Annotated in this window: 39 protein-coding genes (1 of these 39 cut by a window edge); 11 read left to right on the top strand and 28 right to left on the bottom strand. The window is 40.7% G+C overall.

Annotation, left to right across the window (positions count from 1 at the left end):
• Window positions 1-347: 347 nt before the first annotated feature.
• Both MMO42_RS16015 and MMO42_RS16010 read right to left on the bottom strand, forming a co-directional pair.
• Window positions 348-620: a DUF1315 family protein gene (locus tag MMO42_RS16015; RefSeq protein WP_005153583.1), complete on the bottom strand. Its 273-nt coding sequence runs from the start codon at window positions 618-620 to the stop codon at window positions 348-350.
• Window positions 617-1,525 (bottom strand): NAD(+) kinase, encoded by a 909-nt coding sequence (locus tag MMO42_RS16010; RefSeq protein ID WP_032863147.1) that lies wholly within the window; start codon window positions 1,523-1,525, stop codon window positions 617-619. The genes MMO42_RS16015 and MMO42_RS16010 overlap by 4 nt, the downstream gene beginning before the upstream one ends.
• Window positions 1,526-1,759: 234 nt before the next feature.
• On the opposite strand from MMO42_RS16010, the gene mrcB reads away from it, so the two are divergent.
• Window positions 1,760-4,168, top strand: coding sequence for a penicillin-binding protein 1B (gene mrcB / locus MMO42_RS16005; protein WP_241321283.1), 2,409 nt, complete (start codon window positions 1,760-1,762; stop codon window positions 4,166-4,168).
• A 21-nt stretch (window positions 4,169-4,189) separates the two neighbouring features.
• On the top strand, window positions 4,190-4,738 hold the full coding sequence (locus MMO42_RS16000; RefSeq protein WP_241321282.1) for a tetratricopeptide repeat protein: 549 nt from the start codon (window positions 4,190-4,192) through the stop codon (window positions 4,736-4,738).
• Between the two features lie 2 nt (window positions 4,739-4,740).
• Here the strand turns inward: MMO42_RS16000 and MMO42_RS15995 are convergent, their stop codons facing one another.
• A complete protein-coding gene (locus MMO42_RS15995) occupies window positions 4,741-5,652 on the bottom strand; it encodes a thiamine phosphate synthase (protein ID WP_241321281.1) in 912 nt (303 codons plus the stop codon).
• A 177-nt stretch (window positions 5,653-5,829) separates the two neighbouring features.
• On the opposite strand from MMO42_RS15995, the gene MMO42_RS15990 reads away from it, so the two are divergent.
• Window positions 5,830-6,000: a hemin uptake protein HemP gene (locus tag MMO42_RS15990; RefSeq protein ID WP_004653932.1), complete on the top strand. Its 171-nt coding sequence runs from the start codon at window positions 5,830-5,832 to the stop codon at window positions 5,998-6,000.
• Window positions 6,001-6,094: 94 nt separating this feature from the next.
• Here MMO42_RS15990 and MMO42_RS15985 read toward each other — a convergent pair whose 3' ends face one another.
• The 5 genes from MMO42_RS15985 to tsaA all read right to left on the bottom strand — a co-directional run bounded on the left by MMO42_RS15985 (window position 6,095) and on the right by tsaA (window position 11,206).
• Window positions 6,095-7,426 carry an ATP-binding protein gene (locus tag MMO42_RS15985; RefSeq protein ID WP_241321280.1) on the bottom strand — a complete coding sequence of 444 codons (1,332 nt, stop codon included), beginning with the start codon at window positions 7,424-7,426 and terminating at the stop codon, window positions 6,095-6,097.
• Between the two features lie 4 nt (window positions 7,427-7,430).
• Window positions 7,431-8,090, bottom strand: coding sequence for a response regulator transcription factor (locus tag MMO42_RS15980; RefSeq protein WP_241321279.1), 660 nt, complete (start codon window positions 8,088-8,090; stop codon window positions 7,431-7,433).
• 105 nt (window positions 8,091-8,195) lie between these two features.
• Window positions 8,196-8,561, bottom strand: a complete 366-nt coding sequence (locus MMO42_RS15975; protein WP_241321278.1) for a NirD/YgiW/YdeI family stress tolerance protein — start codon at window positions 8,559-8,561, stop codon at window positions 8,196-8,198.
• A gap of 87 nt (window positions 8,562-8,648) precedes the next feature.
• Window positions 8,649-10,427, bottom strand: coding sequence for a GspE/PulE family protein (locus MMO42_RS15970; protein WP_241321277.1), 1,779 nt, complete (start codon window positions 10,425-10,427; stop codon window positions 8,649-8,651).
• A gap of 47 nt (window positions 10,428-10,474) precedes the next feature.
• The gene (tsaA, locus tag MMO42_RS15965; protein ID WP_241321276.1) at window positions 10,475-11,206 is read right to left on the bottom strand and encodes a tRNA (N6-threonylcarbamoyladenosine(37)-N6)-methyltransferase TrmO; all 732 of its coding nucleotides are present in this window, start codon (window positions 11,204-11,206) and stop codon (window positions 10,475-10,477) included.
• 100 nt (window positions 11,207-11,306) lie between these two features.
• Between tsaA and MMO42_RS15960 the strand changes: the two genes are divergently transcribed.
• A complete protein-coding gene (locus MMO42_RS15960) occupies window positions 11,307-12,086 on the top strand; it encodes a ferredoxin--NADP reductase (protein ID WP_005212762.1) in 780 nt (259 codons plus the stop codon).
• Window positions 12,087-12,222: 136 nt separating this feature from the next.
• Here the strand turns inward: MMO42_RS15960 and MMO42_RS15955 are convergent, their stop codons facing one another.
• Window positions 12,223-12,783 carry a TetR/AcrR family transcriptional regulator gene (locus tag MMO42_RS15955; protein ID WP_005294788.1) on the bottom strand — a complete coding sequence of 187 codons (561 nt, stop codon included), beginning with the start codon at window positions 12,781-12,783 and terminating at the stop codon, window positions 12,223-12,225.
• A gap of 448 nt (window positions 12,784-13,231) precedes the next feature.
• On the opposite strand from MMO42_RS15955, the gene MMO42_RS15950 reads away from it, so the two are divergent.
• Window positions 13,232-14,086 carry a hypothetical protein gene (locus MMO42_RS15950; protein ID WP_241321275.1) on the top strand — a complete coding sequence of 285 codons (855 nt, stop codon included), beginning with the start codon at window positions 13,232-13,234 and terminating at the stop codon, window positions 14,084-14,086.
• Window positions 14,087-14,252: 166 nt separating this feature from the next.
• Window positions 14,253-14,708 (top strand): DUF441 domain-containing protein, encoded by a 456-nt coding sequence (locus MMO42_RS15945; RefSeq protein ID WP_005153613.1) that lies wholly within the window; start codon window positions 14,253-14,255, stop codon window positions 14,706-14,708.
• A gap of 99 nt (window positions 14,709-14,807) precedes the next feature.
• On the opposite strand, the gene MMO42_RS15940 is transcribed toward MMO42_RS15945, so the two are convergent.
• Window positions 14,808-15,728 carry a LysR family transcriptional regulator gene (locus tag MMO42_RS15940; protein ID WP_241321274.1) on the bottom strand — a complete coding sequence of 307 codons (921 nt, stop codon included), beginning with the start codon at window positions 15,726-15,728 and terminating at the stop codon, window positions 14,808-14,810.
• A 406-nt stretch (window positions 15,729-16,134) separates the two neighbouring features.
• On the opposite strand from MMO42_RS15940, the gene MMO42_RS15935 reads away from it, so the two are divergent.
• A complete protein-coding gene (locus tag MMO42_RS15935) occupies window positions 16,135-16,830 on the top strand; it encodes an epoxyqueuosine reductase QueH (RefSeq protein ID WP_241321273.1) in 696 nt (231 codons plus the stop codon).
• A gap of 52 nt (window positions 16,831-16,882) precedes the next feature.
• Here the strand turns inward: MMO42_RS15935 and MMO42_RS15930 are convergent, their stop codons facing one another.
• A complete protein-coding gene (locus MMO42_RS15930; protein ID WP_241321272.1) occupies window positions 16,883-17,674 on the bottom strand; it encodes a DUF4198 domain-containing protein in 792 nt (263 codons plus the stop codon).
• 198 nt (window positions 17,675-17,872) lie between these two features.
• Here MMO42_RS15930 and MMO42_RS15925 point away from each other — a divergent pair, with 198 nt between their 5' ends.
• A complete protein-coding gene (locus MMO42_RS15925) occupies window positions 17,873-19,093 on the top strand; it encodes an MFS transporter (RefSeq protein WP_241321271.1) in 1,221 nt (406 codons plus the stop codon).
• Window positions 19,094-19,114: 21 nt separating this feature from the next.
• Here the strand turns inward: MMO42_RS15925 and MMO42_RS15920 are convergent, their stop codons facing one another.
• The 6 genes from MMO42_RS15920 to MMO42_RS15895 all read right to left on the bottom strand — a co-directional run bounded on the left by MMO42_RS15920 (window position 19,115) and on the right by MMO42_RS15895 (window position 24,713).
• Window positions 19,115-19,723: a DUF2238 domain-containing protein gene (locus MMO42_RS15920; protein WP_241321289.1), complete on the bottom strand. Its 609-nt coding sequence runs from the start codon at window positions 19,721-19,723 to the stop codon at window positions 19,115-19,117.
• A 95-nt stretch (window positions 19,724-19,818) separates the two neighbouring features.
• Complete coding sequence (locus MMO42_RS15915) at window positions 19,819-20,772, bottom strand: ABC transporter substrate-binding protein (RefSeq protein ID WP_241321270.1); 954 nt, start codon at window positions 20,770-20,772, stop codon at window positions 19,819-19,821.
• Window positions 20,773-20,781: 9 nt separating this feature from the next.
• Entirely contained in the window at window positions 20,782-21,546 is a 765-nt protein-coding gene (locus tag MMO42_RS15910; RefSeq protein WP_241321269.1) for an ATP-binding cassette domain-containing protein, read from the bottom strand.
• Window positions 21,537-22,493: an iron chelate uptake ABC transporter family permease subunit gene (locus tag MMO42_RS15905; protein ID WP_241321268.1), complete on the bottom strand. Its 957-nt coding sequence runs from the start codon at window positions 22,491-22,493 to the stop codon at window positions 21,537-21,539. Before MMO42_RS15905 ends, MMO42_RS15910 begins: the two co-directional genes overlap by 10 nt.
• Window positions 22,483-23,439 carry an iron chelate uptake ABC transporter family permease subunit gene (locus MMO42_RS15900; RefSeq protein ID WP_241321267.1) on the bottom strand — a complete coding sequence of 319 codons (957 nt, stop codon included), beginning with the start codon at window positions 23,437-23,439 and terminating at the stop codon, window positions 22,483-22,485. Before MMO42_RS15900 ends, MMO42_RS15905 begins: the two co-directional genes overlap by 11 nt.
• 290 nt (window positions 23,440-23,729) lie before the next feature.
• Entirely contained in the window at window positions 23,730-24,713 is a 984-nt protein-coding gene (locus MMO42_RS15895; protein WP_241321288.1) for an ion transporter, read from the bottom strand.
• Window positions 24,714-24,978: 265 nt separating this feature from the next.
• Between MMO42_RS15895 and MMO42_RS15890 the strand changes: the two genes are divergently transcribed.
• On the top strand, window positions 24,979-26,436 hold the full coding sequence (locus MMO42_RS15890) for a DASS family sodium-coupled anion symporter (RefSeq protein WP_241321266.1): 1,458 nt from the start codon (window positions 24,979-24,981) through the stop codon (window positions 26,434-26,436).
• A gap of 95 nt (window positions 26,437-26,531) precedes the next feature.
• Here MMO42_RS15890 and MMO42_RS15885 read toward each other — a convergent pair whose 3' ends face one another.
• The 7 genes from MMO42_RS15885 to MMO42_RS15855 form a co-directional block, all read right to left on the bottom strand.
• Window positions 26,532-27,254, bottom strand: a complete 723-nt coding sequence (locus tag MMO42_RS15885) for a hypothetical protein (RefSeq protein ID WP_241321265.1) — start codon at window positions 27,252-27,254, stop codon at window positions 26,532-26,534.
• Between the two features lie 91 nt (window positions 27,255-27,345).
• Window positions 27,346-28,770 (bottom strand): formylglycine-generating enzyme family protein, encoded by a 1,425-nt coding sequence (locus tag MMO42_RS15880; RefSeq protein WP_241321287.1) that lies wholly within the window; start codon window positions 28,768-28,770, stop codon window positions 27,346-27,348.
• Window positions 28,771-29,091: 321 nt separating this feature from the next.
• A complete protein-coding gene (locus MMO42_RS15875) occupies window positions 29,092-31,731 on the bottom strand; it encodes a bifunctional aconitate hydratase 2/2-methylisocitrate dehydratase (protein WP_241321264.1) in 2,640 nt (879 codons plus the stop codon).
• Window positions 31,732-31,990: 259 nt separating this feature from the next.
• Window positions 31,991-32,350 (bottom strand): hypothetical protein, encoded by a 360-nt coding sequence (locus MMO42_RS15870; RefSeq protein ID WP_241321286.1) that lies wholly within the window; start codon window positions 32,348-32,350, stop codon window positions 31,991-31,993.
• Window positions 32,351-32,452: 102 nt separating this feature from the next.
• Entirely contained in the window at window positions 32,453-32,926 is a 474-nt protein-coding gene (locus MMO42_RS15865; RefSeq protein ID WP_241321263.1) for a DUF4124 domain-containing protein, read from the bottom strand.
• 139 nt (window positions 32,927-33,065) lie between these two features.
• The gene (locus tag MMO42_RS15860) at window positions 33,066-37,574 is read right to left on the bottom strand and encodes a translocation/assembly module TamB domain-containing protein (RefSeq protein ID WP_241321262.1); all 4,509 of its coding nucleotides are present in this window, start codon (window positions 37,572-37,574) and stop codon (window positions 33,066-33,068) included.
• A gap of 52 nt (window positions 37,575-37,626) precedes the next feature.
• On the bottom strand, window positions 37,627-40,338 hold the full coding sequence (locus tag MMO42_RS15855; protein WP_241321261.1) for a BamA/TamA family outer membrane protein: 2,712 nt from the start codon (window positions 40,336-40,338) through the stop codon (window positions 37,627-37,629).
• A gap of 162 nt (window positions 40,339-40,500) precedes the next feature.
• On the opposite strand from MMO42_RS15855, the gene MMO42_RS15850 reads away from it, so the two are divergent.
• Window positions 40,501-41,820: an MFS transporter gene (locus tag MMO42_RS15850; RefSeq protein ID WP_241321260.1), complete on the top strand. Its 1,320-nt coding sequence runs from the start codon at window positions 40,501-40,503 to the stop codon at window positions 41,818-41,820.
• 3 nt (window positions 41,821-41,823) lie between these two features.
• Entirely contained in the window at window positions 41,824-42,459 is a 636-nt protein-coding gene (gene coq7, locus MMO42_RS15845; RefSeq protein WP_241321259.1) for a 2-polyprenyl-3-methyl-6-methoxy-1,4-benzoquinone monooxygenase, read from the top strand.
• 60 nt (window positions 42,460-42,519) lie between these two features.
• Here coq7 and MMO42_RS15840 read toward each other — a convergent pair whose 3' ends face one another.
• The 4 genes from MMO42_RS15840 to folB all read right to left on the bottom strand — a co-directional run.
• Window positions 42,520-42,978, bottom strand: coding sequence for a hypothetical protein (locus MMO42_RS15840; RefSeq protein WP_241321258.1), 459 nt, complete (start codon window positions 42,976-42,978; stop codon window positions 42,520-42,522).
• Between the two features lie 132 nt (window positions 42,979-43,110).
• On the bottom strand, window positions 43,111-43,662 hold the full coding sequence (locus MMO42_RS15835; RefSeq protein ID WP_241321257.1) for a DUF2799 domain-containing protein: 552 nt from the start codon (window positions 43,660-43,662) through the stop codon (window positions 43,111-43,113).
• Between the two features lie 42 nt (window positions 43,663-43,704).
• The gene (locus MMO42_RS15830; RefSeq protein ID WP_241321256.1) at window positions 43,705-44,136 is read right to left on the bottom strand and encodes a 2-amino-4-hydroxy-6-hydroxymethyldihydropteridine diphosphokinase; all 432 of its coding nucleotides are present in this window, start codon (window positions 44,134-44,136) and stop codon (window positions 43,705-43,707) included.
• Window positions 44,093-44,172 carry the 3' end of a dihydroneopterin aldolase gene (gene folB / locus MMO42_RS15825; protein WP_005294856.1) on the bottom strand. The gene runs 301 nt beyond the window's last position, so the window shows 80 of its 381 coding nt (coding positions 302-381); its start codon lies off the right edge, out of view; its stop codon occupies window positions 44,093-44,095. Before folB ends, MMO42_RS15830 begins: the two co-directional genes overlap by 44 nt.

Genomic DNA, 44,172 nt, shown 5'->3' with positions numbered 1-44,172 from the left:
TGATGCTGCCCATCAATGCGCTGCAAGAAAACTTGAGTATTTAAATTTTGATTCGAAAATTGAATATGAATGGCACGTTTTTGTGCTGTAAGGCCTAAACTTTCCAAAGCCTGAAAAATATTACTCAACATTTTTTTTAGAACATTTCATTAAATTTTCTTTATTCTACTCAAAAAAACATTGCCATGACTAGACTGTTCTGTCCATTTGTGACGTTTTTTGTCTCATTTTTATTACAGCTTCACTTAATTCATTTAGATTATGACCATTTCAGGCCATTACCTTCAATCAGCAGCTCAATAAAAATGCCCTCAAAATTGAGAGCATTTTAAATATTTCAATTCATTTTAAACAAACCGAATCGGCTTAAATTCAGGTTCGTGTTTGTGATGATCATCATCACATTCCTCACCTTCTTCTTTGGTAGCACGATCAATATAACCACTACGCTGTTCTTTCGGCAAATTTTCCATTTCCCACGCATAAACAGCTTGCATGCAAATTTCACGTTGCTCTTTGGTTAAAACAATACCATTTGGCCATTTGCCAATTTCAACGGCAGTCCGAAGACGCTCAACAATTTCAGGATTTAAAATAGCGAGCATTTGTTCAATATTCATGAGTCATCCTGTTGAAAAGATTCAAAATCTTGATTCCAACCCAGTTTAGTACGGCAAGCCATATAAAAATCATAGCCAGGTGGATGTAATAAGCTTAGTTTAAACGGATGTTTGCGAATATGCACAGTATCACCGACATTTAATGCAACACTATGTTGTCCATCAGCACTGACCATAGGTAAAACACGATTTTCACGGATGGTAATCTTAATCTCACTTTGCCCACCCACCACGATTGGTCGTGATGATAACGTGTGAGGATGCATCGGAACCAGTGCAATAGCATCCATACTCGGATGCAGGATTGGCCCACCACCCGACAAAGAATAAGCAGTCGAGCCAGTTGGTGTAGAAACAATTAAACCATCACTATGCTGACGATAAACGTATTGCCCATCAATATTCAACTCAAAATCGATCATATGAACCGATTTACCTGAGTGTAAAACCACATCATTCAATGCAATCGCATCGTAAATCGTTTCACCATTGGTTCGAACTTCCATTTCCAATAAGAAACGGCGATCCAGCTGGAATTGACCTTGTAATACCTGATCAAGTTTAAAAATAGCTTCGGCAGGTTTGATATCCGTCAGAAAACCCAGTCGACCACGGTTAATGCCGATTACAGGCGTATTATGTCGTACCAAAGCACGAGCAGCATGAAGCAATGAACCATCACCGCCAACCACTATCACTAAATCGACAACTTCACCCAATAAATTTCGGCTTACCGTCTGCCCATGACCATATGGAACCAGTTTAGCTGTTTCCTGATCAAAAACGGGGTTTAGGCCTAAAGTGATCAAATGATCATGAATTAAACATAACGTTTCTACTACAGAATACTTGTCTGGTCGTCCAATTAGACCAATATTTCGAAAGGATTTATGTGAAATTTGCACGAATAATTCAGCTCCGTCGCGATTACTGACTATCATATCATTAACAACCAATGTTGCGTTGATGATTGATTAAAAAGTATAAAAATGTCTATCCGTTGTTTTTTTATACGATTAATGTCAACACATCCTTAAAGTTTTTATTGCATGTTGCTATTTATTCACAGTTTTATGATTGCAAAATGACAATAAGCTATCGCATCATTACCGACATTGTTTTGGTTTTAACGCAAATCTATGAAGTTTGAACGTGGTATTGGTTTTCTAGCACTCATTTTCTCAATGTTAGTGATAGGTGTCTTTGTTGCTTTTAGTATCTATCTGATCCGCTTGGATAATATTATTCGTGACAAATTTGAAGGTCAGCGTTGGGACATCCCTGCCAAGGTGTTTGCTCGCCCATTAGAAATCTATTCTAGTGCACCTATTACTCAAGAGAATTTTACCCAAGAGTTAAAATTACTCGGCTATAAAAACACGGCAAATTACGACAAGTCTGGTAGCTATGTAGTACAAGGCAACCAGATGTATGTACATACCCGTGGTTTTGACTATGGCGATAGCAATGAACCTGAGCAAGTGCTGGAACTTGCTTTTGCTGATGGTCAGGTGAGTGAAATCCGTTCCACCAAGCCTTCGAGCACAGGCGTCGCACGTTTAGAACCTTTATTGATTGGTGGTATTTATCCACAACATAATGAAGATCGCGTTCTGATCAAATTAAATAAAGTACCAAAAACGCTGATTGAAGCATTGATTTCGACAGAAGATCGTAACTTCTATCATCACCATGGTATTTCGATCCGTGGTACCGCACGTGCCTTGGTCAGTAATGCCACGGGTGGCCGTCGTCAAGGTGGTTCGACTTTAACGCAACAGTTAGTGAAAAACTTCTATCTTTCACCTGAAAAAACCTTGAAACGTAAGGTCAATGAAGCGCTGATGGCAGTGTTGATTGAACTGCATTACAGCAAAGATGAAATTCTTGAAGCTTATCTAAATGAAGTGAACTTAGGCCAAAATGGTAGCTACTCAATCAATGGCTATGGTCTAGCATCACAATTTTATTTTGGCTTGCCTTTACGTGAGCTGAATATCTCACAGCAGGCCTTCCTCGTTGGTTTAGTGCAAGGTCCATCACTGTATAACCCTTGGCGTAATCCAGAATCTGCGAAAAAGCGTCGTGATGTTGTGTTAAATAACATGAAAGTCATGGGCTATTTAACCGAAGCTGAATATCAAGATGAAATTGCACGTCCCTTAAATGTGGTCAGTAAACCAACCTTGGGCCCTGCAAAATTCCCAGATTTCTTGGATATCGTACGTCGTCAACTGCGTACCGAATATCAAGAAAGCGACATTACCAATCAAGGCTTAAGAATTTTCACCACACTTGATCCAATTGCACAAACACAAGTGCAAAATGCGTTTAAGAGTACTGTTGATCGTTTAGCCAAAGCCAACCCTGCCCGTCTGAAAAACTTACAAGGTGCAGTATTGGTTGCTCATCCTGAAAATGGTGAGCTGGTCGCAGCGGTTGGCTCAACTCAAGACTTTACTGGCTTTAACCGTGCCTTAGATGCAAAACGTCAAGTCGGTTCTCTGTTAAAACCAATCATCTACTTAAATGCAATCGAGTCTGGGCGTTATACTTGGGCAAGCCCAATTGAAGACAGTGCCGTCAATATTCCAATTGATGGTGACAAGAGCTGGACACCGAAGAACTATAGTGGCGGCGAACATGGTGTCGTGCCAATGCAACAAGCATTAGCCAACTCGTATAACCTCTCTACTGTTCGCTTGGCAAATGAGTTTGGTTTATCTGCCTTCAGCAATAAACTCAAACAGTTTGGCGTGAGTTCAGATATTCCGGCCTATCCATCGATTTACCTTGGTGCTGTAAATATGTCACCAATGGAAGTATTGAGCATTTACGGCAACTTTGCGACGGGTGGCTTTAAATACCCACCACGTTCGATTCGTACCGTGGTCGATGCCAAAGGACACTTACTTGAGCGTTATGGCTTGAATGTTCAACAAACCATTGACCCTGCTGCGGCATACATTATCAATTATGGTTTACAACAAGTGATGCGTTCTGGTACAGGTCGCTCTGCTTATAGCAGTTTACCTGAATCACTGAATTTAGCTGGTAAATCTGGAACAACGAATGACACGAGAGACTCATGGTTTGCAGGTTATTCAGGTAATCATGTTGCAGTGGTGTGGTTAGGTCTGGATGATAATAAAGTGACAGGCTTAACGGGTTCGTCAGGTGCATTGCCTGTGTGGACCAATGTGATGAAACAACTCCGCCAAGAACCAGTCAATTTACGTCAAACAGATAATGTTCAATGGCAATGGATTGATAGTGCCAGCGGTGACTTGTCTGCTCAAGGCTGTGATGGTGCGATGTATATTCCACTCCTCCGTCAAACAGTACCTCGTCGTGCAACGCTGTGTGGTCAATCTCACTACGAAGTTGAGCCAACCTACATTCCTCAATCCGATGAAACACCTGCTGATGATCATAATGATGGGATCAGCAACTATATTCGTGAAAGTGAAAATCAAATGGATACAGATTTATCCAATCACACCCCAACGCGCGTTATCTCTAGCGGCAGTTACAGCGGTGAGAATTAACTTTAATAAGGATGATTGGACATGATGAAAAAAATCACGGTTATGCTTGGCGTGTTGCTGCTTGCAGGTTGTACAGCAGCGCCCGAAAAAGTGGTCACTAAACCAACCACTAACATTCCACCAAAAAAGAAGGTAACCCAGCCTTCTTCTGGTGTGAAAATCACGCCTTATGACCAAAAAGAAATTAAGCGTCAGAGCGTTCCAGTGGTTGTGCCGCAACAAAAGGTTCAGCAAAAATTTAATGATGGCAGCCAGTTACCTGCTTTTAAAACCTTAATGCAAAAAACTCAAGTGGCATATAAACAACAGCAACTTGCAGAAGCAGAACGTTATGCACTGCAAGCACAACGTATTGCACCACAAGCCACAGAAACTTATTTGTATTTGGCAATGATTGCAGATCAGCGTAAAGAATATGCCAATGCTGAAGCTCTGGCACGTCGTGGCTTAAGTTATGCGCAAAGCAATGCCATGAAGAAGCAACTCTGGATGATTATTCTCAAAGCCAGCGAAGCACGCGGTCATACGATTAAGGCCCAAGAAGCACGAAGAACTATTCAGGCCCTTTAAGCTTAGTCGATTGAACTAAATTGACGAATCCCAGCAAGCCCATAAGCATGATGTTTTTGGGCTTGTTCTACATCTGCAGGTGCAACCCCACCTAAAGCAAATACCGGAATATCACTGTTCTGTGCCAATTCCTGAAAACGATCCCACCCCAGCACTTTGCTATCTGGGTGTGTTTCTGTCGCAAATACGGGGCTGAGAAATGCCGCATCACAGCCAATCTGCTGGGCATGTTGCAAAGAAACTGCATCATGACAGGCGGCGATAAAACGCTTGCCGACAATCAAGCCACCTTTACTTAGATTCATCAGCTGTGATTGCTTTAAATGGATCGTCTGTATCTTGTTTTGCAACTCTACAGTTAGTTTCTGCCAGAGATCGATATTGACAATCAATTTTTGCAATTGCTCATCATTGAAATTACCAAGTTGCTGCTCAACCTTCTCAAGATCATCAGTGTGTATACGCCAATACAAGAGCGCCTGTTGCTGAGGCAAAGTATCGATCTGATCACTGATCTTAATCAAATGCGGCCAGTTTAAACGTTGCAGAATTGCGGCATTCGCTTTCGGAAAATTTAAACCGATTAACTGATCACGGCTATACCAAGCCCACGGTTGATGAATAAGACCGAGCAACTCATCGGGAACATAAGCATGGAATAAATGTAAATTAACAATAATGTCTTCATATTCATGCTGAATCACATCAAAAGCGTGCCAATCTTTCAAGCCGATCCCAACTTCCTCATAAATTTCCCGACGACAAGCCTGTTCAGGTGTTTCACCTTGTTCAACTTTGCCACCTGGAAATTCATGTTTGTTGCCTTGGTGTTGGTTTGCCTGTCTCCAACCGACTAAAACTTTTGCTTTATGTAATAAAATTGCGATCGCAACGTCAACTGTAGCTTTTGCCATAACAGTTTAAATTCCCTCATTTTTCTATAGCCATTTTAAGGAAAATGTCACCGTATTCCCATGTCAAAAAACAAAATTAATGAATGATTTTGTAAATTCTTAAAATTTCCGTTGACAGGTCTATTCGATAATGATTATCATTTAAAACATTAAAAAACACACCACGGAGCATAACAAATGAACGCACCATTCAGCCTTTTCACTCGTAGTACAGATGCAGCTCAATCATTGCCAATGTTGCATTCAAATAACCTTTTTGCCTTAGGTCGCGAAATCCGCATCATGCATGCTGGTGAGGAGTATCGTTTACGTTTAACCCGCAATAACCGCCTTATTTTAACGAAGTAATATAATAATAATCGGACAACAATAAAAAACGTGGGAATAGCAGTATGTCAGCGCATACTGCTTTTTTAGTTTGCTTGTTTATTTAAAAATAGGCTCACATCTTGAAACTTATCCTAACCTGCAGCCCCCCATATTCAGACTGTGCAAACCTCATTTCACCATGATGCAATTCAATGATTTTTTTACAAATCGAGAGCCCTAAGCCAGAACCTTGTGTTTTAGTTCCCAAAGCACGATAGAAACGTTCACCCAGCCGTTCTAAAATTTCTGCACTGAGACCATTCCCATCATTTTCAATACTCAGCTCTAGCCCATGAGATCGCTGATTTAATGCAATATAGACCGTTCCATTTTCTGGTGTGTATCGAATTGCATTGTCTAAAATATTGCGTATGCAGGTAAAGATCAGCTGTTGATTGGCTAAAATCGTACTGTCAGGCAGACTTGACGTATGCTGGATTTGAATTGCCTTCTCATGTGCAAATAAATCCAATGCGTGGGTTGCTTCATCGACCACCAATTGCAATGCAAAATGAGTTTTGGGAAGATTGTCTGAATGCTCAGGATCCAATCGTGCCAATAGCAACAGATTTTCTAAAGTCTGAATTCCACGACTTACATCTTGCTGCATTTGAGAAAAATCGGCCACACGTTCTGGATATTTACGCTGCAACAACTGTAAACGCATCTGGATTGCGGACAATGGCGAGCGCAACTCATGCGATGCATCTGCAGTAAAGCGCTGCTCTGCCTGCAACGCATGATCTAGTCGATTTAATAATCGATTTAATTGACCCAGCATCGGTTGTAATTCCTTTAGCTCAACCTGACCCGTTTGAATCGGTGATAGATCATCAGCATTCTTTGCAGAAATCTCAGTAGATAATTGATGAATGACTTTAAATTGGCGTTTAATCAAAAAATGTAACATGATCCATTGCATCAACCACACCAAGATTAAAATCAGTGCATAGCCCGCAAAACTATTCAACAAGTCTTTAAAGCGTTCGCCTAAAGGCTGTAAAATCAACACCTGCATAGGTGCATGCTCACCTTCACCTGCATAGCTCCGCCATAGCTGACCTTTCTGCCAAATCAGGCCAAAGTCACCCTGTGTTGCATTCATCAAAGTGTAATACTGCGGATCAAGATGGAAATCTTCTGACTGAGTTAAAATCTGCTGTTGATTGCTCAATCGATATTGAATATCAAACTGTTCACTTAATTCATCAATCTGCTGCCCTGATGTTGTAGTCAAATCCGTAATCAGCAGCATGTCTGAAATCTCATCCATGATTTCATCTTGCACTTGCATGGTTTGATACACTGAAATCACAGCGAATAAAAGTAATGCCACACAACCAGCGACAACTGAACTGATCAAAGAGGTTTTCACCAACTTGGTTTGCAACGACACCACTTTCATTCTGTTATTCCTGATGCATGCGGTAGCCTAAACCACGAATGGTTTTAATATATTGCCCGCCAATTTTCTTTCGAATTTGATAAATAAATACTTCAATCGCATTACTTTCGATTTCATCGCCCCATGCATACAAAGACTCTTCGAGTTGCTCCCGTGTCAGAATATGATCTGGCTTTTGCATCAATTTATGTAAAATTTGAAACTCTTTAGCTGTCAGATTAATGGTTTGTCCTGCCTTGCTTAAGGTTTTTGCCTGTGGGTCCAGTTGTAAATCCAAGAAACTGAGATACTGACCCGCTTGAGCCTGATGCTGACGTAACTGTGAACGAACCCGTGCCGATAATTCCTCTAAATTAAATGGCTTGACCAAATAATCATTAGCACCAAGATCTAAACCTTCAACTCGGTCATGAATATGATCTTTAGCGGTAATAAAAATCACGGGAGTTTTGGAGTTCTGACGACGAATGGCCTTCAAAATCTCATCTCCAGAAGCTTGCGGCAGTCCACGATCAAGCAAGATACAATCGTATTGATGCTGTTCGACTGCTAGAATTGCATGATCACCGCGCTCCACCCAATCTACGCTATAACCATCCATCTCGAGCCAGTCTTTGATACTTTCTGCCTGAGATGCATCATCTTCAGCCAATAAAATTCGCATAGAACCCTACATCCATCAAACTACTAAGATTTATCATGCCTTTAAACGGTACAACAAGCAAAAAAACCACATGATTGATCATGTGGTTTTTTTAAGTCATACAGCTTAGAATTTAACTTGGTTTACATCAACTTCAACACGCTTGGCTGGTTTATAGTCGATGTCAATTTCACCAATAATCGTCACAGGTGTTTTTGCTGAAACTGGTTTGCCCATCCATAAATCATCATCAATATCGACCGTGATGCTACCTGTTTGATCACTAAACTGATATTTCTCATCACCAGTTGCTTTCACGACATAGCCTTTTAATTGTACTGGCGTATCATCTTTCAAGGTTAATGCTTGTTTCACCGTCGTGGTTTGTGTCGGAGCCAAAGCTTGCTGATTGACAGCACCTGTATTCGCGACGGCAAGTGTTGTTACGCCAACCAAACCAGCAATCACTGCAACTTTAGAAAATACGTTCATATTTATACCCTCATCGTGGTTCATCATTTCGATATAGTCATTAAAACAAATGAAGATGAGGTGAATCTGAAGATTAAAATTTTCTGTTTAACTCAAAGGAACCACACGTAATACTTCCTCTAATGTGGTCACACCTTCGATCACTTTACGTGCGCCTGCAATACGCAATGGCTCAATCCCTTCTTTCTTGGCCTGTGCTCTTAAATCATTCAGTGTGCCATGTGCGCTGATTAACGACTTTGACTCTAAACTGACTGGCATAAACTCATAAATACCGACACGACCTTTGTAGCCAGTATGACGGCAGGCTTCACAACCAACTGCTTTGTACATAGTGGTTGGCATATCCATCATATAGTCAAAGGTCAAATGCTCCCACTCATGTTCATTCATCTGTGTTTCTTGTTTGCAATGCGGGCAAAGTCTACGCACCAAGCGTTGCGCCAAAACACCGAGAATGGTTGCTGCTGTAAGGAATGGCTGTATACCCAAATCATGTAAGCGCGTTAAGCTCGATGGTGCATCATTGGTATGAAGTGTTGAAAGTACCAAATGCCCCGTTAATGCCGCTTGAATCGCCATATTCGCAGTATCGTGGTCACGAATCTCCCCCACCATAATAATATCGGGGTCTTGACGCATCAACGCGCGTACACCATCGGCAAAACCTAATTCAATATTTGGATTGACCTGCATTTGGTTAAAGCTTGGCTCTAACATCTCAATCGGGTCTTCAATGGTACACACATTGACTTGTTCTGTTGCCAATTGTTTTAACGATGAATACAGCGTGGTGGTTTTACCTGAACCCGTTGGGCCTGTGACCAAAATAATGCCGTGACTATGCTGCGTCAGCTGCTGCCAGCTCTGCAACAAATGCCCTTCAAAACCAAGTTGCTGGAAACTACGTACCAACACTTCTGGATCAAAGATACGCATCACCAGTTTTTCACCAAAGGCCGTCGGTAAAGTCGAAAGACGGAGTTCAGTTTCCTGACCTTTCGGTGTCCGCGTTTTTAAGCGGCCATCTTGCGGTTTGCGCTTTTCTGCCACATTCATACGACCAAGAATTTTAATCCGCGAAATCACGGCAGTGAGTGTATTTGCTGGCATGTTATAGATGGTATGTAAGACACCATCGATACGGAAACGCACCTTCCCTTTATCTTTACGCGGCTCCAAATGAATATCACTGGCACCTTGCTCGAAAGCAAATTGCAGTACCCAATCCACCAGTTTGACAATATGCTGATCATTGGCATCCGGATTTTGCGCATCACCCAACTGCAATAAAGCTTCAACACCCTTATTTTCACGGTCATAAACACTCGCATTCTGCGACGAGCTGACTGCACGGCTGACTTGGTAATATTCAACAAGATAACGTTGCAATTGTTCTGGATTTAACAGAACTTTTTCGATCTTCTTCGGCGCTAAGCTACGCTCTAGGTTATTCAGCCATTCTGTCGTAAATGGCTGATCGGTCCCAATCAAAATTCGATCCGCTTGTACATCGACCGCTAAAATGTGGTTGCGCACGGCAAATTCTTGTGACATGACACTGGTGAGCGCAGCTACATCCGCTTTGAGTGGGTCAATCACAAACAACGGCATTTCTGCTTTTTCAGCCAGCCACTGACACAAACGGTTAAGCGTCAATGTTGAGCTAGCATTGAGTTGATCTTTTAAATTAAAATTGGCAATCCATTGCAAAGGATGCCATTTCAATTGTTCTTTTTGACGATGAGTGGTTTGAACAAGTAATTTATCTCGTTCAGTAATACGACCATCTTTCAGTAGCTGCTCTAAGCACCACGTCACATCAATGGTAAAAGAAAAATTTGCAAATTTTGCCTGCGCTTGCATGACCGTCAGTTCCCCAAATTTTAAACTCAATTATATTTTTTAAAGTTTTAGCTTTGTTCTACAGCCACCACAGTGACGTTCCTATCATCCACTGTAAAACGAATATTCAATTCAGCAAAACACATTCCATAGACCCGTTCAGCATCCTGTTGATATGCAGGTCTTGGATCTAAAGATAACACTTGTTCCAGTTCATCGAATATCTTTTTGTCCAAAATCATTTGCTTTAATAGCTGTTGCTGCTGTGACTGTGCAGTTTCTGTCCAACGTACTATTTTGCGAATGGGTTGTTCATGTGCATAACCACTCTGTGAATCCGCAATCGCATCTGAATATTGAATATACGGTTTGATGTCTAAAATCGGTGTGCCATGCAATAAATCACTGCCTGTCACATACAAGCGAATAGATTTTCCATGTTTCTCCACCCGTAGAAAGCGAACCACTGATAACCCTATTGGAGATGGTCTATACATGCTTCGCGTTGCAAAAACACCAATTTTTTGATTCCCACCCAAGCGTGGCGGACGCACTTGTGGACGAAATTTAGACATTTGATTCAAAGAGTTATCTTGATTTTTATTTTCATGGAACTGCCAAAGCAACCACAAATGGCTAAAATCTTCGATCCCCTCAAATGCCAAAATATCGTTATAGGGTTCCGTCATCTCTATAAATGACTCGACTTGAACGAGGTTTGGCTGCCGTGGAATGCCAAATTTCTCACGATAAGGTGAATGCATATGGCCAATGATCGACATGACTACAGAGTTGCTCATCACTTTTTCTTATAAACACAATTAAATATATTCAGTTTATCGAGAATGATTTTAGATTAGAATAGCCATCTGTTTCTTTTAACTGTGATCGAGACCTTTAATGGCTGCTTTTAACGTTGAACGCATTACTCATGTTCACCACTGGAATGACACGCTTTTCAGTTTTAAAACGACACGCGACACCAGCTTACGTTTTAAAAATGGTCAGTTTGTGATGATCGGCCTTGAAGTGAATGGTAAGCCTTTAATGCGTGCTTATTCGATCGCGAGTGCGAATTATGAAGAAGAACTCGAATTCTTCTCTATTAAAGTACAAGACGGTCCATTAACTTCTATTTTACAAAAAGTACAAGTGGGCGACGAAATCCTGATTTCTAAAAAGCCTACAGGCACTTTAGTACACGACGACTTATTACCAGGTAAAAACTTATACCTTTTATCTTCTGGTACTGGCCTTGCTCCTTTCCTTTCACTGCTTCGTGACCCAGAAACTTACGAAAAATTTGAGAAAGTGATCATGGTTCACGGTACACGTTATGTATCTGAACTTGCTTACCAAGATTTAATCTTAAATGAGCTTCCAAGCCACGAGTTCTTTGAAGAATTGGGCATCAAAGACAAACTGGTTTACTACCCAACAGTGACACGTGAGCCGTTCCACACCCAAGGTCGTGTAACAACGGCTATTGAAACTGGCGAACTCTTTGAAAAGATTGGTTTACCTCGTTTCAACCGTGAAACTGACCGTGCCATGCTGTGTGGTAGCCCTGCGTTCTTAAAAGACGTTGCTGCATTGCTTGATGAACATGGTTTAGTCGAATCACCACGTATGGGCGTTATGGGTGATTATGTCATCGAACGCGCATTCGTTGAAAAATAATGCTGAATAAATAAGCAATAAAAAACCGAGGTATTATCCTCGGTTTTTTATTTTAATAATTTTAAGTTAGATTTAAGATTTTATTTATATTAATTTTAATAAAGCCACTATTTAATAAAACTAAATATATTATCTATTAAGCCGCTTCCAAATGAATTAATCGCTCAATATAATACCAACACTCTTCTATTTGAGCATGATCCTTATTTACTTTTGCATAAGCAGTCATACCATCTAATATATTGATATACATTGCTGTAAGTACGTGAGGTTGATATACCTTGGCTTTTTCAAATAGCGCTTCAACCAGTCCCATTAACCATTCGCGATATTCTACGATCGGTTTAATAATAGAGGGATATTGTTGTAATATTTCTAAAGAAGCTTTTTGAAACATACAACCATGAAAATCATCTGAGTTAAACCAGCCCAAGTGCCAAAAATAGACCGCCTTAATTTTCCCCAAATAATCATCTTCTTGCTTCGAATTAACTTCGTGTTCAATTGCCTCTTGAATACTCTTATTCCTTCGAGATAGACACTCTTCAATCAGGTTCTCTTTGGAAGGAAAGTATTTATAGAAAGTCATCTTCGCAACACCTGACTCACTAATAATTCGGTCCACACCCACAGAGCTGTAGTTATGGCGGTTAAAAAGGTCTAGAGCCGTTGCAATAATATCTTCTTTTTTTGACATTTTATTATCCTTTTAGAATTCTATCAAAAAACTTAATGCATTATTTAGACATAGTTTACATGCTGGAAAGTTCTGGCCACTATGTATGTTTATGTTATTTTAAGAGCATTATCGAAAAGTCGTATTTTCTTTATTGTCCCTCTTATAGGGTATGTAAAAATCTGTCTATACACAAGATCATTTGTAAAAAAATCTTTCTATTTTTAAAATAAAAAAATATAACGTGAATCAATTCTCCTTTTATTTAGAGTTAAGTTAATTGATAAACTTTCTAATTATTTTTTAGCCGTCTTAATAAATTGATTTCACAAAAAAATCATTTTATATTTAAATCATCCAATAAAAAGATGTTTGGTTGAACCAATAGTTATATTCATAAGCAACCAAAAAAAATCTAACTAAATAATTGGAAAAGCAATAATATTATTAATCCATCGAGTATAAAACTATGCCAAAAAAATTTGAAAACTTTAACAATCCAAGACAGAACGCTATTGAAGGAATGAAGAATAGTATTTCTGTTGAGCTATGGAACAAGAACCTGAACTTTCTGAATCAATTACGTACAGAGATTTCACATCATCCTGTTTCACGCCATCCAGCCATTCAACTTTTAAATGACGGCGTAATTGACAAAGAAACTTTAAAACACATTCACTTAGAATATCGTCATGCCATTGTACAGGTATTTACCGATGCATTGTTAATGGCGCAATTTCAAACCAAACAGTTAGAACCACGCTTACTTTCTGGTTCAAAAATGTTTCCGCGCTTTTTACTTAATCTTAATATTTTGGATGAGTTCGGATTCCGCCCTGGTCTTGATGAAGAAGGATACTATTCTGGCAATCCTGAATATGCGCACTACCCGCTGTTTGAAGATGTGCTAAATGACTTTGAACTGAGCCAATCGGAACGAAATGACTATCAACCGTCACTAATCTCGCAACGTGTTCGTAATTATCTGGAAAACTCATTTCACAGCTATCAAGCCGTTTCTGCTCTGCTAGCCGTGGCAGAAGAAGAAGTCATTTTATTTAGCCCTGCATTACGTCAAGCAACCAAGGCTGTCGGTTTTGATGTGGATAGCGGTTATTACTATGTGCATGGCGTGTCACATGATGCATCTGCTGAAGCGGCTGATGATGATCATGAAGATGATTTATGGTTCGTATTAGCGCAAGCATGTGTCGAATCTGAATATGCGTCTATTCGCCAAATTTGTCTTGAATATTGTGATTTGTGGGAACAATTCTGGGATGAACAAATTGCATATTACGGAACATTCAAAAAACTGGCTTAATTTCTCTAATACAAGGAGCCATCTTCAACGTTTCTGTTGAAAGATGGCTTTTTTATGGGTTGAGAAAAAGAATCTCTATACTCTAACCGTTCAGATGCTAATTTAATCAAAGTCAGCTGGCAATTTACGATATAATTCAACTTTCTTTCCCGCAAATATCCAGCGCATGTTTTCACAATTTGATGTCAACTTATTGGTTCTTCTTGTTTTATTAGGCTGTGGTGTCTTTAGTCAAAATACAGCGGTGACTGTGGCGGCAGCTTGTCTGATCTTGGTTAAGCTCACACCTTTAAATCAATTTTTCCCTTATATTCAAAATCATGGTTTGAATATCGGCATTATTATTTTAACCATTGGCGTACTTGCACCGATTGCGAGTGGCAAAATCAGTGGTGAAAGCATCCTAAAATCATTCATCAGTATCAAGTCCCTCGCTGCAATTGCTGTGGGCTTATTGGTCGCATGGCTAGGTGGACGCGGTGTGAAGCTGATGAGTAACCAACCTGATGTAGTTGCTGGATTATTGATTGGTACAGTGGCAGGTGTTGCGCTGTTGCGTGGCGTACCCGTGGGACCACTCATTGCCGCAGGAATCTTATCTCTGTTGATTGGCAAGTCTTAACGATAAAATAGATACCCCCACCCAAATCCCCATGATTACACTATTTTAGAACTAAAAGGTAGACGTTCATTTCCCTACCTTTTAAGCTTTAACAATTTGTCATTGCTCATAATAAACAGTTCGCATCTTGGAGAACTTTTCAAGTTGCTTAATAAATCCCTCAAAATAATTCTTTTCCTTATCCTCTGTTCGATAGCCTGCGTATAGGGTACGTCTTAAGCCTTGTGGCGAAACACAGGCTAAACGGCGACTCACCACCCAACCTTTTTGTTCATATTCATTGACCACCCAATCAGGTAAAGCCGCAATACCACGCCCACTGGCTACCAATTGAATTAACATCTGGGTCAGATCAGTGGTCCGAATATGCTTAGGTTGAATATTTTCAGGAATAAACAAATGCGCCATGATATCCAAGCGATGTTTATCAACAGGATAAGTGATCAGCGTTTCTTCCGCTAAATCTTGTACCGAAACGTGTTCCGCACGGGCCAAAGGATGCGTATTTGATAATACTAACCGCGATTCGTATTCAAAGATTGGGAAGTATTCAATCCCCTTTAATGCGATGGGATCAGCCGTAATCAATAAATCAAACTCGGCATTTTGCAAAAGTTCATGCGGATTGGATTCAAAGCCTGCTGCGAAATCCAGATCTACATCGGGATATTGTAGGCGATATTGATTTAACAACGGCATCAACCAGTCAAAACAACTATGACATTCAGATGAGAAAATAATGCGTCCCGTTTGCCCATGCACGATACGTGTAATATCAGTTTGCGCGATCTGAACTTGGGGTAACACATCATCTGCCAGTTTAAGCAAGCGTTCGCCGACATTGGAAAAGCTGACTGGACGGCTACGACGATTTACAACTTCGACCCCATACCAATGATCAAGTTCTTTTAATTGATGTGAAATTGCAGATGGCGTAAGACATAAATCTGTTGCGGCAGATACCAATGAACCGTGCTCTCTTAAAGCAATTAAAGTTTTTAAATGACGAAGTTCTAACATAGCAATGGCCTTGCGCTTAAATCCTTTAAATCCCCCTTTTTAAGAGAGATTTACCATCCCATAATCAGATTTTGATCCTGAGTTGCCCATCCTTGTTTAAAGGTTAGAAAGGATTTCTGTTGAATTTAATTCATCTTAGCATTAAATTAATTAGATTGTCTCACTATTAATTTTCTTTCATTATTTTCATATCACATGAAATTTACTTATCTTAGCCAATGAGAACATTCTGTTCTGGATCAAAAACAGCACTTGAGCCAAGAAAGGGATAGAAAAAGTAAAACTTTTCTGAATTTGGCAGTCATCATTATTAAAAAAATTTCAGCATGAGCTGAGAACATTTCATTGAATTCGACCACCATCGGCTTTTAAAACTTTTACAATGTAAGATTACCTGTTGCAGACCATGCCTACGATGACCCAACAAAGTCAAAAGACGCTTGAACGCCAAAAACTCAGCTTGCCCGAAGGACATGACAAACTATTGCTGCATTCATGCTGCGCACCCTGTTCTGGTGAAGTCATGGAAACTTTAATTGAATCTGGTATCGATTATTCAATCTTTTTCTATAATCCCAATATTCATCCAGTCAAAGAATATCTGATTCGTAAAGAAGAAAATATCCGTTTTGCCGAGAAGCATAATATTCCTTTTATCGACTGTGACTACGATACTGATAATTGGTTTGCACGTGCCAAGGGGATGGAGAATGAACCTGAGAAAGGCATTCGTTGCACCATGTGCTTCGATATGCGTTTTGAAAGAACAGCACTTTATGCCTATGAACACGGTTTTAGCTTGATCAGCAGTTCGCTCGGCATTTCCCGCTGGAAAAATATGCAGCAAATCAATGACTGCGGTCTACGTGCGGCGGCACATTATTCAGATATTCAATATTGGGACTATAACTGGCGTAAACACGGTGGCGCCGTCCGTATGCTGGAAATCAGCAAACGTGAAGAGTTTTATCAACAAGAGTATTGTGGTTGTGTTTATTCACTTAGAGATAGCAATCGCTGGCGTATGAGTAATGGTCGCGATCGAATTAAGCTGGGTGTTAAGTTCTATAGTAATGCGATGGACGATGAGTCCAATCAATAAAAATAAAATCAAAACAAAAAGGCTAATTCTGATGAATTAGCCTTTTATCATCTTAATTTACAGAAACACTGATAATGCTATAGAACTGATTGCTTGGCTTTTGCTTCACATCAACTGTTTCACTCACTTCAATCAAGTATTCCGCTGCTTTTGGAAATACTAAATCAGCACTGCCATCAGCCGCTGTTTTTAAGCTAACCCCTTGCTTATCCGTCGCACCTTTAGCACGAATCACCACATTGGCATTGGCAAGTGCCTGATTCGCTTTCGACACTTTAATTTTTACAGCTTGATTGGCTTTTAACTCATTTGGATGCGTTAAAAACTCAACTTGAATCGGTGCAGTGCTTGCTTGAATTGGCGTATTTTTTTCTTTACTTAAATATGTCAAAAATGTCCATTCACGCGTAATTTCGACTGGGGTAATTTTTTTCGTTTTTAGATCTGCTGGAATTGCAAAATCACGCTCAGCTTTTGCAGGTGCTTTGTCTGCAGGCATATCAAAAAACATTTTCCATTCTTTTTGATCTTGCACATATTTCAAAGGGTAGCTTGTGCTGGTCTTGACGGTATAAGTACCTGCTTCTGGTAATTTTAAATCAAATACTGTTGCCGAACCGAGCTTAGAATCTGGCTCAATCGTGGTTTTGGTGTTGTTTGGCGCTGTAATTTCAAATTTTGCATTTTTTAATGCATATTCGCTATTTAATGCTTCTTCTGCATAACCAGATATAACAGTCACTTGCGTTTGCTCAGTCGTATAAGCAATCGGCGCAACATAAGGTTCATGAGCAAAGCTATAACCTGAAACCACTACCAATGAACTGATTAATAATTTTTTCACTCTCATCCCACCCTTTTTAAAAATTCAGTTAAGAAAATATCTGTTTGCATTATACATAAATGAAAATAATTATCATTCAAAATTATGCTGTTTTCTTAGACTACAATTATTTTTGATTGAGATAAAAATTGTGTTCTGTTTCACTTTTCTGAAAGCGACTCGAATATAATACGGCGGTACTTTTAGACTTGAGATATTATGTCCTCACCAAGCTCTCCTTTGCATTCATCTCCCTCACACAACTATTCCTTATTTCTGGTTATTTTCTCATTGGCTGTCGGTAGTTTCTGCATCGGAACAACTGAATTTGTGGCTATGGGACTGATTCAGGAAATCGCTACTGACTTAAATGTCAGTGTGCCCCATGCAGGCTATTTCATTAGTGCTTATGCGCTTGGAGTCATGGTCGGTGCACCGATTATTGCCATCCTCGGAGCAAAGGTGCCGCGCAAGACTTTATTACTTGGTCTGATGCTTTTTTATGGTTTGGCCAATGCCGCCACAGCTTTTGCCACAACGCCAGAAGCGATGCTCATTTCTCGCTTTATTGCAGGTTTTCCGCATGGAGCTTACTTTGGGGTTGCGGCTTTGGTTGCAGCTGAACTGGCAGGTAAACAACGTCGCGCTACCGCGATTGCACAAGTCATGATGGGTTTAACCATTGCCAATGTGATTGGTGTGCCAATTGCCACGTGGCTTGGTCAGCAGTTCGGCTGGAAAGCAGGGTTTGAATTTTCTGCTGTGATTGCGTTTATTACGTTGATTGGGGTCAGTTTGTTTGTGCCCAATATCCCTCTGCAAAAGAGTGCAAGTATTCAAGCTGAATTGGCGGGTCTAAAAAATATCAATATGTGGCTGACACTTGCAGTAGGTGCAATTGGTTTTGGTGGCATGTTCTCGGTGTATAGCTATGTGTCTCCAATTCTGACGGAATATACCCACGCCAATATCAGTGTCGTGCCGATTGCTTTAGCAATTTGGGGTACAGGGATGGTCATCGGTGGTCTGGTTGCGGGTTGGCTCGCTGATAAAAACCTGTTTAAAACCATTATCGGGATTCTGATCAGCTCTGCGCTTGCCTTTGTCGCGGCCAGTTTTATGATGTCCAATCTTTATACAGCGATTGCAGCTTTATTCCTGATTGGTTTCACTGTGATTGGTTTAGGCGGTGCCTTACAGACACATCTCATGGACATTGCAGGCGATGCACAAACTCTGGCAGCGTCTCTCAATCATTCGGCATTTAACTTGGCCAATGCACTTGGCGCGTTCTTGGGCGGATGGGTACTGAGTCATAATATGGGTTGGTTAGCACCGATCTGGGTTGGTTTTGTTTTAAGCTTAGGTGGATTGGCTATTTTATTAATTGCACTGGCTTATGCCAAATATTCACAGAAAAATGAAACTGCTACATCTTAACGGCAGTTTCACCTACGGGTTTTAATCCATTAATTTTGCAATCTGTCGATCATGCCATTTTGATAACAATAATAAGGCCATGATCGACCCAATCAGGGCAAAAAACATATCCGATTGTGTATCCCACTCATCCCCTTGAGTTCCGAGGAATTCTTCAGCCCCTTGCCCCAATAACAATGCTGCGGCCCATTCAATCAATTCATAAGTCGCACTGATTGCCAACACAATACAAATCACAATAAAGCTCAGCATTTTGCCTTTGACTAAAATATAGTTTCGAATCAGGATCTCACGAGCAACCATTGCAGGTACAAAACCCTGCATAAAATGCCCAATCTTGTCGTAAGGATTACGATCCAAACCAAACCATTCTGCTATTTCAAAGCCCAAAGGTACACGCGCATAGCTATACGCTCCACCAACAATGAGCACAATGGCATGACAGAAAATAAGAACATACAACAAATCGGTAAGTGGAAACGTTTTATAGGTGACAAACAATAATGGGATCACAATCAGCACGGGCGTAACTTCAAGCCACCACGTGGTCCGATCAAAAGGTTGAATCCCTGAAACGACCAATAAAATGGCCAAAATCGTCGTCCCCAAGCACAACAAAGAAATACGCATCATTTTATAGAATCACTGATTTATTTATTCATACCATAATCTAAAAAACCGAAGTGCGTCCTTCGGTTTTTGTTTATAAATCGATAAATTGAATGTTATTTCACTGCATCTGCAACTTCTTTCAGCATCGTCTTCATGCCATCCAAACCATTATTCATTAAATACCAATTACTCGAGTCTAAGTAGACAATATTGCCGTTTTTCGCCGCTTTGGACTCATTAATAATCTTATTATTTAAGACCTGCTTTGCGCCTTGCTGATTTTCAGTAATTGCTGCACCACGATCAATGACAAACAGATAATCTGGATTTTTCTGGGCAATAAATTCATGCGATACCGCCATACCATGCAATCCCACCTTGATTGAAGGGTCTACTGGGGTAAACCCATATAGGTCATGAATATTACCAAAGCGCGAACCCGGGCCATACGCTGCAATCTTACTGTTATTCACCAAAATCACCAAAGCCGTTTTGCCTTCGGTCTTGGCTTTTAATGCAGCGATATCTTTTTCCAAAGCCTGTAATTGCTGTTCTGCTTCAGGCTTTTTCCCAACCATTTCAGCAATGTTCAAAGTTTGCTGCTTAAAAGAATTGAACTGATCATTGTAATCCACATCAACAAAGTAAGTCGGTGCGATCTGCTTGATTTGACCCACCAGATTTTCCATGCGACCACTCATCAAAATCAGTTCGGGCTGACTGGCTGCAATTTTTTCCAGATTCGGTTCTTTCACAGTCCCCACATCCAGATATTTACCTTCACTGAAATTTTGTAAAACTTTCGGTAACGGCGTTCCTTTTGGTAAGGCAACCACTTTATCATCCGCACCCAAGGCATGAATCGTATTTAAGGCACTGGTATCCAGTACAGCAATACGAGACAAATTCGCAGGAATAGTAATTTGCCCTGCTTTGCTATTAAAACTCAGCATGTCATGTGTAGCAGCAGTGTTACTGTCCTGACTTGTCGAAGGTGTGTTGGAATTGCCACATGCAGCCAATACCACACTCAGCATCATGACTGGCAATGTTCTTTTGAAACGCATAACGAACTCCTAACTAATAAAATACAAACCTAATTTATGTTGTTGAACCTGTTGGATCGGAATATGGAAATCAAAAATATCTTGCAGAATGCATTCATCCATCATCTGTTGTGGATGCCCCTGATACACCAACTCCCCCTCTTTCATGGCAATGATATGATCGGCATAGACGGAGGCAAAGTTAATGTCGTGAATCACCACGATGATCGATTTGCCATGATTCTCGGCCAAATCTTTTAAGACCCGCATAATCTGGGAAGAATTCTTCATATCCAGATTATTCAGCGGCTCATCGAGCAAGATATATTCGGTGTCTTGTGCCAAAATCATGGCGATATAGGCGCGTTGTCGCTGCCCACCTGACAATTCACTGATTTGACGCTGTCGTAAGGCTTCCAAATCCATATAGGCAATCGAGCGATCAATCACCTCACGGTCTTCCTGCGTTAGGCGACCTTTTGAATATGGGAAACGTCCGAAAGCAACCAGATCCTCAATACTGAGGCGCAGCTCGGTGTGGTTAGACTGTTTTAAAATCGCCAGTTTTTTGGCAATGTCGGCACTTTTCATCTGTTGCAGATCTTGCCCATCCAGCAAAACTTGACCTTGATCTGCTTCAATTAAGCGGCTCATCATCGAAAGCACTGTACTTTTACCCGCACCGTTTGGGCCAATAAACGCCGTAAACTGTCCTTTGGCAATCGTCAGGGAAAGTGCATTTACCACACACTGCTGTTGATAGCTTTTGCTTAAATTCTTGAGCTCTATTGCCACTTTTTATTTTCCTTCAATAAAATCCAGAAGAAATAAATTCCACCGACGAAATTAATAATCACACTGAGTGTTGTTTTGAAATTCAGTACATGCAGAACTATGAATTGTCCAAGCATTAGACAAAGAATGCTGACCAAGATAATGCCAAGTAATAAGATGTGATGTTGATGGGTCTTGAACAGTTCCAATGTAATGTTGAGGACCAACAAACCGAGGAACATCATTGGGCCAGCTAAAGCTGTAGCAGAAGCCAGTGCCAATACCACTAGGATCAACAGCAAACGACTAGTCTTGTCATAATCCAGTCCCAAGTTCAGCGCATGATCTCGTCCCAAAACCATCACATCGAGTGTGTGATAATGCTTCAGGCTGTAAAATAGAATCGGTACTATGGTCAGTAATGACAGAGCAACCGTTTCCATTTTCACGACATTAAAACTGGCAAAACCCGCATAAGCAGCGATCTGAAATTCATCTGGATCCAGCAAAACCTGAAAAAACGTGGTCATGTTGTCGAATAAGGTTGAGCAGATCAGACCAACAAGCAATAGGAAATAGATATTTTGCTGTGCGACTTTCTGGAAAATAAACCGATACAGCAGCAAGGCAAAGGTCACCATTAACAGCAAACTGATCAGATAATCAGTGACAAAGTTCAGCGACAATAAAGTACTGGCACCAAAGAAATAGATAATCGCCGTCTTGGAAAGTTCGTATAACTTATCTAATCCTAGCGCTTGTGGTGTCACCACCCGATTATTCACAATGGTATGAAAGACCAAAGTCGAAACACCAACCGCAACACCCGCCACGATAATGGCAGCAACTGTTTTTAAGCGCAGACTCAAGGCATATTGCCACGCCACACCCAAATTCCAGCTCAGGTATAAAGCAATGCTGAGAAGCATCAATAGCGCTAAAATAATTAGCTTGGTTTTATGAGGCATAGCGATATCTCCTGAGTAGTAACCACAGGAAAATCACACTCCCCACCACACCCATAATCAAACTGACAGAGACTTCATAAGGGAAAATTACCACCCTGCCAAATACATCACAGAGCAGAACCAGCAAAGCACCCAACAATGCCGTATGCGAAAGCGTTCTACGGATATTGTCACCCAGATACAGACTTACCAAATTCGGTACAATCAAACCAAGAAATGGAATCGCACCAACAGTGACAATCACCACACCGGTAATGACCGATACCAATAACAAACCAATAAAAAGAGTCTGTTTATAGTTCAGCCCCAGATTGGTGGCAAAATCCTGCCCTAATCCAGCCAAAACAAAACGATTGGCAAAGATATAAATCAGAATCAGAACGGGCACACTGAGATAGATCAGCTCATATTGACCATTTAAAATGGTGGAAAAGTCCCCTTGTAACCAGCCTGCCAAGTTCTGCAATAAGTCCAGTTGTAGCGCAATAAAAGTGGTAAATGCAGAAATAATGCTGCCAAAAATCATACCCACCAATGGAACAAAAACCGTATCGCGATGCTTTAAGGTTGCCAAAATACTCATGAATGTCATTGCACCCATGAGTGTCACAACAATGGCAAAGCCTGTTTTCGTAAAAATTGAAGCACTGGGCAGTAAAATAATCGAAACCAGTACACCCAAACGTGCGCAGTCATATAGACCTGCTGTGGTTGGGGATACAAAACGGTTTCGACTTAGAGACTGCATAATCAAACCACAGACACTTAGACCTGCGCCCGCCACAATAATTGCCATTAAACGGGGTAAGCGACTGGTCCAGAACAGTTGCCAGTCTTGAGGATTGCCAGCCCATAAGCCAGCAATACTCATCTCTCCCACACCGACAAATAGGGAAATAAATGCCAAGGGAATTAATAATGAAATCAGGTAACGCCGCTTAATCATGTTGGGAGAACTTCATAGGATGCGTAAACTTAAAATAAGCTTAAAAAAACAAAATATATAATAAGAAACTATCACAAATGATAAAGATTATTGTTAACTTTTTTAAACAAGACTGACTTGCTATGAAGTAAAACTTAATTTATTGAATCTTTTATATTGATATAAAACACCTAAGCCTCAGCAGTGCTGAGTGCCAGAGCATGATTTGGCCCATATCTGAAAATATAAATAACTTAGGATTGCTAATCTGTGCTTAAAGCTTGGTCTACATTTTTATAATAAATTTCAAATTATTCTGAAAGTTTTTCACCACAATGCGGGCAAAAACGGTACTGCTTCTTTTCCTGCTCCTGATCTTCAAGCAACTTTTCCCTGACCAGTTGCATAATAATTTCGTGGGTCTGCTCTTTGGGTAAACCGACCTTTTTGCGAATTCGTTCAATTTCCACTTGATCATGCAGTAGGTCCAAACCTTTGGCCTGTAAGACTTCACGAAACTCCTGTTCCAGTCGCTGATTCCGCATATTCAGTTCATTGGCTAAACCTGAAGCCAAGATACCCGCTGGTAAAGCAGCAATCCCCACACCGAGAATGGTAATAAATGCACCTAATATTCGTCCTAGGTTGGTCACGGGTGTGACATCGCCATAACCCACCGTGGTTAAGGTCACTACGGCCCACCACATCGCTTGCGGAATCGAGCTAAATGCTTCAGGTTGCGCTTTATTTTCAACGACATAAATCGCAGAAGCAGTCATCACAATCATAATGACCAAGATAAAAATAACCGCTTGGAACGAGCCTTTTTCTCGCTGAATCACCCGTAAAAGAATTTGTAATGACACAAAATAGCGCGTCAATTTGAGCAATCTTACCAACCGTAGCACACGTAGGAAACGTAAATCGATATGGACAAAGAAATTCAAATAAGCAGGTAAAATAGCCATTAAATCGATAATCGCTCCACCGCTTTTCATCCAACGAATACGCTGCTTCCATGCGGCTTGTTGTGGGTTTTGTTCAACAATACTCCAAAGCCTAAGCAGATATTCCCCACTAAAAATAATGATCGATAGATTTTCAAACAGATCAAAATAAGGCTGATACAGCTTATAGAACTCATTGACAGATTCAAGTAACACCGCAGCCACGTTGCCAATAATCAGGGCAATCAATACATAGTTGACGCAGCGACTAATAAGGCTTTTATAATCATCATTATGTAAATTGTTATAAACAAAGCGTCTTAATTGTTGCCATGAAAGTTGAGTCATACCGTACTTATTGTTCGATTCAGCAGTTAAAAATGTAGCACGTTGCTCTGCTGTTTGATAAGAGATTTTCACCAAAGCCTGTTTTTTGCTGAAAAATAAAATCATTTGCCAATTCATTGATCTATATCACGCTGTTTCAACAAAACTCTCTTTGAATTTCGATGCCTCATTCACCGATAATAAAAGCTTAGTGGTTATTTCTTTAACGATTCATTCATAAAGAACTATAAATTTTATTAAACCCGTGACAACAAGGGGAATTTACATGGGATTCAAAGCTCTCCCTACGCTTATCTCTTTATTTATTGCATTGCTGATTTGGTTCGTAATTCCTGTACCTGCTGGAGTTGATCCTGACGCATGGCATTTATTGGCGATGTTTGTCGGTGTCATTGCCGCGATTATTGGTAAAGCCATGCCGATTGGTGCAATTGCGATTATTGCGATTACCTTAGTCGCCGTGACAGGTGTCACCAATGACAGTCCAAGTGGCGCAATTCAAGATGCCCTCAGTAGCTTTGCCAATCCGCTGATCTGGTTGATCGGTATTTCAATTATGATTTCCAAAGGTTTACAAAAAACTGGATTGGGTGCACGCTTAGGCTATTTATTCATCGCGGTGTGGGGCAAGAAAACCATTGGTATTGGTTATAGCATGGTGCTTTCCGAGCTGATTCTTGCACCTGTGACTCCAAGTAATACCGCACGTGGTGGTGGAATTATTCACCCGATTGTGCGTGCAATTTCCACTAGTTATGACTCTGACCCTGCTAAAGGTACTGAAGGTCGTATGGGGAAATATTTAGCTTTGGTGAACTATCAAGCTAACCCGATTACTTCTGCCATGTTTATTACCGCAACTGCCCCTAACCCATTGGTGGTCGATCTGGTGGCAAAAGCAACCAATAGTGAAATTTCATTGAGTTGGAGTACATGGGCGCTGGCGATGTTATTACCGGGTTTAATTGCCTTGATCATCATGCCACTGATTATGTATTGGATGTATCCACCTGAAGTGAAAGAAACCCCGAATGCTGCTCAGTTTGCTAAAACCAAATTACAGGAAATGGGTCCCGTCAGTAAAAATGAAATCATCATGCTCGGTGTGTTTGGTATTCTATTGCTACTATGGGCTGGTATCCCTGCCATGATTTTTGGCTCAGCTTGGGCGGTTGATCCAACCACAACTGCCTTTATTGGCCTAGGATTACTACTCATCACTGGCGTACTGACTTGGGAAGATATCCTGACGCAAAAAAGTGCGTGGGATACCATCACTTGGTTCGCAGCTTTGGTGATGATGGCGACTTATTTAAATAAACTCGGTTTAATCACGTGGTTCTCGGGTGTGCTTGAAACTGGAATTGGCCATTTAGGCTTGAGTTGGATGCCCGCCTGTTTGTTATTGATGCTCGCCTATCTATATGCACATTATATGTTTGCCAGTACCACGGCACATATCACTGCGATGTTTGCGGCCTTCTATACCGCGGGACTAGCGTTGGGCGCACCACCGATGTTATTTGCCTTAATGATGGCAGCAGCGTCAAGCATCATGATGACCTTAACCCACTACGCAACGGGTACATCGCCTGTGGTATTCGGTTCAGGTTACACCACACTCGGTGAATGGTGGAAAGCTGGCTTTGTCATGAGTGTCGTCAATATCATCATCTTTGTGGTGATTGGCGGACTGTGGTGGAAAGTGTTGGGTTATTGGTGATTTGAAAAGCTGAGGAACATTCTGTTCGGATAGGAATGTTCCTCTATCTCTAAAATCTGTTATTTCTAGCTTTCTTTTTATTTATTAAAAAAAGATTATTCAGGCAGTAATTCCAATAACTTTTTACGAGCAGCTAAAGCCGCTGATTTTCCTTTAATCGTAGATGGATGCTGTATTCTGTAACACAGAAATTTTTCATCATAAATAAACTTATAAAGCTGGTTCTTCTCTATACTCTCATCACTATAATCTTGACCTTTTGAATATAATTTAGGATTAAAAAACTCCCTTCTATAAATAGTATTCTGACTTCCATTCGCAAAAATAATAATATTAGGTTCAAAATACGCAATTTGCGCATCCAACAATTCAAACGAGATACTTTTTATTTGCTCAAAGTATTTTGATTTTATAGGGCTTTTTTCCTTCCAGGCAAAACAGAATAAGTTACAGTAAATTAATCCTTCTGAACCAGATTTATCGGCAACTGCCCGAGTGAAATCATGAAAAGTAATTTTTTTAGTTCTGGGTTCAACCATCATTTTTTGAAAAAAGTTTTTATTCTTTTCAATAGATTTGAGCATGTAATGATCTAGAGTATAGGCTTGATCCAACTTAATATTCCAACCTCTTGTTTCTGCTCCCATTATCATAATTTTATTTTTTGCAGTCCAATAATGATTTGGCTCACTTGCTAGAAAAAGACCTGATAAACCTTCTTTAAACTTGCTATATTCATGTACTGTATTAAAAAAAGACTCATCAACTTTAGAGAGTATTTTTAAATATTCTTGTTTTAAATCATTGAAGTCTTTCATTCTAATTGCTCAATAAATTAAGGCTGATTTCTCAGCCCTATTTTTAGCAAGAACAATCAATTACGTCAATTAAGTAACTTTAACTATAAGTCTAAATTTCCCGAACGACACGGAAACCCCACATGGTTGAACGTGCCTGAGACGAATAATAAGCATTGCGATAAGCAGTACGGACATTATGTACGTTATAAATCCATGCACCGCCACGCAATACAGAGAAATTACACAGACCATTATTTTCTGCACCCCAACGTACTTGTGTCGTTGGTGCACCTTGATAATTGGCATGCCAACAGTCATCTACCCATTCACGCGCATTTGCGAGTACGTCGTACAATCCAAAAGCGTTCGGTAAAAATGAGCCCACAGGTGCGGTATAAGCATAACCGTCATTACAGTTAAATGCTCGCCATGCCGAAGTATTGGTTTCTGTTGTGGTTGTAGCTACATCCAAAACGTTGGCATATTTGCAGGCTTGGTCGCGTTCAGGATCATTGCCCCAGAAAAAAGTCGTTGATGAGCCAGCTCTAGCTGCATACTCCCACTCAGCTTCAGTCGGTAACCGATAGGTTTTTCCTGTTTTTTGAGATAACCACTCAGCAAAAGCCTGACCATCTTCACGGCGTACGCATACTACGGGATCTTGAGCAGTTTGAGTAAATCCAGGATTACTTGGGTTTAAATCCTTTCGATACCACATATTAAACTCACCATCTCGTACCTCCCAACTTCGGCAGCCTTGCACCTCCCAACCTGTTTCCTTTTGGAACTGCTGAAACTGAGCGACAGTGGTTTCATAAGATGCCATCGCAAATGGCTGAGTAATATTGACACGATGTTGAGGCAATTCATAAGGTCTTGCCTGTGCGGGTACTCCTTCTCTGTCCTGTTCTTCCAATGTGCCACCCATTTGATAGCTTCCTGCGGGAATCACTGTCATCTCAGGGCAAAAGCCATCTGAACAATCTTTAAATTTGAAAGCTGCTGCTGTTCCCGTATTGATCTCTACATTGGTCAATCTTGCAGGTTGAATTGATACATTCATTTGTGGCGGCTTATTAAGCTGTTTCGTTAATAAATCAATGGTTCCCTGCCATTCGCTCAGCATTTCACGCAGCATTGCAGGACGCTCTATACTCACACCCGTGCCATCATAATCTGGCGCATTACAACGTTCACGGAGAAAAGCAGCCTCTGATTGCAGCTGGGTCAATTTAGGTAACATACGTTGATCAATAAAAGTAGCTAAATTATTTTCCTGTGTGGTGAGCACTGCTTTCAATTCTTGTAAGGCTGTTAATGCTTTATTATTTTGTTCTATCGCAACTCGATATACAGTATCACACTGATCATTTTTCCAAACGAGGCTCTGACTTAAGGCGGTTAAGGCCATGGTTGTGGTTTTCAGCTTTATTTCAGAATTTACTTTTTTGCTATCATCATTACAGGCTGCCAATAAGTATCCTGCAAGAACAATGCTTGCTACTTTCACATAAGCTTTGGGTAAAGTCTCCATCATCTCGCTCCTTTTATATAATTAAATAAAACCCTTTATGTTTAAGCTACAGCGCAGCGAACACCGGTCTTGAGCATAAATAGGAATATATTGTTCATCAATAATTAAAATTTATGGGTGATTTAATTAGCATAGAAAAAGAAGCGAACTTGAAATTACTCAAGAAAAAATACAGATTAAAGTTATTCCGAAAAGTAACTCTTCATTTTTAATACATTTACTTTGCCTAAATTGTTAAGTCTTATCTGGCATTTTTCTTATGTTACAGCATTAAAAAATAAGGGCTGATAAATCAGCCCTTATTTTTAGCTAATGAACAGATTAGGTTAATTGAGCTGCTTGGATTTTCTTAGTATCAACTTGATCAGCTTCTTTTGTATATTCGCTCATCTTGTCGAAGTTTAAGTATTTGTAGATGTCAGCAGAAGCGCTGTCGATTTGCGACGCGTACTGTTGATATTCTTCTGGGCTTGGTAATTTACCAAGAACCGCAGCTACAGATGCAAGCTCAGCAGAAGCTAAGTAAACATTTGCACCTTGACCTAAACGGTTCGGGAAGTTACGCGTAGATGTCGATACACACGTTGTGTTCGGTGCTACACGTGCTTGGTTACCCATACACAATGAACAGCCTGGCATCTCTGTACGCGCACCAGCACGGCCATAGATGTTATACAAGCCTTCTTCCATCAATTGATGCTCGTCCATACGAGTTGGTGGAGCCAACCATAAACGAGTAGACAATGAACCACTCGGTACTTTGTCAAGTAACTGACCAGCCGCACGGAAGTGACCAATGTTCGTCATACAAGAACCGATGAATACTTCATCAATCTTGTCACCTTGAACGTCAGAAAGAAGTTTCGCGTCATCTGGATCGTTCGGGCAGCAAAGAATTGGTTCTTTGATGTCAGCAAGATCGATTTCGTACACTTTTAAGTATTCTGCATCAGCATCAGCTTTTAACAAGCTTGGGTTGTCTAACCACTTCTGCATGTTTTCAGCACGACGCGCCATTGTACGAGCATCGCCATAACCTTCTGCGATCATCCACTTCAACATGGTGATGTTAGAACGTAAGTATTCAGCAACTTTCTCTTCAGAAAGTGTGATTGAACAGCCAGCAGCAGAACGCTCAGCAGATGCATCAGAAAGTTCGAACGCTTGCTCAACAGTCAAGTCATTTTCCATTTCTGATAAATCAATCTCAAGAATGTTACCAGAGAAGATGTTTTTCTTACCTTTCTTCTCTACAGTTAAGTCACCCGCTTGAATCGCGTAGTAAGGAATTGCATGTACAAGGTCACGTAAAGTGATACCAGGCTGCATTTTACCTTTGAACTTAACAAGTACAGACTCTGGCATATCAAGTGGCATAACGCCTGTTGCTGCTGCGAATGCAACAAGACCAGAACCCGCTGGGAATGAAATACCGATTGGGAAACGTGTATGTGAGTCACCACCAGTACCAACAGTATCTGGAAGTAACATACGGTTTAACCAAGAGTGGATAATACCGTCACCTGGACGTAGAGACACACCACCACGGTTCATGATGAAGTCAGGTAATGTATGGTGAGTTGTTACGTCAACTGGTTTTGGATACGCAGCAGTGTGACAGAAAGACTGCATCACTAAGTCAGCTGAGAAGCCCAAGCACGCCAAGTCTTTTAACTCGTCGCGAGTCATTGGACCAGTAGTATCTTGAGAACCAACAGTGGTCATCTTCGGTTCACAGTAAGTACCAGGACGGATACCTTGGCCTTCTGCTAAACCACATGCACGACCAACCATCTTCTGAGCTTGCGTGAAGCCTTTGCCTGTGTCAGCAGGTTGTACTGGAGTACGGAACAATGTAGATGGTGCAAGACCTAATTCTTCACGTGCTTTAGTAGTCAAACCACGACCGATGATCAAGTTAATACGACCACCAGCACGTACTTCGTCTAAAAGTACAGGGGTTTTAAGCTCAGCTTCTGCAATTTGTGCACCATCTTTGAATGCAGTTACTTTTGCAGCAGCGTGATCAATTTTCAATACAACTTCGTCGCCCATATTCATGTTAGCAACGTCGATTTCTACAGGTAATGCACCTGCATCTTCCATTGTATTGAAGAAAATTGGCGCGATTTTAGAACCTAAACACACACCACCATCTTTTTTGTTTGGAATGTGTGGAAGTTCGTCACCGAAGAACCAAAGAACAGAGTTCGTTGCAGACTTACGAGAAGAACCTGTACCAACAACGTCACCCACGTAAGCAACTTGGTTGCCTTTCGCGATTAAATCTTTGATTTGGTTTAATGGACCAACTTCACCTGGTTTTTCAGGGTTGATACCATCACGCTCGTTTTTCAACATTGCGTTTGCGTGTAATGGGATGTCTGGACGGCTCCAAGCGTCTTGCGCTGGAGACAAGTCATCGGTATTGGTCTCACCTGTTACTTTGAACACAGTGATTTTGATTTCTTCAGGAACGTCAGCACGGCTTGTAAACCATTCTGCATCAGCCCAAGATTGTAATACAGCTTTCGCAGCAGCATTGCCTGCTTTCGCTTTATCAGCTACGTCATGGAATGCATCAAATACAAGAAGTGTTTTCTTCAATGCTTCAGCAGCTAACTCTGCAAGCTCAACATTGTCTAGAAGTTCAACAAGTGGTGCTACGTTATAACCACCAAGCATTGTACCTAGTAAGTAAACTGCACGTTCTTTGCTTACGAGTGGAGAAGTTGCTTCGCCTTTTGCGACCGCAGCTAAGAAAGCAGCTTTTACATATGCAGCTTGGTCAACACCTGCTGGAACACGGTTTTCTAGCAAATCGACTAGATATGCTTCTTCACCTGCTGGTGGATTTTTTAATAAGGCTACGAGTTCAGCAGTTTGAGCATCATCAAGCGGCTTCGGTGGGACTCCGAGTGCGGCACGTTCTTCAACGTGTTGGCGGTAAGCTTCTAGCACAGTGTTATTCCTCTTTTTTAAAAAATTACTTGTAAGTTCCAGCTCTTTACAAGCTTCACAAGTAATGTGGATAGCAAAATTTTACTAGACTTCGCGTTAAATGTTAATGCAACTACCGTATTTCTACGTGATGCCCATTATTTTATAGCGAAATGTTCATCTGTTTGAAATACCGCTTTGGTCTTAGGTTAAATGCTAATAAAACAATAAATTACATGTATAAAAAAAGACAAACGGTGTTGTCTTTTTTATATACACATTAAAAAAGTTTATAGTTTGGCAACTTATCGTGTGGTGTTACCAAGCATTCTTCCATAAATTGTTTCTTTAATTTTTCACGTAATGCATCCGGATCTTTTTTCAGTTGATCGGCTGGAAGTGCATAAACCGTATCCAAAATTTTAAAGATAAATTTACGGGTGGTTTCATCTTCAATCTTAGTCGCATATTCCGTTGCTTGTTTTTGCTCAATTCCATTTTGACGATCCAAGGTGATCGAACGCGCAGCGTTACCCACACTGACGCAATAGCCATGCCATTGTTCTTCAGGGGTTAACGGCTTTTTCTCAGCACAACCAGCCAAAACTAAACCTACTGCAATAAACAAAACTTTTTTCATCATCATACTGCGGCTAATTTGATGCACACATCATACTGAAACTTGTTGATTTTGCAAAAGGAAGCCTTTAAAACTGTGCTTTCCGTAATAAAAACATACAAATCATTTGCTACAACGCATGTTATTGCCTAACTTTTGACATTTTCCACCATTGGCAGAGAGATAGGTTGTCCCTGCGACCAGACTATAATGTTTGCCCTTACTATCCCAACATCTGACACCATTGCAATTTTTGACAGGGATAAGAATCTCACTTGTTGCAGTAAGATTATTCGTGGTCGTTACCGTTATAGGTTTGGCTGTTACGGCAGGTGCAGTCACTGTTGTGATTTTTGCATCTTTCGATACAGTCAATGTTTGTGTGCTTGCTGGTTGGACTGCTGCGGTGTTGCTATTCTTTTTTACAGGATCGAGTTGAGGCTCTTGTTTTTGTGCAGGCGGTGGCGTTGCTGAATAAGTGGTGATCCCTTTGGCATCGACCCACTTATAGTATTCCTTTGCATGGACTTGGAGTGTAGAACTGAGTAGCACAAAGCCAAGTACTGCCCAAAGCTGACCAAAAGTGACAGATTTCATTTACTTCCTCCAAAAAATGTCATAAAGTCTTTTATTTTCAACAATTTATATTAATTCTATCACATTTTTTATTTTCAAGAATAAGCAGCAATAAAAAACCTGCTTTAAGTGTTTAAAGCAGGTTGTTGTTTTCTTTTGATTAGAATCGCCAGTTGTAGAAAACGTCAATTGCACGTTCTAAAGACTGACTCGCCTCAAGATATAAACGACGGTTCATCTGATAACGCAAGGTCAATTTATTCACTGGTGTAAATACGCCGATACCATAACGGATAAACAGATCTGGTGTGATATAACCCGTCAGGCTGACTTGCGTATCATCTCCCGTACCCTGTGCGTCGAGTGCTAAACCACTCAAACCAAAAGTTCGACCAATCTGATTGGTTAAGGCACGTGTACCGCCTAGACCCATACTAATACCCGCAGCAGCAATGGTATTGTTTACATCTGACTTAAAGCCTTCTGTATTACTTAAACCACTACTACCTTCATTGATACGTCCAGTGAGTAAAGCATTCAGCGCTTCTTGCTCAGATAAACCCGCATCATTGTAAATTTGAATATTCGGTACTGTTGCTGTCCCTGTGACACGTACCCCGACCATACTGCCTTGAACTGGTTTATTGGCATCGATATCCAGTGTCGGGTTTGCCAACGGCCCATTAAAACGTGCAATGGCACGGTTCAGATCAAGACTTTGACCATAGGCTTCAATCTTCACTTTTTGACTGACACCAATTGCACCATTGGCACGCATTGCAGTTTCTAAGCCACGTTGTGACAGGTGTAAACGTCCAACCAGCGGAATGGTACTTTCAAAGCCTTGGAAGATGACTTGATTGCCTAAGGTTACCGTCATATCTGCACGGATATCCCAAGGTTTTGCTGCTTTAAGTGTTGCAAGCAAGTCCTGTCCTTGTTGAACCACACGAACATCTGGCGATAAATTTACAACCGTTGCAGAACTTTCTGGCATCGAAATACGGGCCCGAGGCACATCAATCGAACCTTTTAAGCTTAAACGTTGATTAAACGGATAGACATCGAGTGTTAGGTCAGGTTCCACAATCGCTGTGATCATTGGTGCTTGACGAACCAATAAGTTGTCACCTTTTAAAGTCAGATTTAAATGTGGATCATTCTTCCAGTCAAAATTACCTTTTAAACGGCCAACACCTTGTCCACTATTGAAAGCACCATCAAGACTCGCAGACTGTTGGCGTATAGAAGAATAGAGCTGAATATTACTGAGGTTGACAGGCAATGAGATCATTGAAATTGCACCATTTTTCAAGCGCATCTCACCCACGAACTCAGGTTGCGTCAAAGTACCATTCATTTTACCTGCCAGTGCAAGCGTACCCGACATAGAACGTACATCTTTAATAAATGGCTTAAAGACTTTTAACTGTACATCATCAAAGGCCACTTCGCCGCGCATCGGTATATTGGCTTGGAACGGATTGATGATGACATTGGCATAGCCTGTCCCAATATCAGGCGTTTTCATATCCACTCGGAACAGTAAACCTTCACTGATACTCTTCGCGATAAGGCTTAATTCATCATAAGTTACCGTCGTAGCAGGATCTTGTGGATCATCTGCAGCTAGGCCGATCTCACCTTTGCGCGTTACTAAACGTGCATCCAGTTTTGGATGGCTGCCTTGCGCCCATGACGCTTTGGCATAGCCATTCAATTGACCTGTCACAGCCAATCCTTCTGGCATAAACGCAGTAAAGTCTTTCAAATCCAGGTTTTTGGTAATAAATGAGAAACTACCTTTTGCTTTGCTGATACGTGCAGGCTGATCCAAACATAATTGGCTATTTGCACTTTGCCAGCAATGTTGGCCTACATATAACTCTGTCTGTGCAGTCGAATAAATAATTGATGCATTTTGGTTCTGTACCAAATTGATATTGCGAGATTTAAAGTTGCCTTTTTGGATTTGTCCTAACCAATCATTTTTTGGATTAAAACCACCTGCAAGTTGCACATAAAAGTTAGATTGACGGTTTTTACTTTCCACCTTTAATACATGTGCTTTACGTGTACCTGCCAAATTCACCGTGGCATGTTCAATTTCACGGTTGCCATTACGAAGTTGATCCAAGGTTGCAGTTAACTGTGTTGGCATAGTTTCAGAGGTAGGTAATTCCCCCTGTACGCGCAATGAACGGATGCTAACTAGATCATTAAATGCAAAACCATCAACAATCATATTCGCGGTTGCTTTTATGCGTGGTTGTGACTGTACATTTAGGCTTCCGTAAGCACGACCTCGCAAACCAGGATAAAGCTCATACAATGCAGGTGCATTAAGCTTAATACGTAAGTTTTGCGCATTACCTGTTGCTTGAAGCTGATTCTGGGCGTATGAAAAAAATAAGTCATTAGCTTCAAATTGTTGTGGTAAGAACCCTTCTTGATTTGAGTCCAGCAGCAAGCTGAGATTGCCACGACCACGAATTGGCTTGTTATTGATAAAGCCTGCTGCATTGAGTTCACGAATATCAATACGTTTCAGCTTATCTGACCAAACACCTTGCGATTTAACTCGACCAGAAACCTCACCTTTTACACTCGAAACAAAATAGTGTGGCTTAAAACGCACCAACGAAGCATCAATATCCCAACCCAATTTATCTTTGAGATTGACAGCGCCCGTTGCATAAATTTTCCCAGCAACACCATCATGATTTAACTCATTGATCTTGATGTAATCAGGTGTACCTGCAACCTTGATTTTTAAAACGCCATTACCTTGGTTCAATGCATTTAAAGAGCCATCGTAATTGACCGCAAAACTTTTAAATCCACCACCTGCTTTTTCGTCATTAAACATCAACGCAGCAGTACTTTTGCCTTTTAAAGCAATGGTTTCTTTTTGATTCGCTTGCGCCAATTGACCTAATAAATCAATCTGTTCGAGCTGAATAATTTGTTGGTTTGGCTTAGCAAAACCAGTGGCCTTGATTTCCCCGTTCAATAAATTTACAGGTGCTGCAGCAGCTACAGTTTGCGGATTAAAATCCTGCGCTTTAAGCTGTGCTTGCCATGAAAGTTGTTGTTTTTCAGTTGGTAATTTAACTTTGGCTTGCCCCGACAAACTGCCTTTTTCTGCTTCATAACGGAAGTTTTCGACATTTAAGAGATTGCCTTTGACATCCAAACGCGCATCATACTTACCCGTTGGTAACAGTGCCTGTTCATGCGGACGTATCGTGGTGGTCAAATAAATATCTTGCTGACCTTCTTTTAAAGTCAGATTGGTATGACCTTCCTCACTGCTTAACCACCCAATGTAAGGCATGGCACGGTCAATGCCTTTCCAAGAGACATCTAATAACATCGGTTGTGCTTTATTATTTTTTTCTTCAGCTTGATTCAGCTTCACAGCCCATGTTTCATATTTATCAAATGCCAGTTGAGCATTGAGCACCAAACCTTTTTCCATTGAGCCTGTACTGCTTAAATTGGCATCAAGGTTTGGTGGTAAGAAATCTTGCGCGATTTGAGGTACCGTCTTATCTTTTGGATCTAAACGATCTAAACGACCTTTTACATCCCAAGACACATGGTCATGCCAATTTACAAAACCCAGCAGGCTCACGGCTCCACCCATCAATTGGCCATTCAATTCGCGAATATTCAATTGATGCGTTAAATCGGTATCCATCAGCGCCGTATATTTACCTTCTGGAACTTGTTCGCCTTTCAAATCAGTATCTAAACTCAAGACCAGTTTTTGAATATCGCCACTGAACTTTGCCACACCATCTTTAGCAAAAAGTTTTTGTTCTTTTAATAACGGTAAATGATAGTTTCTTAAATATAGCTCACCATTCATTGGTACGTGTTCACGTACTGGATGAACAACTGCCCAGCCTGTCAGCAAGTCTGGCGTCCGTGTTGCCACACCGACTCTCAAGGTATCTAGACTACCTCTCGCTGCAACTTTAATTGTCTCAATGTCTAAACTTTTTAATGATGGAATGATTAGGTCTGCATTGGCATTTAAGGGATATTTACCATTGAAGTCCATCTCTCCCGTTGCATTTTGCACCGATAGAAATTCCATCTTCATACGAGAGTCTTCAAACTTTAATTTGGTTTCTGACCACAGCGCATCTTTCAGATAAATATCACTAAAATCGACTTTTGATGTTGTGGTTTGAAGTTGTAGATAATCTAGACTTGCTTCATCCACACGCAGTACAAAAGGCAATTTGATCGGGTCAAAACCAAACGGCTTGCCAGAAGGTGGTTTCTTATCAATAATTTTTAGATTACGTACATCGGCATGGCTCAGATGCACTTCTTTTTTAAGGATCGCTCTCCAACCCAGTGACACGTCGGCACGGTCTAAAGAAACATCAACCCCAGTTAATCTCACCAAAACATTTTTGAGGATAATGCCTGAGATCAGATTACCACTTTCATATTCATATTTAATGGTTTTTTGGCTTTGAAGTACACGATCTAATAGAAAACGGCTACCCTTGTCAGTTGACATCATCACAGCGAGAGAACTAACCAATAATAAAATAATGATCAGCACGATCAACAGAGTATTCCGTAGGATACGCCGCTGCTGTCTTGGTCCAGTTGGAGGGGTAAGTTGCTGTTCTTCTACTTCCGTCATAATCAACCCGAGATAGTTTTGCCCTTATAATGTAAAGGGCTCAATAAAGTTTTTAAAGCTGTGGACCAATAAAGAAATGCAAGCGAATTGGATTGTTGTCATTAGAGATACCTGATGCGATATCTAATCGAATTGGTCCAATTGGTGATCTCCAGCGGATACCAACCCCCACGCTATATTCTGTTGGGTTACTAAATTGTTTGTCATAGGCATTACCGAAGTCCGAAAACACAGCAGCACGCCAGCCATCTTTAAATTGATAGTTATATTCTAATGAGCCAACCCCTAAAGCTTGACCACCTAATTTATAGCCATTTTCCTCAGGTGATAAACTTTTATAGTCGAATCCACGTAAAGACTGATCACCACCGGTAAAGAAGCGTAAGTTATAAGGTACTTTATTAAAGTCATCGGTAAAGATATAGCTTGCATCACCACGACCAACAAATTGATGGTTATCGTTTTCACCCAATGAATAAATGAAACGCCAACCTGCACTGACAATCGCCATATTGGCATCTGAGAGTAAAGACTCAGTACCCAATTCAACTTTATAAGTCTGTTTAAAACCTCGGGTTGGGTTCAAGCGGGTATTAGCATTGGTCTTCGATGCTTCATAACCCAACAGTAATGATTCCTGCTCAGAGTCAATTCCAGAGACCTTAAAGGCATCTGGAAGTTCATCGATATCAACATCACCTTTTTTGGTTAAACGATCTAAACGATAGCGCAAACCAAAAGTATGCTGCCAATCACCGAGTGGGTTTTTAATGACACGCTCACCACCGATGACCGCTGACTCAACCAATAAGTTAACATCAGGACCAATGTCATCACGTGTTTCACGTTCATAACCACCCACAAGGTTAAAGTAGTCATTTAATGGATGTTTATAAGGAATACTATAGCGGCCATCGATCGATTGACGAATTTCCGAAACCTCAACGTTGGCATCGAAAGAATGACCATATTTATTCACAATCGCACGACGATACTGGGTACGAATACGTGCTCCAGTATCCGTTCCATAACCAATACCTGTCTCTAAACTATTCAGACGATCTGCATTGAGTGTCACCACTACAGGAATTTTTCGTTCTGTACGTGCTTGTTCTTCCAGTTTTTGACGTTCTTCATCATCATCGTCATGTGCGGGAGGCATCGGCATTGAACGCGCCAAAGCTGGCTGTGCAGGCTCAGCGCCCGAGAATTGTGACTCATCCACCACGTCCTGCGTGACCTCTTGAGCAGAGGTAATTTTTGCGCGCGCAAGATCTGCTTGTTGTTGACTACTCATCAATTGTGATTCTTGCACACGTTGCTGATCGACCAAAGCCTGCAAATCGGGTGGCAAATCCAAAGGTGGCTGAATCGCATCTGGTTTAATCGTATCAACCAAGGTGTAGTTAAAATAACGCGAGTTGGTTAAGTTATTCGCCAAAACATTGACACGCCAGAAGGCATAATCATCGCCTTCTTTCCACGGAGCCAAGCTATCTAAAACTTTCTGAGTGAGTGGCAACGGCTTACTCGGATCACTCATCCGATACTCAACTTGCTTTAACTTATAACGCTCGCCTGTTTCATAATTTAAATTAATCTCAGCTGTTTTTTCAGGCTGGCTAATTTTGACATCATGCAAACGCCAAAAAGCATCAAAATAACCATTGTCAGAGGCAACCGTGGTGATTTTAGTTTTGGTCGCTTCATATAAACCATGATTAAAAATATCGCCTTCATCTTGTTCTGGAATTAAGCGAATCACTTGAAATTGTGGTGTATTTGCACCTGCACCTGTAAATTCAATATTTTGTTCTTTGATTTTGACAGGTTCATTTGGAACCACAATGACCTTAACCTTACTTTCACTCTCTTTTACAAAGGTATAGGTTGCATTGTAATAACCAACTGCCTGTGCGGCCTGATTGGTCAATGCACGAAGTTGAGGTAAAGCGACATTAAATTCTTCAAACGATTCTTGAGTGAAACTTGATAGCTTAGCCTTGATATTTAATGCAAGGATAGGTGGTGCACCGCTTACATCCGCAGTAATGCGCGGAATTTTATCTGTAGCTAGTAAGTTTCCTGGACGCAAACGATTTACCATTCGCTTAAAGAATCCAACCTTTTCCTGCGGTTGATCAGACTTAGGCTGCAAATCGGCTAATGTTTTACCAGCTTCATTGGCCTCAACCACGATTTTACTGTCTGCTTGGATCTCACCCATCAACTGGTCAATATTCAGCGGTGCCTGCTTAATTTCAGTCAACTCTGTCTGTGACGCATCAGTAATGATTGGTTCAGGATTCCTTGCCGTGTTTTCACGATAAGCCTGTGCTTCATTTTTTGCATCTTCAGCCACACGGAAGATTTCATTTGCCATACTTTGATCCACTGGAATCACTGGCAAATTTTCTAAATTATCGTCAAGCTGAATTGGTTTTAATTCATTAATCTGATGCGTTGATTGTTCTTGCTCTTTTAACGCAGCCAAACTGTCCTGTCCTGGCAATATCCCATCAACAGCAGTATTCTGCACTTGCTGAGTTGGCGCAGCAGCAACAGCGAGTTCGGTAGGCTGTTCAGCCTGTTCAATTGCTTGATTTTCAGGCACGATTGGATTTTGTTCCTGAGCATAAGCAACTGATATGCAAGAACTAATTAAAAAACCACTACAAATAAGTTTAGGAAAACCCTGCATTTTAAAAATTAAATGCATAGAATGAACCAGTGTCGACTGTTTAAACTTCGTTTTAGATGGCATGTAAAACTCTAAATTTGTTTTTTAATTTATCGTTTTTGATGGGTGAAATAACTTCAAATCTTTGATTTTTCATCCAATCAGACAGAGCTATCATACATGCATTTCATCACATTTTTACAGTTCGTCACATTTTTTTATAAATCACAATGAAGTGAACACACGATGAAACAAGACGAGCACTTAATGACATCACGTCGGTTCGCCCCGATGTTTTTCACTCAGTTCTTTGGCGCACTTAATGATAATGTTTATAAGCAAGCGCTGCTTTTGGTTATTACTTATGGGTGGATTCAACAACAAACTGCGCCAGTCAGCACGTTAAATAATTTAGCTGCATTATTGTTTATTTTGCCTTACTTCTTCTTTTCTGCAACTGCAGGTCAAATTGCAGACAAGTACGAACGTTCTCAGCTGATTCGCTTCATTAAAATATTAGAAATCGTGATCATGTTGATTGGTACTGCAGGCTTTCTACTTGGAAATTTGTGGTTACTGCTGTTCGCCTTATTTTTAATGGGTACCCATTCGACCTGTTTTGGTCCAATCAAATACGCCATTTTACCTGAGATCCTCAAGCCACAAGAACTCATGTCAGGTAATGCTTTATTCCAGTCTGGAACATCGATTGCAATTTTATTGGGGATGATTTTGGGTGGTGCAGTTATTGCCACTTCAGAAGGTAACCTAATTTGGATTAGTGTGACTGTTGTCACTATTGCATGCTTAGGCTATTTATGCAGTCGTTTTATCCTTCCTCAGAAAGTTGCAGCACCTGACTTAAAGATTGATTGGAACTTCCTGCGTACCAGTCATCAAACCATTAAATACGCGAAAAGTATTCCAATCGTGTTCGTCATTTTGTTGGGTAACTCTTGGTATTGGTTCTATGGTGCAACCTATTTAACCCAAATTCCACAACTGACCCAGCAAAATTTACATGCTTCTGAAAATGTGGTGAGTCTCCTACTCACCTTCTTTTCGGTTGGGATTGGTGTCGGTTCTTTGCTTTGCCGACGAATTGGCGGTTCAGACATCAATATCAAAATGGTGCCATATGGCGCAATTGGCTTAACTGTTTTTGCCCTATATTTGGCAGCAAGTCTGGCCTTTGTACCTGAGCGCACGGGTGAATTACTCAGCTTAAAAGATATGTTTACGCTCGGTGCAGTCTATTACCATGTCATGCTTGCGGTGACTTTACTGGGGATTAGTGGTGGTTTTTATATCGTGCCACTCTATGCCATGATGCAAGCTTATTCGCCACGTTCACATCGTGCACGTGTAGTTGCTGCAAATAACATTTTAAATGCTGTCTTTATGGTCTCTTCCGCAATTTTCTCAATTTTAATCTTAAGCATTTTGAAAATTGATATTAAAATCTTATTTACGATTACCGCTGTTTTAAGTGCAATTTTTTCATTTTGGCTATTAAAACGCCTAAAACCTTTATTAGAAAATGCACCCAATACTTTAGAGGATTGATATATGCGTCATTACACAGGTCTCGATAAAGTTATTCATTCTTTTGATCAAGCCTTACGTAGTTTGGTGCCAGGTGCAACCAGTGCACAACGCAGCAACCCCGCCAATGATGAACCGTCACAACTCTGCGTGAGTGATGCTCGTCATGTTGCGGGCTTGATGCGCGTGAATCATAGCGGTGAAGTCTGCGCTCAAGCGCTCTATCATGGTCAGGCATTGACTGCAAAACTGCCACATGTACGTGAAGAAATGCAACAAGCTGCGATCGAAGAACAAGACCATTTGGCTTGGTGTGAAGATCGCTTAAAAGAATTAGACAGCCATACCAGTGTATTAAACCCAATTTGGTACGGTTTATCGTATGGCATGGGCGCAATTGCAGGTATTGCAGGTGACAAATACAGTTTAGGCTTTGTGGCTGAAACTGAACGCCAAGTCAGCCAACACTTACAAGAGCATATTCAGCAACTTCCTGCACATGATGACCGCTCACGTAAAATTTTGGTACAAATGAATGAAGATGAATTACATCATCGCGATACAGCCCTAGAAGCAGGAGGCGTTGATTTACCAGCGCCTGTACGTATCACCATGACGGCCATATCAAAATTAATGACCAAGACCAGCTATTATCTCTAAGCCACACAAGGGAATTGCAGCAAAGTAATTCCCTTTTCTTTTTGAAGCGGATGATGTGATTTAACGAAAAATGATTTTGCCTTTATCTGTTGAATAACGATCGCTCCAAAAACTCTGCGACTGCTTGTCTAAATCTGTAAAAATAGTGTAATCGATTTTACCCTGTCTAAAACTTAGCTGATCATTCTTCTTTACTGCAATAACACGCGTGTCATTCACCCAAACCCGCTGCTGTTGATCAATCTTGATCAATGCAAGTGGACTTCCGTCAGACCTCTCTGCAATCCATTGAGGCGCTGGTGTCGATGCAGTTGGACTGGGTGTTTCAATCTCTTGCTCAACTAAACCTGCATTGCTATTTTCCTGTTTAGTCTTATTGATATCACAGCCTTGCATTTCACTGACTTGTGTACAGCCTGATTGTTCTAATTGTTGTCTATATTTGGCGTCAATAGCATAAGCCGTATTCATGCTGCCATAAGCAATAAAACCTAAAATAATAAGTAATTTGGTCTGCATTAATCCTTCCTTCACGCTTCCTTGATGAAGTATTTAAACATCCCGCTATGTTTGAGTATGTAATTCAAATGTTTTAATAAAAAAACCCATGATCGAGATCATAAGTTTTTGGCATCTAGGGATTTTTAAAAATTAATTCAGGCCATGTTCTGCTTTAAAACGCTCTAAGTTTCGTACTGCATCCTGATAATGAGACTGCACTCGACTACTATTAATGCGCAAATCGTATAGACGCTTTTTATAGTCATCACGATCTTTAATCGACAGATCTTTGCGCTCTAATTCTTTTAAATAATGATTCATATCAGTTTGCGAACGATTAAACTCTGAATCCGCTTGGTAATAGTCATTGGCAACTTGATAATAGTTACTTAAAGATTCACGCTTTTCAATGGGGCAAACACGGAAATCCCCACGTCCTTCCAAGGCTTCATTAAAAATAGTTTCAGGGCGACAATAATAGCCCAAACCTTTTTGATAGCCTTGTTCGTACAGCTTTTGATTTGGCACGATGTTGGCTTTTTGACATGAGGAATAGTACTTATCTAAACGTGAATCATATCCAGCAGAACCATCTTTCTCGCCCACGTTGAACCAATTTGCAGTTTTACATTGCTCGACACTCATGGCCGCGCAGCCCGAAAGTAAAACCGTTAAAGTTGATAAAAGTAAAATCATTTTCATGAAAAATTCTTCCTATTATTATCGTGTTACGCGATTAAAGAATTACATTGTAATGACAGGATAGTGCGTACTTTGGTGTACTAAATCTGTGTGCTGCCATAAATCGTATAACGGAATTTTAACATCCAAGGCCAATGGTAACTTTTTTGGATTAAATTGCATATGCGCCAAAGTTGCTCCCCAAGCAATCACATCTATATCCAAACTGATATGATGCGAAGGACGAACACGACCAGATTGTGCTTCTAATTTTTTGAGGATATCTGATACTTCATCAACACTAAGTCGGCTTTTTAATAAGCAAGCCGAATTCCAGTAGTCTGCACCGATTCCATCTCGACAAGGAATTTCATAAATTGGAGAAAATTCCACTGCGCCCAAACTTGCAATTTGTTGATAAGCGAAAGTGAAATTTTGTTGCTGCTGGACATTACTCGCCAGTGCGAGCGCAAAAATTGTTTCTGTTGCGTTCAAGGCGAATTCCTACTGCATTGGCTTGTGCAATGATGG

Source organism: Acinetobacter sp. ANC 3882 (assembly GCF_022549545.1).
Taxonomy (GTDB): Bacteria; Pseudomonadota; Gammaproteobacteria; order Pseudomonadales; family Moraxellaceae; genus Acinetobacter.
This window is presented reverse-complemented; position numbering and strand designations above follow the sequence as displayed.

Bases quoted from the DNA above. Each gene is read 5' to 3' on its own strand.
- MMO42_RS16015 (WP_005153583.1), bottom strand. From the start codon at position 620: ATGAATATTGAACAAATGCTCGCTATTTTAAATCCTGAAATTGTTGAG.
- mrcB (WP_241321283.1), top strand. From the start codon at position 1,760: ATGAAGTTTGAACGTGGTATTGGTTTTCTAGCACTCATTTTCTCAATG.
- MMO42_RS16000 (WP_241321282.1), top strand. From the start codon at position 4,190: ATGATGAAAAAAATCACGGTTATGCTTGGCGTGTTGCTGCTTGCAGGT.
- MMO42_RS15995 (WP_241321281.1), bottom strand. From the start codon at position 5,652: ATGGCAAAAGCTACAGTTGACGTTGCGATCGCAATTTTATTACATAAA.
- MMO42_RS15990 (WP_004653932.1), top strand. From the start codon at position 5,830: ATGAACGCACCATTCAGCCTTTTCACTCGTAGTACAGATGCAGCTCAA.
- MMO42_RS15985 (WP_241321280.1), bottom strand. From the start codon at position 7,426: ATGAAAGTGGTGTCGTTGCAAACCAAGTTGGTGAAAACCTCTTTGATC.
- MMO42_RS15980 (WP_241321279.1), bottom strand. From the start codon at position 8,090: ATGCGAATTTTATTGGCTGAAGATGATGCATCTCAGGCAGAAAGTATC.
- MMO42_RS15975 (WP_241321278.1), bottom strand. From the start codon at position 8,561: ATGAACGTATTTTCTAAAGTTGCAGTGATTGCTGGTTTGGTTGGCGTA.
- MMO42_RS15970 (WP_241321277.1), bottom strand. From the start codon at position 10,427: ATGCAAGCGCAGGCAAAATTTGCAAATTTTTCTTTTACCATTGATGTG.
- tsaA (WP_241321276.1), bottom strand. From the start codon at position 11,206: ATGAGCAACTCTGTAGTCATGTCGATCATTGGCCATATGCATTCACCT.
- MMO42_RS15960 (WP_005212762.1), top strand. From the start codon at position 11,307: ATGGCTGCTTTTAACGTTGAACGCATTACTCATGTTCACCACTGGAAT.
- MMO42_RS15955 (WP_005294788.1), bottom strand. From the start codon at position 12,783: ATGTCAAAAAAAGAAGATATTATTGCAACGGCTCTAGACCTTTTTAAC.
- MMO42_RS15950 (WP_241321275.1), top strand. From the start codon at position 13,232: ATGCCAAAAAAATTTGAAAACTTTAACAATCCAAGACAGAACGCTATT.
- MMO42_RS15945 (WP_005153613.1), top strand. From the start codon at position 14,253: ATGTTTTCACAATTTGATGTCAACTTATTGGTTCTTCTTGTTTTATTA.
- MMO42_RS15940 (WP_241321274.1), bottom strand. From the start codon at position 15,728: ATGTTAGAACTTCGTCATTTAAAAACTTTAATTGCTTTAAGAGAGCAC.
- MMO42_RS15935 (WP_241321273.1), top strand. From the start codon at position 16,135: ATGCCTACGATGACCCAACAAAGTCAAAAGACGCTTGAACGCCAAAAA.
- MMO42_RS15925 (WP_241321271.1), top strand. From the start codon at position 17,873: ATGTCCTCACCAAGCTCTCCTTTGCATTCATCTCCCTCACACAACTAT.
- MMO42_RS15920 (WP_241321289.1), bottom strand. From the start codon at position 19,723: ATGCGTATTTCTTTGTTGTGCTTGGGGACGACGATTTTGGCCATTTTA.
- MMO42_RS15915 (WP_241321270.1), bottom strand. From the start codon at position 20,772: ATGCGTTTCAAAAGAACATTGCCAGTCATGATGCTGAGTGTGGTATTG.
- MMO42_RS15905 (WP_241321268.1), bottom strand. From the start codon at position 22,493: ATGCCTCATAAAACCAAGCTAATTATTTTAGCGCTATTGATGCTTCTC.
- MMO42_RS15900 (WP_241321267.1), bottom strand. From the start codon at position 23,439: ATGATTAAGCGGCGTTACCTGATTTCATTATTAATTCCCTTGGCATTT.
- MMO42_RS15895 (WP_241321288.1), bottom strand. From the start codon at position 24,713: ATGACTCAACTTTCATGGCAACAATTAAGACGCTTTGTTTATAACAAT.
- MMO42_RS15890 (WP_241321266.1), top strand. From the start codon at position 24,979: ATGGGATTCAAAGCTCTCCCTACGCTTATCTCTTTATTTATTGCATTG.
- MMO42_RS15885 (WP_241321265.1), bottom strand. From the start codon at position 27,254: ATGAAAGACTTCAATGATTTAAAACAAGAATATTTAAAAATACTCTCT.
- MMO42_RS15880 (WP_241321287.1), bottom strand. From the start codon at position 28,770: ATGGAGACTTTACCCAAAGCTTATGTGAAAGTAGCAAGCATTGTTCTT.
- MMO42_RS15870 (WP_241321286.1), bottom strand. From the start codon at position 32,350: ATGAAAAAAGTTTTGTTTATTGCAGTAGGTTTAGTTTTGGCTGGTTGT.
- MMO42_RS15865 (WP_241321263.1), bottom strand. From the start codon at position 32,926: ATGAAATCTGTCACTTTTGGTCAGCTTTGGGCAGTACTTGGCTTTGTG.
- MMO42_RS15860 (WP_241321262.1), bottom strand. From the start codon at position 37,574: ATGACGGAAGTAGAAGAACAGCAACTTACCCCTCCAACTGGACCAAGA.
- MMO42_RS15855 (WP_241321261.1), bottom strand. From the start codon at position 40,338: ATGCCATCTAAAACGAAGTTTAAACAGTCGACACTGGTTCATTCTATG.
- MMO42_RS15850 (WP_241321260.1), top strand. From the start codon at position 40,501: ATGAAACAAGACGAGCACTTAATGACATCACGTCGGTTCGCCCCGATG.
- coq7 (WP_241321259.1), top strand. From the start codon at position 41,824: ATGCGTCATTACACAGGTCTCGATAAAGTTATTCATTCTTTTGATCAA.
- MMO42_RS15840 (WP_241321258.1), bottom strand. From the start codon at position 42,978: ATGCAGACCAAATTACTTATTATTTTAGGTTTTATTGCTTATGGCAGC.
- MMO42_RS15835 (WP_241321257.1), bottom strand. From the start codon at position 43,662: ATGAAAATGATTTTACTTTTATCAACTTTAACGGTTTTACTTTCGGGC.